Origin of the sequence: Mesorhizobium sp. M5C.F.Cr.IN.023.01.1.1 (assembly GCF_003997585.1) — a bacterium.
GTDB lineage: Bacteria > Pseudomonadota > Alphaproteobacteria > Rhizobiales > Rhizobiaceae > Mesorhizobium > Mesorhizobium wenxiniae.
In genome coordinates this window covers 1-48,088 of sequence record NZ_RZSU01000049.1, presented here as the reverse complement: position 1 = coordinate 48,088, position 48,088 = coordinate 1, and the positions used below count along the sequence as shown (strand labels likewise).

The 48,088-nt window shown below is 61.4% G+C and carries 51 protein-coding genes, 2 pseudogenes and 1 other annotated feature; of the genes and pseudogenes, 15 read left to right on the top strand and 38 right to left on the bottom strand.

What is annotated here, in order from left to right:
* Both ctaD and coxB read right to left on the bottom strand, forming a co-directional pair.
* Positions 1 to 1,597: cytochrome c oxidase subunit I (gene ctaD / locus EOA78_RS19940; protein ID WP_127316615.1), on the bottom strand; the 1,597-nt coding region annotated here is incomplete at its 3' end.
* Positions 1,598 to 1,634: 37 nt separating this feature from the next.
* Positions 1,635 to 2,519 (bottom strand): cytochrome c oxidase subunit II, encoded by an 885-nt coding sequence (gene coxB, locus EOA78_RS19935; protein WP_127316614.1) that lies wholly within the window; start codon positions 2,517 to 2,519, stop codon positions 1,635 to 1,637.
* A gap of 374 nt (positions 2,520 to 2,893) precedes the next feature.
* Between coxB and EOA78_RS19930 the strand changes: the two genes are divergently transcribed.
* From EOA78_RS19930 to EOA78_RS19915, 4 genes and pseudogenes are all read left to right on the top strand, one after another.
* Positions 2,894 to 3,499, top strand: coding sequence for an invasion associated locus B family protein (locus EOA78_RS19930; RefSeq protein ID WP_127316613.1), 606 nt, complete (start codon positions 2,894 to 2,896; stop codon positions 3,497 to 3,499).
* 142 nt (positions 3,500 to 3,641) lie between these two features.
* On the top strand, positions 3,642 to 5,054 hold the full coding sequence (gene tldD, locus EOA78_RS19925) for a metalloprotease TldD (RefSeq protein ID WP_127316612.1): 1,413 nt from the start codon (positions 3,642 to 3,644) through the stop codon (positions 5,052 to 5,054).
* A gap of 247 nt (positions 5,055 to 5,301) precedes the next feature.
* A complete protein-coding gene (locus EOA78_RS19920; protein ID WP_127316611.1) occupies positions 5,302 to 5,577 on the top strand; it encodes an AbrB/MazE/SpoVT family DNA-binding domain-containing protein in 276 nt (91 codons plus the stop codon).
* Positions 5,564 to 5,953 (top strand): annotated as a pseudogene (locus EOA78_RS19915) (type II toxin-antitoxin system VapC family toxin). The gene EOA78_RS19920 and the pseudogene EOA78_RS19915 overlap by 14 nt, the downstream one beginning before the upstream one ends.
* Before the next feature lie 24 nt (positions 5,954 to 5,977).
* Here EOA78_RS19915 and EOA78_RS19910 read toward each other — a convergent pair.
* From EOA78_RS19910 to EOA78_RS19895, 4 genes are all read right to left on the bottom strand, one after another.
* Positions 5,978 to 6,484 carry an RES domain-containing protein gene (locus tag EOA78_RS19910; RefSeq protein WP_127316610.1) on the bottom strand — a complete coding sequence of 169 codons (507 nt, stop codon included), beginning with the start codon at positions 6,482 to 6,484 and terminating at the stop codon, positions 5,978 to 5,980.
* On the bottom strand, positions 6,477 to 6,848 hold the full coding sequence (locus EOA78_RS19905; protein WP_127316609.1) for an antitoxin Xre/MbcA/ParS toxin-binding domain-containing protein: 372 nt from the start codon (positions 6,846 to 6,848) through the stop codon (positions 6,477 to 6,479). Before EOA78_RS19905 ends, EOA78_RS19910 begins: the two co-directional genes overlap by 8 nt.
* A gap of 86 nt (positions 6,849 to 6,934) precedes the next feature.
* The gene (locus tag EOA78_RS19900) at positions 6,935 to 8,176 is read right to left on the bottom strand and encodes a class I SAM-dependent RNA methyltransferase (protein WP_127316608.1); all 1,242 of its coding nucleotides are present in this window, start codon (positions 8,174 to 8,176) and stop codon (positions 6,935 to 6,937) included.
* Positions 8,173 to 8,967: a TlyA family RNA methyltransferase gene (locus tag EOA78_RS19895; RefSeq protein WP_127316607.1), complete on the bottom strand. Its 795-nt coding sequence runs from the start codon at positions 8,965 to 8,967 to the stop codon at positions 8,173 to 8,175. The genes EOA78_RS19900 and EOA78_RS19895 overlap by 4 nt, the downstream gene beginning before the upstream one ends.
* Before the next feature lie 165 nt (positions 8,968 to 9,132).
* On the opposite strand from EOA78_RS19895, the gene EOA78_RS19890 reads away from it, so the two are divergent.
* The gene (locus EOA78_RS19890; RefSeq protein WP_127316606.1) at positions 9,133 to 9,534 is read left to right on the top strand and encodes a GFA family protein; all 402 of its coding nucleotides are present in this window, start codon (positions 9,133 to 9,135) and stop codon (positions 9,532 to 9,534) included.
* A 260-nt stretch (positions 9,535 to 9,794) separates the two neighbouring features.
* On the opposite strand, the gene EOA78_RS19885 is transcribed toward EOA78_RS19890, so the two are convergent.
* The gene (locus EOA78_RS19885) at positions 9,795 to 10,457 is read right to left on the bottom strand and encodes an NAD(P)H-dependent oxidoreductase (protein ID WP_127316605.1); all 663 of its coding nucleotides are present in this window, start codon (positions 10,455 to 10,457) and stop codon (positions 9,795 to 9,797) included.
* 98 nt (positions 10,458 to 10,555) lie between these two features.
* On the opposite strand from EOA78_RS19885, the gene EOA78_RS19880 reads away from it, so the two are divergent.
* On the top strand, positions 10,556 to 11,419 hold the full coding sequence (locus EOA78_RS19880) for a LysR family transcriptional regulator (protein ID WP_127316604.1): 864 nt from the start codon (positions 10,556 to 10,558) through the stop codon (positions 11,417 to 11,419).
* Positions 11,420 to 11,603: 184 nt separating this feature from the next.
* Positions 11,604 to 11,659 (bottom strand) — a sequence feature (sul1 is cis-regulatory element that is thought to sense ions involved in sulfur or methionine metabolism; They are found in Alphaproteobacteria).
* Positions 11,660 to 11,802: 143 nt separating this feature from the next.
* Here the strand turns inward: EOA78_RS19880 and dxs are convergent.
* The 6 genes from dxs to EOA78_RS19850 all read right to left on the bottom strand — a co-directional run bounded on the left by dxs (position 11,803) and on the right by EOA78_RS19850 (position 17,132).
* Complete coding sequence (gene dxs, locus EOA78_RS19875) at positions 11,803 to 13,716, bottom strand: 1-deoxy-D-xylulose-5-phosphate synthase (RefSeq protein WP_127316603.1); 1,914 nt, start codon at positions 13,714 to 13,716, stop codon at positions 11,803 to 11,805.
* A gap of 133 nt (positions 13,717 to 13,849) precedes the next feature.
* Positions 13,850 to 14,770: a pirin family protein gene (locus tag EOA78_RS19870; RefSeq protein WP_127316602.1), complete on the bottom strand. Its 921-nt coding sequence runs from the start codon at positions 14,768 to 14,770 to the stop codon at positions 13,850 to 13,852.
* A 10-nt stretch (positions 14,771 to 14,780) separates the two neighbouring features.
* Positions 14,781 to 15,047, bottom strand: coding sequence for a DUF2277 domain-containing protein (locus tag EOA78_RS19865; protein ID WP_023716908.1), 267 nt, complete (start codon positions 15,045 to 15,047; stop codon positions 14,781 to 14,783).
* 111 nt (positions 15,048 to 15,158) lie between these two features.
* A complete protein-coding gene (locus tag EOA78_RS19860; protein ID WP_029355594.1) occupies positions 15,159 to 15,410 on the bottom strand; it encodes an exodeoxyribonuclease VII small subunit in 252 nt (83 codons plus the stop codon).
* A 3-nt stretch (positions 15,411 to 15,413) separates the two neighbouring features.
* On the bottom strand, positions 15,414 to 16,340 hold the full coding sequence (locus EOA78_RS19855) for a histone deacetylase family protein (RefSeq protein WP_127316618.1): 927 nt from the start codon (positions 16,338 to 16,340) through the stop codon (positions 15,414 to 15,416).
* Between the two features lie 147 nt (positions 16,341 to 16,487).
* On the bottom strand, positions 16,488 to 17,132 hold the full coding sequence (locus EOA78_RS19850; protein ID WP_127316601.1) for a TetR/AcrR family transcriptional regulator: 645 nt from the start codon (positions 17,130 to 17,132) through the stop codon (positions 16,488 to 16,490).
* Positions 17,133 to 17,250: 118 nt separating this feature from the next.
* Here EOA78_RS19850 and EOA78_RS19845 point away from each other — a divergent pair, with 118 nt between their 5' ends.
* Complete coding sequence (locus EOA78_RS19845) at positions 17,251 to 18,474, top strand: MFS transporter (protein ID WP_127316600.1); 1,224 nt, start codon at positions 17,251 to 17,253, stop codon at positions 18,472 to 18,474.
* A 145-nt stretch (positions 18,475 to 18,619) separates the two neighbouring features.
* Here the strand turns inward: EOA78_RS19845 and EOA78_RS19840 are convergent, their stop codons facing one another.
* From EOA78_RS19840 to aroC, 3 genes are all read right to left on the bottom strand, one after another.
* Entirely contained in the window at positions 18,620 to 18,967 is a 348-nt protein-coding gene (locus EOA78_RS19840) for a hypothetical protein (RefSeq protein ID WP_127316599.1), read from the bottom strand.
* Positions 18,968 to 18,986: 19 nt separating this feature from the next.
* A complete protein-coding gene (gene ribB, locus EOA78_RS19835; RefSeq protein ID WP_127316598.1) occupies positions 18,987 to 20,087 on the bottom strand; it encodes a 3,4-dihydroxy-2-butanone-4-phosphate synthase in 1,101 nt (366 codons plus the stop codon).
* Between the two features lie 106 nt (positions 20,088 to 20,193).
* The gene (aroC, locus tag EOA78_RS19830) at positions 20,194 to 21,303 is read right to left on the bottom strand and encodes a chorismate synthase (RefSeq protein ID WP_127316597.1); all 1,110 of its coding nucleotides are present in this window, start codon (positions 21,301 to 21,303) and stop codon (positions 20,194 to 20,196) included.
* A gap of 276 nt (positions 21,304 to 21,579) precedes the next feature.
* Here aroC and EOA78_RS19825 point away from each other — a divergent pair, with 276 nt between their 5' ends.
* Together EOA78_RS19825 and EOA78_RS19815 are read left to right on the top strand one after the other, a co-directional pair.
* On the top strand, positions 21,580 to 21,843 hold the full coding sequence (locus EOA78_RS19825) for a DUF1344 domain-containing protein (protein ID WP_127316617.1): 264 nt from the start codon (positions 21,580 to 21,582) through the stop codon (positions 21,841 to 21,843).
* Positions 21,844 to 22,300: 457 nt separating this feature from the next.
* Positions 22,301 to 23,290, top strand: a complete 990-nt coding sequence (locus tag EOA78_RS19815) for an MBL fold metallo-hydrolase (protein WP_127316596.1) — start codon at positions 22,301 to 22,303, stop codon at positions 23,288 to 23,290.
* A gap of 44 nt (positions 23,291 to 23,334) precedes the next feature.
* Here EOA78_RS19815 and EOA78_RS19810 read toward each other — a convergent pair whose 3' ends face one another.
* The 3 genes from EOA78_RS19810 to EOA78_RS19800 form a co-directional block, all read right to left on the bottom strand.
* Positions 23,335 to 24,243, bottom strand: a complete 909-nt coding sequence (locus EOA78_RS19810) for a LysR family transcriptional regulator (RefSeq protein WP_127316595.1) — start codon at positions 24,241 to 24,243, stop codon at positions 23,335 to 23,337.
* Positions 24,244 to 24,374: 131 nt separating this feature from the next.
* Entirely contained in the window at positions 24,375 to 24,827 is a 453-nt protein-coding gene (locus tag EOA78_RS19805) for a VOC family protein (RefSeq protein WP_127316594.1), read from the bottom strand.
* 26 nt (positions 24,828 to 24,853) lie between these two features.
* Positions 24,854 to 25,111: a hypothetical protein gene (locus EOA78_RS19800; RefSeq protein WP_245477596.1), complete on the bottom strand. Its 258-nt coding sequence runs from the start codon at positions 25,109 to 25,111 to the stop codon at positions 24,854 to 24,856.
* Between the two features lie 140 nt (positions 25,112 to 25,251).
* Between EOA78_RS19800 and gcvA the strand changes: the two genes are divergently transcribed.
* On the top strand, positions 25,252 to 26,139 hold the full coding sequence (gene gcvA, locus EOA78_RS19795; protein ID WP_127316593.1) for a transcriptional regulator GcvA: 888 nt from the start codon (positions 25,252 to 25,254) through the stop codon (positions 26,137 to 26,139).
* A gap of 302 nt (positions 26,140 to 26,441) precedes the next feature.
* Here gcvA and EOA78_RS19790 read toward each other — a convergent pair whose 3' ends face one another.
* The 12 genes from EOA78_RS19790 to EOA78_RS36055 all read right to left on the bottom strand — a co-directional run bounded on the left by EOA78_RS19790 (position 26,442) and on the right by EOA78_RS36055 (position 35,185).
* Positions 26,442 to 27,029, bottom strand: a complete 588-nt coding sequence (locus EOA78_RS19790) for a histidine phosphatase family protein (RefSeq protein WP_127316592.1) — start codon at positions 27,027 to 27,029, stop codon at positions 26,442 to 26,444.
* 61 nt (positions 27,030 to 27,090) lie between these two features.
* Positions 27,091 to 27,909 carry an enoyl-ACP reductase FabI gene (gene fabI / locus EOA78_RS19785; protein WP_127316591.1) on the bottom strand — a complete coding sequence of 273 codons (819 nt, stop codon included), beginning with the start codon at positions 27,907 to 27,909 and terminating at the stop codon, positions 27,091 to 27,093.
* Positions 27,910 to 28,141: 232 nt separating this feature from the next.
* Entirely contained in the window at positions 28,142 to 29,062 is a 921-nt protein-coding gene (locus EOA78_RS19780) for a DnaJ C-terminal domain-containing protein (protein WP_127316590.1), read from the bottom strand.
* Between the two features lie 99 nt (positions 29,063 to 29,161).
* On the bottom strand, positions 29,162 to 29,635 hold the full coding sequence (locus EOA78_RS19775; RefSeq protein ID WP_127316589.1) for an RT0821/Lpp0805 family surface protein: 474 nt from the start codon (positions 29,633 to 29,635) through the stop codon (positions 29,162 to 29,164).
* A 229-nt stretch (positions 29,636 to 29,864) separates the two neighbouring features.
* On the bottom strand, positions 29,865 to 30,143 hold the full coding sequence (locus EOA78_RS19770; protein ID WP_127316588.1) for a hypothetical protein: 279 nt from the start codon (positions 30,141 to 30,143) through the stop codon (positions 29,865 to 29,867).
* A 31-nt stretch (positions 30,144 to 30,174) separates the two neighbouring features.
* The gene (locus EOA78_RS19765) at positions 30,175 to 31,047 is read right to left on the bottom strand and encodes an RNA ligase family protein (RefSeq protein ID WP_127316587.1); all 873 of its coding nucleotides are present in this window, start codon (positions 31,045 to 31,047) and stop codon (positions 30,175 to 30,177) included.
* A 111-nt stretch (positions 31,048 to 31,158) separates the two neighbouring features.
* Positions 31,159 to 31,911, bottom strand: a complete 753-nt coding sequence (locus tag EOA78_RS19760) for a hypothetical protein (protein ID WP_127316586.1) — start codon at positions 31,909 to 31,911, stop codon at positions 31,159 to 31,161.
* A gap of 216 nt (positions 31,912 to 32,127) precedes the next feature.
* The gene (locus EOA78_RS19755) at positions 32,128 to 32,667 is read right to left on the bottom strand and encodes a hypothetical protein (RefSeq protein WP_127316585.1); all 540 of its coding nucleotides are present in this window, start codon (positions 32,665 to 32,667) and stop codon (positions 32,128 to 32,130) included.
* Complete coding sequence (locus EOA78_RS19750) at positions 32,664 to 32,993, bottom strand: hypothetical protein (RefSeq protein WP_065007686.1); 330 nt, start codon at positions 32,991 to 32,993, stop codon at positions 32,664 to 32,666. The genes EOA78_RS19755 and EOA78_RS19750 overlap by 4 nt, the downstream gene beginning before the upstream one ends.
* Positions 32,994 to 33,114: 121 nt before the next feature.
* On the bottom strand, positions 33,115 to 33,414 hold the full coding sequence (locus EOA78_RS19745; protein ID WP_127316584.1) for a hypothetical protein: 300 nt from the start codon (positions 33,412 to 33,414) through the stop codon (positions 33,115 to 33,117).
* Entirely contained in the window at positions 33,414 to 34,034 is a 621-nt protein-coding gene (locus tag EOA78_RS19740; protein ID WP_127316583.1) for a hypothetical protein, read from the bottom strand. Before EOA78_RS19740 ends, EOA78_RS19745 begins: the two co-directional genes overlap by 1 nt.
* Positions 34,031 to 35,185: an N-acetylmuramidase domain-containing protein gene (locus EOA78_RS36055; RefSeq protein WP_128204259.1), complete on the bottom strand. Its 1,155-nt coding sequence runs from the start codon at positions 35,183 to 35,185 to the stop codon at positions 34,031 to 34,033. The genes EOA78_RS19740 and EOA78_RS36055 overlap by 4 nt, the downstream gene beginning before the upstream one ends.
* Positions 35,186 to 35,448: 263 nt before the next feature.
* On the opposite strand from EOA78_RS36055, the gene EOA78_RS19730 reads away from it, so the two are divergent.
* The 4 genes from EOA78_RS19730 to EOA78_RS19720 all read left to right on the top strand — a co-directional run bounded on the left by EOA78_RS19730 (position 35,449) and on the right by EOA78_RS19720 (position 39,156).
* Positions 35,449 to 35,946 carry a GDSL-type esterase/lipase family protein gene (locus tag EOA78_RS19730; RefSeq protein ID WP_164783835.1) on the top strand — a complete coding sequence of 166 codons (498 nt, stop codon included), beginning with the start codon at positions 35,449 to 35,451 and terminating at the stop codon, positions 35,944 to 35,946.
* 110 nt (positions 35,947 to 36,056) lie between these two features.
* Positions 36,057 to 36,212, top strand: a complete 156-nt coding sequence (locus EOA78_RS36050; RefSeq protein WP_164783834.1) for a hypothetical protein — start codon at positions 36,057 to 36,059, stop codon at positions 36,210 to 36,212.
* Positions 36,213 to 36,337: 125 nt separating this feature from the next.
* Positions 36,338 to 37,075, top strand: a complete 738-nt coding sequence (locus tag EOA78_RS19725) for a class I SAM-dependent methyltransferase (RefSeq protein ID WP_164783833.1) — start codon at positions 36,338 to 36,340, stop codon at positions 37,073 to 37,075.
* A gap of 119 nt (positions 37,076 to 37,194) precedes the next feature.
* On the top strand, positions 37,195 to 39,156 hold the full coding sequence (locus EOA78_RS19720) for an acyltransferase family protein (protein ID WP_127316580.1): 1,962 nt from the start codon (positions 37,195 to 37,197) through the stop codon (positions 39,154 to 39,156).
* 9 nt (positions 39,157 to 39,165) lie between these two features.
* Here the strand turns inward: EOA78_RS19720 and EOA78_RS19715 are convergent, their stop codons facing one another.
* Genes EOA78_RS19715 through EOA78_RS19700 form a run of 4 tightly spaced genes read right to left on the bottom strand, consistent with a single transcriptional unit; the run spans position 39,166 to position 44,946 of the window.
* Positions 39,166 to 41,229, bottom strand: coding sequence for a BNR-4 repeat-containing protein (locus EOA78_RS19715; RefSeq protein WP_127316579.1), 2,064 nt, complete (start codon positions 41,227 to 41,229; stop codon positions 39,166 to 39,168).
* Positions 41,226 to 42,236 (bottom strand): hypothetical protein, encoded by a 1,011-nt coding sequence (locus tag EOA78_RS19710; RefSeq protein WP_127316578.1) that lies wholly within the window; start codon positions 42,234 to 42,236, stop codon positions 41,226 to 41,228. Before EOA78_RS19710 ends, EOA78_RS19715 begins: the two co-directional genes overlap by 4 nt.
* Before the next feature lie 26 nt (positions 42,237 to 42,262).
* Positions 42,263 to 44,545 (bottom strand): hypothetical protein, encoded by a 2,283-nt coding sequence (locus EOA78_RS19705; RefSeq protein ID WP_127316577.1) that lies wholly within the window; start codon positions 44,543 to 44,545, stop codon positions 42,263 to 42,265.
* Positions 44,530 to 44,946, bottom strand: coding sequence for a hypothetical protein (locus EOA78_RS19700; protein WP_127316576.1), 417 nt, complete (start codon positions 44,944 to 44,946; stop codon positions 44,530 to 44,532). The genes EOA78_RS19705 and EOA78_RS19700 overlap by 16 nt, the downstream gene beginning before the upstream one ends.
* A 53-nt stretch (positions 44,947 to 44,999) precedes the next feature.
* Here EOA78_RS19700 and EOA78_RS19695 point away from each other — a divergent pair, with 53 nt between their 5' ends.
* Positions 45,000 to 45,293 carry a hypothetical protein gene (locus EOA78_RS19695; RefSeq protein WP_127316575.1) on the top strand — a complete coding sequence of 98 codons (294 nt, stop codon included), beginning with the start codon at positions 45,000 to 45,002 and terminating at the stop codon, positions 45,291 to 45,293.
* Between the two features lie 25 nt (positions 45,294 to 45,318).
* Here the strand turns inward: EOA78_RS19695 and EOA78_RS19690 are convergent, their stop codons facing one another.
* From EOA78_RS19690 to EOA78_RS36045, 3 genes and pseudogenes are all read right to left on the bottom strand, one after another.
* The gene (locus EOA78_RS19690) at positions 45,319 to 45,963 is read right to left on the bottom strand and encodes a hypothetical protein (RefSeq protein ID WP_127316574.1); all 645 of its coding nucleotides are present in this window, start codon (positions 45,961 to 45,963) and stop codon (positions 45,319 to 45,321) included.
* A 1-nt stretch (position 45,964) separates the two neighbouring features.
* On the bottom strand, positions 45,965 to 46,720 hold the full coding sequence (locus tag EOA78_RS19685; protein WP_127316573.1) for a hypothetical protein: 756 nt from the start codon (positions 46,718 to 46,720) through the stop codon (positions 45,965 to 45,967).
* Between the two features lie 3 nt (positions 46,721 to 46,723).
* Positions 46,724 to 48,088 (bottom strand): annotated as a pseudogene (locus EOA78_RS36045) (phage tail tape measure protein); the annotation flags it as partial.

Sequence of the window (48,088 nt, the reverse complement as noted above, 5' to 3'; positions counted from 1 at the left end):
GCCATTCAAGCGTCGTTGCACCCTCGCCCCATGGATTGGCGCCAGCTACCCGCTTCTTCTGGAACGCCTCGAACACGCCGTAGAGGAAGATGACCACGCCGACAGCGGAAATATACGAGCCGTAGGACGACACCATGTTCCAGCCGGCAAACGCATCCGGATAGTCGATGTAGCGGCGCGGCATGCCGGACAGGCCGAGGAAATGCTGCGGGAAGAAGACGAGGTTGACGCCGACGAAGGTGACCCAGAAGTGGGTGTTGGCGATGACAGGCGAATACATGTAGCCGGTCATCTTCGGGAACCAGTAGTACCAGCCGGCGAAGATGGCAAAGACCGCGCCCAGCGACAGCACATAATGGAAATGCGCGACCACGTAGTAGGTGTCGTGCAGCGGGCGGTCGAGACCGGCATTGGCAAGCTGGACGCCGGTAACGCCGCCGACAGTGAACAGGAAGATGAAACCAATCGCCCACAGCATCGGGGTTTTGAGCGAAATCGACCCGCCCCACATGGTGGCGATCCACGAGAATATCTTTACGCCCGTCGGCACCGCGATAACCATGGTGGCGAAGACGAAATAGCGCTGCGTGTCGAGCGACAGGCCGGTCGTGTACATGTGATGCGCCCAGACGATGAAGCCGACCGCACCGATCGCGACCATGGCATAGGCCATGCCGAGATAGCCGAAGATGGGCTTCTTCGAGAAAGTCGAGACGATATGGCTGACGATGCCGAAGCCCGGCAGGATCAGGATGTAGACTTCCGGATGCCCGAAGAACCAGAACAGGTGCTGGAACAGGATCGGGTCGCCGCCGCCATCCGGCGCGAAGAAGGTGGTGCCGAAGTTGCGATCGGTCAAAAGCATGGTGATGCCGCCGGCCAGAACCGGAAGCGACAACAGCAGCAGGAAAGCGGTGATCAGCACCGACCAGGCAAACAGCGGCATCTTGTGCAGCGTCATGCCAGGCGCGCGCATGTTGAAGATGGTGGTGATGAAATTGATGGCGCCGAGAATCGACGAAGCGCCGGCGATGTGCAGCGACAGGATCGCAAGGTCCATCGCCGGTCCCGGCTGGCCCGACGTCGATAGCGGCGGATAGATCGTCCAGCCGCCGCCGACGCCGTAGGCGCCAGGCGCGCTCGGCACGAAGGCCGAGATGATCAGCAGGATGAAAGCCGGTGGCAGCAGCCAGAACGAGACGTTGTTCATGCGCGGGAAAGCCATGTCGGGCGCACCGATCATGATCGGCACCATCCAATTGGCGAAACCGCCGATCAGCGCCGGCATGACCATGAAGAAGATCATGATCAGCGCATGCGCAGTGGTGAAGGCATTGTACATGCTCTTGCCGCCATCGAGCGCGGCGTCGGCATTCAAGCCGTAGACCATCTGCGCCAGGCCGGTGAAAATCTGGATCCCCGGCTCCTGCAGTTCCATGCGCATGACGACCGAAAGGGCACCGCCGACGCAGCCCGCCATGATCGCGAAGATCAGATAGAGCGTACCGATATCCTTGTGGTTGGTCGAATTCACCCACCGGACCCAGCCATGATACGGCTTATGGTCGTGATCGTCGTGAGCTGCAGCGTCTGCCATGTTCGGCTCCGTTCCCTGATCTTTTCTGGTCGCGGCATCAGTTGCCGGCGACCGCTACCTTGTCTTTGCTGTCGACCTCGGCCATCAGCGCCTTGTTGGCGCCGGGAAGGTCGGTGCCGGCTGCCGCCAGCCAGGTCTTGTACTGGGCGTCGGAGACGACGCGGATCGCGATCGGCATGAAGGCGTGGTCCTTGCCGCAGAGTTCCGAACACTGGCCGTAATAGAGGCCTTCCTTTTCCGCCTTGAACCAGACCTCGTTGATGCGGCCCGGAACCGCGTCGGTCTTGATGCCGAAGGACGGCATGGCAAAGGCGTGGATCACGTCCGCCGCCGTCACCAGCACCCGGGTCATGGTGTTGACCGGCACCACCATCTCGTTGTCGACGGCGAGCAGGCGCGGATAAACGCCGCGATCCTCCTTGCCGGCCGCCGCGCGGTCAGAATCCACCAGGATCGCGGAGTTGAAGGAAAGCGTGTTTTCGGTCTGGTATTCGTAGTCCCAGTTCCACTGGTTGCCGGTCGCTTTAATGGTCAGCTTGGCTTCTTCCGGCGGTGTGTATTGCGCGGTCAGGAGCTGAAACGAAGGGATGGCGAGACAGAGCAGCACGACGACCGGCCCAACCGTCCAGATCACCTCGATCAGCGTGTTATGGCTGGTGCGCGACGGGATCGAGTTGACGCTGGCACGGAATTTCAAGATGCAATAGGCGATAAGAGCGAGCACGAAGAGGGTGATCGGCACGATGAACCACAGCGTGTATTGCTCGAACCAGGCGATCTGCCGCATCATCTCGGTGGCGGCGGGCTGGAAGGTCATTTCCCACGGCGCAGGCTGGGCCGCATGGGCGGATGCGCCGGTGAACAATGTGGCGGCAGCCCACGCGCTCGCTAGGAGTTTGGCGCCTGCTAGGAATTTTCTCATTGCCGTCATTATCTCCCAGTTCCTCGCGATCGGACCGCAAGCATATCGAACAACGCCGGGACGGGAATCCCGGACAGTCCCGAGGCTGGTTCAAACCATACTCTATTTGCCTCCGCAAGAAAGGAGCGGAGGAAACCGTGCGGCATTTTTGCGCGCAAGCTCGGCTGCGCATTTTGGCGGCGGCCGCGGCGGTGGCGGATCGCGGAAGCCCGAGCGGCGGACTGTCCTGGCAAAATGCGCCGGGCTGTCGCAATTCGGGCGAATTTGGCACGGAAAAGCGCACAATTGCCTTGGTCGAGGCCGGCCGGCAGTGGTCTCATCCTTTACTTGCCCTTGGCGCGGCTTAAAGTGCCGTGATTCGCAATGGAGCCGTCATGAATTCTTGGCTTTGGAGACTTGGGCTTTCGAGACTTGGGCTTTCGAAACTTGGGCTTTCGAGAAGCTTGGCGAAGGTCATTCTTCTCGCTGCCGTGTCTAGCGTTGGCCTATCTGGCGTTGGCCTATCTGGCGTTGGCTTGTCTGGCATCGGCCAGGCCAATGCTGCGCAGCCAAGCGGCAAGGTGCGGTCGACGCATGGCGCATGGTCGATCATCTGCGACACTCCGGCCGGGGCCACATCAGAACAATGCGTGATGATGCAGAACGTCGTCGCCGAGGACCGTCCCGAGATGGGGCTTTCCGTCGTCGTGCTGCGCACCGCCGACAACAAGGCTGAAATCCTGCGCGTGCTGGCGCCGCTCGGCGTGCTGCTGCCCAACGGGCTCGGCCTCAATGTCGATGGCAAGGACATCGGCCGGGCCTATTTCGTGCGCTGCTTCCAGGACGGCTGCTATGCCGAGGTCATTCTCGAAAAGCCGCTGCTCGACACGCTGAAGACCGGAACGTCAGCCACCTTCATCGTCTTCCAGACGCCGGAGGAAGGCATCGGCATCCCGGTCGAGCTCAAGGGTTTCGCCGACGGGTTCGCCGCCCTGCCTTGAGAACCGGTCAGAACCCAAGATCCTACAGACGAAAAAGCGATTGTGACCGGCCTTTGGCGATGACAATTGTCATCGCCGATTGTCTGGGCGCACCTTCGCGCCTACATCGTGAGGACAATCTCTTTCCACGGACGGACCTGCCATGAACAGCCTGATCGGCCAATTCGACATTTCCGACGATCGCATCAAACAGATCGTCGCCGAGACCATCAACGGCGCCGACGACGGCGAGCTGTTCCTCGAATACAGCGAAAGCGAAGCGCTGATGTTCGACAACGGGCGGCTGAAGACCGCCAACTTCAACACAGATCAAGGCTTTGGTCTGCGCGCCGTCGCGGGCGAAGCGAGTGGCTACGCGCATTCCAGCGATCTTTCGGAAGCATCGCTGCTGCGCGCAGCCGACGCGGTCTCAACGGTGAAGGGCGGCTATTCCGGCACGCTTGCCGCGGCGCCCGCCCGCACCAACCGTCACCTCTACGGCGACGAGAACCCGATCCCCGCGCCCTCCTTCGAGGCGAAGGCCAAGCTCCTTCAGGAACTCGATGCGTGGCTGCGAGCCGAGGATCCGCGCGTGCGACAGGTGACGGCTTCGCTCGCCGCCTCCTGGCAACATGTCGAGATCGTGCGCGCCGACGGCCAGGTGGTGCGCGACATCCGCCCGCTGGTCAGGATCAACGTGTCGGTGGTGGTCGGCAATGGCGACCGCCAGGAGAGCGGCTCCTACGGCATGGGCGGGCGCAAGGCGTTTGGCGAATTTCTGGTCGAGGAGAGTTGGAAGCACGCCGCCAAGGAGGCGCTGCGGCAAGCGCTGGTCAATCTCGAAGCGATCCCGGCGCCCGCCGGCACCTTCGACATCGTCCTGTCCAGCGGTTGGCCGGGCGTCATGCTGCACGAGGCCGTCGGCCACGGGCTGGAAGGCGACTTCAACCGCAAGAAAACATCGGCTTTCGCCGGGCTGATGGGCCAGCAGGTGGCCGCGAAGGGTGTCACCGTCGTCGACGACGGCACCATGGCCGAGCGGCGCGGCTCGCTGACCGTCGATGATGAAGGAACACCTTCGGCCCGCAACGTGCTGATCGAAGACGGCAAGCTTGTCGGCTATATGCAGGATCGCCAGAACGCCCGGCTGATGGGCATGAGGGCCACCGGCAACGGGCGGCGCGAGGGCTACGCGCACCAGCCGATGCCGCGCATGACCAACACCTACATGACCTCAGGCGACATGGAGCCGGACGAAATCATCGCGTCGGTCAAGAATGGCATCTATGCCGTTTCCTTCGGCGGCGGCCAGGTCGACATCACCTCGGGCAAGTTCGTGTTTGGCTGCACCGAGGCCTACATGATTGAAAATGGCAAGGTGACGCAGCCGATCAAGGGCGCCATGCTGATCGGCAATGGGCCTGACGCCATGCACCGCGTATCGATGATCGGCAACGACATGAAGCTCGACACCGGAATCGGCATGTGCGGCAAGGCCGGCCAGGGCGTGCCAGTCGGCGTCGGCCAGCCGCATCTCAGGATGAACCAGATGACGGTCGGCGGCACACGGGTTTGATGGAGTCGATGCCGAATTATCGCCGCCACGGAACAACCAGTCCCCGCCGCCCACTGCCTCGTCATCGCGTCGATTAGGCCTAGCTTGCGCCTTGAATTTGGCGAGAGCTTCGGCTATCTTACGCTCGTCTTACACCTAGAGCGGTTCAGCTTTTGATTGAATCGCTGGCCCCTCTGCTATTTTTTGCCGCAATTCCGGACGGAAAGCCGCTACGACTTTCCTGGAATTGCTCTAAGGACGTGCCGAGATGGCTGCCGCGGAAAAGCTCATAACTACGGTCTCGACCAAGGGACAGGTCATTTTGCCCAGTGCGATCCGGAAACGGAGGGAATGGGACGCTGGCACACGCCTTCTGGTCGAGGACACCCCAGAGGGCGTGCTGCTGAAGCCTGCGCCAGCCTTCGCCGAGACGCGGCCAGAGGACGTGTTTGGATCCCTGCCCCATAGAGGCAGGCCGAAGACATTGGAAGAAATGGACGCGGGTGTGCTCGCCGAAGCGCGGCGGCGCCATGCTCGCGATTGATACCAACCTGATCGTCCGCTACCTGACGGGCGATCACCCGACGCAGTCTTCCCGCGCCCGGGCGCTGATCGATAGCCAGCCGGTCTTTGTCACTGTCACGGTGATCCTGGAAGCCGAGTGAGTGTTGCGCAGCACCTACGGTTTTGCGCCGCTCGAAATCGCTCGTACGTTACGGGCGTTCAGCGGGCTTCCCACAGTGGAGGTGGAGGACGGCGCGGTCGTGTCGTCCGCGCTCGACCTCTCGGAAAGGGGATTGGATTTCGCTGATGCGCTGCATCTGGGCAAGTCCGCTCACTGCGCTGGCTTCGCGACCTTTGACCGCAAGTTCGTCAAGACTGCAAAGGCGGCCGGATATGACGGCGTGAAAGAAGCCTAGCGGCCCGGCCAGTTTCGAACTGCCCTACAGCCACGATGACGGCGTTTTCGGCAGGCGATGGTCGGGATCAATAACTCTGAGACGCGGCGCATCGTCCTCGTTCCAGCGCCAGAGCGCAACGCATGTGCCGCCGGGCGACATAAAGGACGGGTAGATCACGCCGTGCTGCCCATCGGCAATCAGGCGATCTCTCAGCGTGTGCGTCTCAGGCACCAGGTCTTGATCCATGATGTCGCGCCATTCGCATCGGTGAGTGTCTGCCGTCACGCCGAGCTTGGTCAGCACATCAGCGTCCGTCAGGTTGGCCAGCCGCGCGCCTGAAAGTTCGAGCTGCGCAATCAGCGCCGGATGCTGGACAAAACCCTGGTTGTACTCCGCCCAAGCGGTGGACAATTCCCGCGCAGCATAGATGGTCGGGGTGCCCACCGGATTCCAGCGCCCGCCAAAGCGGACCGCTCCTTCGCCGGAAAGCGGCAAATGCGCCCAACGCGGCACGAAGGCACGCCATAGGCTGAGTCTGTTTTCAGGCATAGATGCCGGAGCGGACTGCCTCCAGATAGGCAAGCACCTTGTCCGTCTTGCCCTCTCTAACGAGATCGTAGGCGGTCTTTCCCGCCCAGCCGGGGATCGGCTGATGCTTGAACCAGATCGCCGCACGCTGTTCATCACCGGCCATCTCGCCTGCCATCGCCAGGATACGGACAATTGGACTCAATGCAGCATCGACCTTGCGCGCGCCGGTCTTGGCGGCAAGCGTGTTGCGCGCTACGCCGATCAGGCCCGCCAGTTCGGTCAGATTGACGCCCAGCAATTCAGCCACCCGTCTTGCCGAAAGAAAGGGCGTCCGTTCCTCGCCAAAGCGCGATGCTCGAATTTCGAGGGCTGCGGTATTCATGACGGCTTCCTAGCGCGTTTTGAACGGCATCTGATCAAAATAGGCTCATTTCTGGCGCAATTCAAGCTCAAATAAATGCAAGCCTACTACCGCCTTCTCCTTGGCTTCTCCAAAAGCGCGACGGCCTCGACATGCGGTGACCACAGGAACTGGTCGATCGGCGTCACTCTTTTCAGCGCATAGCCGCCGTCGATGAGGATGCGCAGGTCGCGCGCCAGCGTCACCGGATTGCAGGAAACCGCAGCGACAAGCGGCACGTCGGAACGGGCAATCTGCTTCGACTGGTCTTCGGCGCCGGCGCGGGGTGGATCGAAGACGACGCCACCGAAGGCATTCAGCTCCTTGAATGTAAGCGGCCGCCGGAACAGGTCGCGGCGTTCGCTGGTCACTCGTTTCAGACCGCTGGCGAAACGGAACGCCCGGTCGAGCGCCGAAAGCGCTGCCGCATCGCCTTCCACCGCATGGACTTCCGACTCCGCGGCAAGGCGTAGCGCAAAGCTGCCGCAACCGGCGAAGAGATCGGCGACCTTTTTGGCGCGCGCAAGGTGCCGGCCGACTATGTCCGCCATCGCCTGCTCGGCGGCCGCGGTGGCCTGCAGGAAAGCGCCCGGCGGCACCTCGACAGCGACGTTGCCGAACATGACAACCGGCTTCTTGGGCTCGATGATGATCTCGCCATCGATCGAAAGCCTGGCCAATCCCTGAGCGATGACGAAGTTGGAGGCGACGCGGCGTTGGTTCTCACCAAGCTTGCCGGACTCGTGGACCGCGACATCGAGGCCGGAACCGGTCACCGTGACCGTCATGCGGAACGATTTCGTCGTTGCGCAAACCAATTCTGCGAGTGCTTTCAGACGGTCGAGCTTTGCGACGATCTCGGGTAGCGAGATCGGGCATTCCTCGATGGAAATGATTTCGGACGACAGCGCGCGAACAAAGCCGAGCAGCATGCCGGCCTCGCTCCGTCGGGCGGTGAACACGACGCGTCGACGCGTCTGCGGCGCGCACGGCACCAGCGCTTCAACGTCACTGGCGATTCCCTTGCTGTTGAGCACATGCGCAACCTTGTCGCGCTTCCACTGATGATAAGCTTCGGCCTCAAGATGCTGGATGGCGCAGCCGCCGCATTCGGTGAAATGTCGGCAGGCGGGATCGATACGAAGCGGCGACGCTTCCAGCACCGCCATCAGCCTGGCACGGTCCTTTTCGCGCGCGGCGGTGATGGTTTCACCGGGCAGTGTGAACGGAATGAAAAGCTCGCCGGTTTCGGTCTCGGCGACGCCGTCGCCCTGGGATCCCAGCCTTGTGATCGTGAAGCGCGCGTTCATCGGCCTCCGATCCCCTTATTCTCGACTCCGGCGTCCTTGATCCCGGCGAGCAGGAACTCGCGGTTGCCATCGCCGCCTTCGATCGGCGACAGATGCAATCCCAGCGAGCGCCAGCCGGGGACGCCGTCCAGCCAATCCTGCAGCAGGCCGGCCACCCGCGCGGCATCGTATGGGTCTTTCAGCAAGCCGCCCTTACCGATCGCCTCGCGGCCCGCCTCGAATTGCGGCTTGACCAGAAATATTGCTCTGGCGCCGCTGCTGGCAATGGCGAGCGCCGGCGGCAGCGCCAGTTTCAACGAGATGAAGCTGACATCGGAGACGATAAAATCCGGAATCCGATCGGCAAGATCGGCGGCGGAAAGATCACGGGCGTTCAATCCCTCGATCACCGTCACACGCGGATCGCCAGCGATATCCGGATGTATCTGGCCATGCCCGACATCGATCGCCGTGACATGTGCCGCGCCGCGTTCAAGCAAGACCTGAGTGAAGCCTCCGGTCGAGGCGCCGACGTCCAGCGCTTCGCTGCCGGCGGGATCGAGACCGAAATGATCGAGCCCGGCGATCAGCTTCAGCGCAGCACGCGACACGTAACCCAGTGCCGGATCATCGACGGCTATGAGGCAATCAGCCAGGACGGTCTGGCCGGGCTTGCGGGCGATGACGCCATCGGCCGTCACCGTACCGCGCTCGATCGCGTCGCGGGCGCGAGAGCGGCTGGGAAACAGGCCGCGTGCGACGAGAAGTTCGTCGAGCCGCTGGCGTGGGCTGGCTGGCAAAGGGGAGTTCATCGGCCTTCATGGCGAAAGCCCGTCACGAAGGCAAGGATATTGGGAAGAACAACGAACATCTTGGGGGAAAGCAGGCCGCGCCACAATCTGTTGAATATCGCACCAGGTCCGGCACAATGTTGGGAACCATATGCCGTTTTGCTGCCAGAACGTGAAGGAAGACGGATGCTGACCGGAACCTGCCATTGTGGCGCGGCCCACTGGACGTTGGAGGGCGATCCCGGCTCGATCACAGCCTGCAATTGCACGCTGTGCCGCCGCTATGGCGCGCTGTGGGCTTACGATTATGTTGACGAACGCATCCGTCTTGCGGGACCGACAAGTGCTTATACGCGCTCCGGAAAGGATGCCCCGTCGCTCGAGATTCTGTTCTGTCCGACATGCGCCTGTGTGCTGGCCTGGCGTGGTTTGCGCGCCAGTGCCGCCGGTCGCACTCGGATCGCCGTCAATGTGAGGCTTGCGCCGCCTGACACCGTCGCCGACTTGCCAATCGACCATTTCGATGGCCTCCTCACGTTCGAGGACCTGCCGCGCGATGGTCGCTGCGTGCGCGACATGTGGTTCTAATGCATGCCGCGCAAAAACATGCCCTCGGGCTTGAACCGAGGGTGCGCAGCGGTTTTGCGACAACGCATGCGTAAAACAAGAACTTTAAGCGCGTCGCAAGAGTCCGTTCAAATGCGACGCGCTTTAGCGGAAAAATCTGACATTCAGTACCGGTGCAGAAGGGCGGAAGACGACCCCTTGCGCCGACCGGCTCGGTCCACCATGAGGCGAGCTTCGAGTCTCCAGAACCGCCCTTCTTGTCCGCAGCAAGCGCTTCATAATCACGCAATCGCCTCTGTTGTCCGCGACAGTAGGTCTTCCGCGAGCCGTGACGCGGCCTCCCGTGCATCCTGGCGAGCCGCATGGTCGATATCGGGTCCAAAGAGGGTCTTCTGGATGATCAGACTGCGGACATCTTCGATACCGATGAAGCGCAACCACGCTTGTACATAGGGTTTTTGATAATCGAAGCGCTGCGCCGGAGTATTGGACTGCGCCGCATAGTCGAGACCTCGTGCATGGACGACCACTGCGATCTTATCCCGGAGCAGTCCTCCGAACCCGTGTTCAGGATCGAACGAGAAAAGGATGTCCTTCTGCGATACCAGGTCGATGAAGTGCTTGAGCTTGTAGGGAATGCTGAAATTCCACAGGGGCGTCGACAGCAGGAGAATATCCGCCCAGTGCAGTTGCTGCGCCAATTCTTGCAACGTGGCCCATGCCTGCTGCTGAGAAGGGGTAAGCGGCGTGCCGCTGAGCCCCGCATATTTGGCCAACATCGCGTCCTCACCGAATTCCGGCAGGTCGACATCCCATAGGTCGAGCGTTGAAATCTCCAAGTCCGGTCGCCGAGCACGACAGCTTTGAACAAAGGCCTCGGCGACCTCACGCGAGGCGGAACGCTCTTTGCGGGGCGAGGAAACGATATGCAGCAGCTTGGTCATGGATTGTCCTTGCTTATTGGGACGAACCGCATTGCGCCATATTTTGATTCGATATAGAAATTGAGATTGTCGACGATATTCATCATGGGTCAGAATATATGTTGGAGTTGGTCCTGCTCAAGACGTTCGTCGCCGTGTTCGACGAAGGCGGCTTCAGTCGGGCAGCAGCGCGACTGAACCTTACGCAGTCGGCTGTCAGTGGGCACCTGCGCCGTCTCGAAGAGCAGGTCGGAAAGCCGTTACTCAACAGAACGACGCGCTCACTGGACGTGACACCCGATGGCGAGCGCCTGCTCGGCTATGCCCGGGCGATGCTCGCCCTTAACCGGGATGCTTTGGCCGATCTGGCGCAGACACCCTTTCACGGCAGGGTTCGCGTCGGCCTTTCGGAAGACTTCGCACAGGTCCCCATCCTTCGCGCCTTGCAGGCGTTCGGCGCTGATCGCCCCGGATTGCAGGTCGAGGTGCAAGTCGGGATTCCGGGTGAGCTCCTCTCGAAGATGAAGGAGGGCAACATCGAACTGGTGCTCGGATCACAATGTGAGGGTGAGGAGATGGGGCGCCTCCTGTGGCGCGAGCCCCTTGTCTGGGCATGGGCGGATCATACCGGCGTGTATCTTCCAGACCCGCTGCCGTTGGCTGTGTTGCCGGAACCTTGCCCATACAGGGAAGTTGCTCTTGAACGGCTTGCCAAGGCCGGGATCAGCCAGCGCACGGTGATGATCTGCACCAGCAACGCCAGCCTGAGGGCGGCTGCCATCTCCGGCTTTGCTGTAGCACCGATGATCGCCAGTCAGCTGAGAAGCGGCCTGGTCAGGATACCCAAAAGCTACGGTCTGCCAGAGTTACCAGAAGCGCAGTTCAGGCTATTTGCCGCATCGAAAGGCGATAGTTCCGTCCTCGAAGAACTGGCGGATGCCATCATGAACGCCGTTCCTCGAAGGCACGCTGGCGAGGAGTGATCCTGGACTCAACGCTTGCTTCCAAGCGATATGGAACACTCGATGAGACGGACCAGGGCATCACAAATCTACAAGACGACGGGCAACATCCGCAGCGTCCATCAAGCTAGGCATGAAATGTCCATTGAAAACACAAAACCGCGCAGATCGGACGATCCGTTCAAAGGCTCACGAATGGCGGTTGCGTTGTCCGGCGGATCGGCGGCAGGAAGAGCCACCCGGATTTTCACCGGGTCCGATCGAATGACCCTCTATAGAGCGAGAGCATCCCGCATTGCAACATGACCCGAGAGCGACACTTGCCCGGCCATTGCACGCGAGCAACGTAAACAGTCGGTTACGACCGCCTGTCGACAAGCTGATTCAAGCCGTTGAGATTTGATTCAGGCGCTTTGCGCGCTGGCGGTGCGTCCCAGCGCCACGAAGACGGTGCGCACGATGCCTGCGGCGTCCAGCCCGGCGTCGGCATACATCTTTTCGGGCTTGGCGTGATCTGTGAATGCGTCCGGCAACACAAGCGGGCGCACCTTCAGGCCGTTTTCCAGCAGCCCTTCATGGGCCAGGAATTGCAGCACATGGCTGGCGAAGCCGCCGACCGCGCCCTCTTCCACCGTCACCAGCACCTCGTGCGAGCGCGCCAGCCGCCTGATCAGGTCCTCGTCGAGCGGCTTGGCGAAACGAGCATCGGCGACCGTGGTGGAAAGCCCTGCCGCGCCGAGCTCCTCGGCCGCAGCCAGGCAATCCTGCAACCGCGTGCCGAAGGAAAGCAGCGCAACCTTGGTGCCCTCCCTGACGATACGGCCCCTGCCGATTTCGAGAACCGAGCCACGCTCCGGCAGGTCGACGCCGACACCGTTGCCGCGCGGGTAGCGGAAGGCAATGGGGCCTTCATCATAGCTTGCCGCCGTGCGCACCATGTGGCGCAGTTCCGCCTCGTCCGCCGCGGCCATGACGACGAAACCGGGCAGCGTCGCCAAAAAAGTCGTATCGAAGGCGCCGCAATGGGTCGCCCCATCGGCACCGACGAAGCCGGCGCGATCGATCGGAAAGCGCACCGGCAGTTTTTGGATCGCGACGTCATGAACGACCTGGTCGTAGGCGCGCTGCAGGAAGGTCGAATAGATCGCAGCGAAAGGTTTGAAGCCTTCCGTGGCAAGGCCGGCGGCAAAAGTCACCGCATGTTGCTCGGCGATGCCCACATCGAAGGTCCTCGCCGGGAACGCCTCGCCGAAGAGGTCGAGGCCGGTGCCGTTCGGCATGGCGGCGGTGATGGCGACGATGCGATCATCTTCGCGGGCTTCCTGGATCAGGCTTTCGGCAAAGACCTTCGTGTAGCTCGGCGCGTTGGCCGGCGCCTTGGCCTGCGCGCCGGTAATGACGTCAAATTTGTTGACGCCGTGATATTTGTCGGCGGCCGCCTCGGCCGGTCCATAGCCCTTGCCCTTCTGGGTTACGACATGGATCAGCACCGGGCCGTCGGCATTGTCGCGGACGTTCTTCAGCACCGGAATCAGGTGCTCGAGATTATGACCGTCGATCGGGCCGATGTGATAGAAACCCATTTCCTCGAACAGCGTGCCGCCGGTGACGTAGCCGCGCGCATGCTCGACCGCCCGCTTGATGGCGCGATCTGCGCGTTCGCCGAGATAGGACGTCAGCTTCTTGCCGAAATCGCGCAAGCCCAGATAGGCCTTGCCCGACGCAAGGCGGGCCAGATAGGCACTCATTGCGCCAGTCGGCGGAGCGATCGACATGTCGTTGTCGTTGAGGATGACGATCAGACGGGCATCGAGCGCGCCAGCATTGTTCATCGCCTCATAGGCCATGCCGGCCGACATGGCGCCGTCGCCGATAACGGCAATGACATTGTTACGGCCACCGGAGAGATCGCGTGCCATTGCCATGCCGAGGCCGGCGGAAATAGAGGTCGAGGAGTGGGCGGCGCCGAACGGATCGTATTCGCTCTCGGCGCGCTGGGTGAAACCGGACAGGCCGCCCTCTTGCCGCAGCGTGCGGATACGGTCGCGGCGGCCGGTCAGGATCTTGTGCGGATAGGCCTGGTGACCGACATCCCAGATCAGCCGGTCGTCTGGCGTGTTGAAGACATAGTGCAATGCCACCGTCAGTTCGACCACGCCAAGGCCAGCACCGAGATGTCCGCCGGTGTGGGACACGGCGTCGATCAACTCGGTGCGAAGCTCCGATGCCAACTGCGGCAGATCACGTTCGTCAAGCGTCCTGAGGTCGGCCGGGATGCGGACCTTGTCGAGAAGTGGCGTATGGAGCTTTGCGTTCACTGGTGGTAGGGCCTGCTTTTTATCCACGTGCGAAATAGGCCGCTGGCCGGCGAATGTAAATGCGTGCGAGTGACGCGGCGTAGATTCAAAGTGTTAGGGTTTCCTTAACGCATCCAAAAGGACGCGCGGCGCTCTAATTGTCCGGCAGCGGAATGAACTCTTCTTCATCTCCAGGAACGATATCGAAGCGGCCTGTCTTCCACTCTTCTTTCGCCTGTTCGATGCGTTCCTTCGACGATGACACGAAATTCCACCAGATGTAGCGCTTTGAGCCGAGCGAGGCGCCGCCGAACAGCATGAAATGCGCTCCACCTTCCGAGGACACGACGATCTCGTCATCTGGCCGGAACACCAGCAGCCGCTCTGCCGGAAAGCGGTCGCCGGAGATCGAAACCTCGCCTTCCAACGTATAGATGGCGCGCTCCTCGGCATCGGCAGGGATTTTCACGCTGGCCTCGGGCGCCAGGCTGAGGTCTGCATAGAGCGTGTCCGAAGCGGTCACGACCGGAGACCGCAGCCCGGAAAAGGCGCCGATGACGACGCGCCCGCTGATGCCTTCGGCGTCGATTTCGGGCAGACGCATGGCCGCCGTATTCTCGAAGATCGGTTCGACCTCCTCCTTATCGTCGGGCAGCGCCAGCCATGTCTGCAGGCCGGAAACCGACATCGGCGCGCCGCGCAGCTCCTGTGGCGTACGCTCGGAATGGACGATACCGCGGCCGGCGGTCATCAAATTCACGTCACCGGGCTGGATTACCATTTCGGTGCCGAGCGAATCGCGATGTCTGATCTTGCCGTCGAACAGGTAAGTCACCGTCGACAGGCCGATATGGGGATGCGGACGGACATCGAGCGCCTGGCCGGCCCGCAAAATCGCCGGGCCCATGCGATCGAAGAAGATGAAGGGGCCTACCAGCCGGCGCCTGGCGGTTGGCAAGGCACGCCGAACCTGAAAGCCGCCAATGTCCTTGGCGTTCGGAATGACCATCAGTTCGATCTGGTCGCTGGCGAAGGCGTCACCGGGCAGAGGGTCGTTTCCGGGGAAGAAGCTCATGCGGTCTTCCTCAGGCGAAGCGGAGTGCAGACTTGGCTTTCGCCTTGGCCGCCACCTCTTCGCGATTGCGCGGATGCTGTGTCGTCTCGAGGCTGTCTAGCAATTCGCGCGCCGACGCGGCTATGGCCTCGACGGCGTGGTCGAACGCATGCTGGTTCTGTTTCGACGGCCGCGTCGTTCCGCTCAGCTTGCGGACAAACTGGAGTGCGGCATCGCGGACCTCGTCATTGGTTGCCGGCGGATCGAAATTGAACAGGGTCTTGATGTTTCTGCACATCGTTCGCAATCTCCTATCGTCCTGGAGCCGTTTTCAAACGGGATGAATTTTATCCTCAATCATGATCATATCCAAAAGCCGCGAGGCGAAATTGTCGTTCGAGACCGTGCTTTACTCCGCGTCCAGCGGCTCTGTCCCCACCGGCTTACCGTCGCGCGAAAGCCTGATCTTTTCGACCTTGTCCTCGGCCGCCTTGAGCAGCCGATCGCAATGGACCTTCAGTGCCTCGCCGCGCTCATAGATGCGGATCGACTGGTCGAGCGGCACGTCACCGCGCTCCAGATCATCGACGATTTTCTCCAGCGCGTCGAGCGCCTGCTCGAAGCTCATTGCCTTAACGTCTTCGTTGGTCTCACCAGCCATCGTCTATCCTTTCATCAGTCGCCCGACATGGGCGGCGACCGAAAATGCCAATCCCTGCAGATCGTAGCCGCCCTCGAGCAGGCTGACGAGCCGGTTGTCGCTGTGGCGACCGGCCCGCTTCATCAACTGGCCGGTTGCCCAGTCGAAATCGCCTTCGGTCAGGTTGATCTCGGCCAGCGGATCGCGGTGGTGCGCATCGAAACCGGCGGAAATTATGATGAGGTCGGGCGCGAAATTGTCGAGCGCCGGCAAGATGCGCGACAGGAAAGCGTCGCGGAAACCCTCGCTGCCGGTTTGCGGCGCCAGCGGCGCGTTGACGATGTTGCCGGCGCCGGTTTCGCTCATGGCCCCGGTCCCTGGGTAAAGCGGCATCTGGTGCGTCGAGCAATAGAGCACCGACGGATCGTCCCAGAAAATATCTTGCGTGCCATTGCCGTGGTGGACGTCCCAGTCGACGATGGCCACGCGCTCGGCCTGGTGCTGCCTTTGCGCGTAGCGCGCCGCGATCGCCGCCGTGTTGAACAAGCAGAAGCCCATGGACGTCGTCTTTTCGGCGTGATGGCCGGGCGGCCGGGCGGCGACAAAGACATTGGCGGCGTTGCCCCGAAAGACATCGTCGACGGCCGCGTTGGCGGCACCGATCGCCGTCACAGCCGCCTGCCAGCTTTTCGGGCTGGCGGTGGTGTCGGCGTCGACGCGGGCGATACCGGTGTCCGGTATCGTAGCGCGGACCCGCTCGACGAATTCCTGCGGATGTGCGTAGAGGATGGTGGCCTCGTCGCCTTCCGGCGCCTCGGCACGATCAAGGGCCGCAAAGGCCTCGTCGTCGAGCACGCGTTCGATGGCGCGCAATCGGTCGGGCCGCTCCGGATGACCGGGCGGCGTTATGTGTTCGAGAAAGATCGGGTGAGTGTAAAGCCTTGTGACCATGCCCCCGATATAGGCGCGCTCACCGGCTTTGACCATGTTTTGGAACGGCCAAAGGCAGACGTTCAACAGGGTTTAGATGTTGGGTGCTGGTTGGGTCCAGCGCGAGCCATTGCCGCGCGCCTTGGCTTCGAAGGTCTTGAAACAGACTCAGGCCAGCGATTTGTCGATCTCAGCCGGTGCTTGCGGACGGCCAATCCTGCGGCCTTGCTTGAGCAGCCCCTCCAAAAGCACGTTGAATGCCTTCACCGCCTTTTTCGACGTCGCTTCGGGATCCTCCGAATTTGCGATCCACTGCGCGGCATGTAGCGAGGCGCCGCTGATCAACCTTGCTGCGGCTTCGGGATCAACGGCAACGATGGTCCCCTCGTCCCTCAGCTTTTGAAGGTTCTCGCTCATCGAGCGGATGCACTCATTCTGGCTCGGCCATTGTGAGGGATCGCCGAGCACCGCCGGCCCATCGCGAAGGACAATACGCTGAATCTCCGGCTCCAGCGCCATCTCGATATAGGCGGTGCATTCGTCGACAAAGCCCTGCCAGAGAGTGTCCGCCCTGGCCGAAACGATCTTCAGCCGGGCCAACATTTCCGCGTCGATCTCGGCGATGACCGCTTGGAGAAGGCCCTTCTTGTCGCCGAAGTGATGATAAAGCGCGCCACGCGTCAGCCCGGCCGATGCGGTGAAGTCGTCCATCGACGCTTCGGCATAGCCGACTGTGCCAAAGGCATGGCGCGCCGCCGCGACCAATTTGGCGCGGGTCTCGGCGATCATTTCCTTGCGCGGTTTGTGCGCCATTGCTCATTCCTTCACATACGTCTCGTATATCAATTGACATACGCGTCGTATGTCACTATCTGGTTTGCATACGCCGCGTATATAAGTGGCTCGACTTCAAGAATCCAGGAGTATTCTCATGCCCAATCCCTATCGCGAAATCTTCCAGGCAAGAGGAGCCAAGGGCTTCGCCGCCGCAGGCTTCGTTGCCCGGATGCCGATGGCCATGGCTCCGATCGGGATCGTCGCGATGCTGTCGCAGACGCACGGCGAGTACTGGCTGGCCGGCGCCGTCTCAGCGACATATGCGCTGGCCAATGCTTTCGTCGCGCCGCAGATATCGCGGCTAGTGGACCGCCTCGGCCAGGCGCGGATTGTGGTGCCCACCACTGTTATTTCCGTGCTCGCTTTCCTGGTGCTGGTTGCGGCGGCCAATCAGGACTGGCCGATATGGACGCTATTCGTGTCAGCGCTGCTGGCCGCCGCAATGCCCAGCATCCCGGCAATGGTGCGCGCGCGCTGGACAGAGCTCTTCCGGGATCGGCCCGAGATGAACACCGCGTTCGCTTTCGAGTCGGCGGCGGACGAGCTGGTCTACATCGCCGGGGCATCGCTATCGGTGGGCCTGAGCGTCGCCCTTTTCCCGGAAGCGGGAATGTTGGCGAGCACGTTGTTCCTCGCCTTCGGCTCGACAGCCTTCATCCTGCAGCGCTCGACCGAGCCGCGAGTGCGACCGGTCGACCAAGGCTCGCGCGGCTCGGCAATCCGCCTGCGGCCGGTCCAAATCATCACCTTGGCCCTGATCTTCATCGGCGCGACCTTCGCAACCACTGAGGTGAGCACCGTGGCAATCACCAAGGCGCTCGGCCAGCCGGGCGCCGCCAGCCTCGTCATCGGCGTCTACGCCCTCGGATCGTTCGTCGTCGGCATCATGATCGGCGCCCTGAACCTGAAAACACCGCTGCAAATTCAGCTTGCCATCGCGATCGCCATCATCGCGCTCACCACGCTGCCGCTGCTCGTCGCCGACACGGTGCCTCTTCTGGCACTGGCCGTCTTCGTTAGCGGTGTGGCGATCTCGCCGACCTTCATCACGGCATTCGGCCTGATCGAGCGGCGCGTGCCGGAGGCGATGCTGACCGAGGGCGTCACCTGGGTCATGACCGGCATAGGCATCGGCATGGCGCTCGGCTCCTTCGCCGCCGGATGGGTGGTGGACGCCTTCGGCGCACAGAGCGGGTTCCTGGTGTCGGTGACGGCGGGCACAATCGCGCTGGTCACGGTGCTCGCCGGTCAGCGGAGTCTGGCCATCCACACATGCGAGCTGGACGGATGCGACGCAGCCGCCGTTCCCGCGGAATAGCAGCACACGCGCCCGGTCCAGCTCACGGACCGGACGCAGTTCTCTTTGAAGAAGCCCGGCTTTTTAGGACTATTCAAGCCGGTTGCGAATCTCGTCCCCGTCAACGACGACAACAGGACCCCCAATGCCTCGACCATATCCGGGTTCAGATGGGGTATGGTTTCAGCGCGCCAACCATTGGCGGGCACTCTCCAGCGCAATAAACGGCAGAATTGGTGACACGCAGAATCTCCCACAACGCTTTGCAGAGACGCGGATCATCTGGCGGCCGCGCGACGGTGAAGCCGGAACATCGCGACGCGTCATCAGGATCAAGGTTGAGATAGAGGTCGGCTTGAGCAAGGGTCGGCGAGACCTCGTAGGTGACGACCCAGCATGAGAATTCAGGCTCACGCCTGGTGATGAACGGCGCGAAGGCGTCCTCTACGATCGATGTGGGGAAATAGCCCTGCTCCCCATCCTTATAACAACCGAGATATGCCTCGAAGCTCATCTCAATTGCCTCCAGTAGCCTAAAGAATCTCGGTCTTGGCGATGTGGATGCCGAAACCTTCAAGGCCGACATAGTGGCGTTCGCGCGAGGCGATCAGGTTGATCGACGAAATGCCGAGATCCTTCAGGATCTGGGCGCCAAGACCGATCTCGCGCCATTCGCTTTCGCGGCGGCGCGCCTCTTCATGGTCCTCGCGGTCGCCGGCAGCTGGCCGGTTGCGCTCCTGATGGGCGACGCCGACGGAGCCTTCACGCAGATAGACAATGACGCCGCGCCGGCGCTCGCCCATCGATTTCATGATGCCGTCCAGCCTGTGGCTGGTTCCGAAGACGTCCGTCACAACGTCCTCGGAATGCAGCCGCACCGGCACTTCCTCGCCGTCGCGGATGTCGCCGAAGACGATCGCCACATGATGCATAGAATCCCACGGCAGCGTGTAGGTGAAGACCTGCGCCCTGCCGCCAGGCGTGTCGATGGCAGAACAGGCAACACGCTCGACCAGCGTTTCCTTGCGCTGGCGGTAGGCAATGAGGTCGGCGACCGAAATCTGCTTCAAGCCGTTCTTTTCGGCGAAAGCCTGAACCTGGGGGCCGCGCATCACAGTGCCATCATCATTGACCAGCTCGGAAATAACACCGACCGGCGGCAAGCCGGCAAGCTTGCACAAATCGACCGCGGCTTCGGTATGGCCCGAACGCATCAGCACGCCGCCTTCGCGCGCAATCAGCGGAAAGATGTGGCCGGGGCGGACGAAATCGGAGGCGCCGACATTGCCGTTGGCGAGATTGCGCACGGTCAATGTGCGGTCGTCGGCCGAAATGCCCGTCGTCGTGCCGTGCTTGAAATCGACGCTGACGGTGAAGGCTGTGGTGTGGGCCGAGTCATTGTCGGCGACCATCGGCGAAAGATTCAGGCGCTTGGCTTCCTCGCGCGGCATCGGCGTGCAGACGATACCGGAGGTGTTGCGGACGATAAACGCCATCTTTTCCGGCGTGCAATGGACGGCGGCGACGATCAGATCGCCCTCGTTCTCGCGCCCGTCATCGTCCATGACGACTACGATTTCGCCGCGTTCGAACGCGCGCAGGGCTTCGACGATCTTCTTCTGGTCGTAAGGCATAAGCGCTCGTTTCACTCGCAGGGGATTAGGGGAATAGGGCAGTACGGGAGTAGGGAAAAGGAAAAATTGCTGTCGCGGGAGCTGCGTAACATACTCCCCTACTGCCTTACTCCCCTACTGCCCTTCCTGTCTGTCCCCTGTGCCGTAGATAGTGATCGGCGATCGCGCAGGCAACCATCGCCTCGCCGATCGGCACCGCGCGGATGCCAACGCACGGGTCGTGCCGGCCCTTGGTCATGATCTCGACGTCGTTGCCGTCCTTGTCGATCGACTTTCGCGGGGTCAGGATCGACGAGGTCGGCTTGACGGCAAAGCGCGCGACGATCGCCTGGCCGGTCGAGATGCCGCCGAGGATGCCGCCCGCATTATTGGAGAGGAAGACCGGCTTGCCGTCATTGCCCATGCGCATCTCGTCGGCATTCTCTTCGCCGGTGATGCGGGCTGCCTCGAAGCCATTACCGATCTCGACACCCTTGACGGCATTGATCGACATCAGGCCCGAAGCAATGTCCTGGTCGAGCTTGGCATAGATCGGCGCGCCGAGGCCTGCCGGAACGCCGTCGGCGACGATCTCGATCACCGCGCCGACCGAGGAACCCGCCTTGCGGATGCCGTCAAGATACGCGGTGAAGACGGCGACCGATGCCGGGTCGGGCGTGAAGAACGGATTTTCGGCGTCGCCAACGAAATTCCAGTTCCAGTTGGCGCGGTCGATCGATTTCTCTCCCATCGACACCAGCGCACCGCGCACGACCATACCGGGCACGACCTTGCGGGCCAAGGCGCCGGCCGCCACTCGCGCCGCCGTCTCGCGGGCCGAAGACCGGCCGCCACCGCGATAATCGCGCAGGCCGTATTTGGCATCGTAGGTGTAATCGGCATGACCAGGCCGGTACTGGCGGGCGATCTCGCCATAGTCCTTGGAGCGCTGGTCGACGTTCTCGATCAGCATCGACACCGGCGTGCCGGTGGTGATCATGGTCTCGCCGTCCTCATCCATGATGAAGCCGGACAGGATCTTGACCTCGTCGGGTTCGCGACGCTGCGTCACAAAACGGGATTGACCCGGACGGCGCTTGTCGAGGTCGGCCTGGACCTCCGAGCGCGTGAAGCGGATGCCGGGCGGACAGCCGTCGACCACGCAGCCGAGCGCTGCGCCATGGCTTTCGCCCCAGGTGGTGACGCGGAAAAGGTGGCCAAACGTATTGTGAGACATGAAAACCAGCCCTGCCGGCATGGAGCCGGCTTAGCGCATGACCCGAAAATCGGAGCGATCTTCAGGGTCATGCGCAAAATCAAAGTGCTACAGCGTCCTGCGCGCGTCCAACGGGACGCGCGGCGCTGTAGCCTGCGTTCTATTGGCGTTTTCGGCAGTGGTCAAACTGTGATCTGGCGGATTTAGTTTTGACACATTCGGTTGGTTTCTGCTTCCTTCGATCCGTCTGTTGAACACCCGCCGCCACCGTGCCGGCGCAATGATAAGAGGACGATGATGCGTATCCTAATCGGCGCCGTTGCCGCCATGTTGCTGATTTCCACCGCCGCCTTCGCCGGCCAAACCGAAGGCCTGATCAAAGAGGTCGATAAGGACACGTTGACGCTGACACTCGACGACGGCAAATCCTACAAGCTGAACGCCGAAACCGATCTCGACGCGCTGAAACCCGGCATGGATATCGTGATCGCCTACGACGAGACAAACGGCGAGAACGTCATCACCGACATGCAATTGCCGGACAGCGATTCAGCCGAATAGAGTCATTCCAGCTCCCCATCCCCAAAGGCGCGGATGACGTCCGTTTGAGCATGATCCGCCCTTGCTTCGCCTTGCCTTGTTTGAAGCTGAACTACCGGCGCACCGCACTGCGGTGGAGCCGTCGAGTGGACGATACGCCTTGCCGGTGCTCCTACTGAGAAGTAGTTCGCCCAACCGCGCAGCGCCCGGTTCAACTTGCTCACCATCCTTTTGGTTTCTTGCCACGTGCGTGCTCGGACAGACGGTCTGTTCATATAGGAGTTCAGCAATCTCGCCTCAGTGATTGCGCGCCGTGCGCCGGCAGAAAGCATCCACGCGACCGGTCTCCGAGTGCTTTCGCTTCGAGAGGTATAAGGCTCGTCGATAGGTCCGATCCAGCGATCGAATTTCAATCCGAAGCGCACAACCCGTAACTAAGGTCCACAGACAATCACAACTGATCAGGACCTCCGCAATCATGACCTTCCGTATCCTTCTCGCCTCGACCGCCATAAGCCTGCTCCTCGGCGTGGCCGCGCCGGCTTTGTCCGAAAGCGCGGCTCCCACCGCCACTGGCGCTTACTCGCAAACCACTGACACTTACATGTTTCCGCTCGGCGACCTCGGTATCATTGCTTTGTCCGACGGCACCGTTCCGCAGGACCTGCACGCCCTCCTGACAGGGACATCACCTGCGGAGGTCGACGAGCACCTCAACCACGCCTTCCTGTCCAACCCGGTGGAAGCTTCTATCAACGGCTTCCTGATACGGGATGGCGAGCGGCTCACCCTTGTCGACACGGGTTCGGGTCAACTCTTCGGGCCAGGCTACGGCGGGAAGCTGCGCGACAGCCTCGCCAGCATCGGTGTCATGCCGCAGGACATCACAGACATCCTCATCACTCATATCCACACCGACCATACGGGTGGCCTTGTCGCCGACGGCAAGCCGGTCTTCGACAATGCAACGGTTCACGTCGGAGCACCCGATCTCACCTTCTTCCTGGACACGTCGAACTCGGAAAAGACAGGCTACGCCCGCCAGTACTTCGACGAAGCCGAAAAGACGATCGGCGTCTATCAGCGGGCGGGCAAGGTCAGGACGTTCTCCGATCACGAAGCAATCCTCCCGGGAATCGTGGCAACGCTGCATCCCGGTCACACGCCTGGCAGCGCTTTCTTCACGGTGTCAAGCAAGGGGCATTCGATCGCATTTATCGGCGACGTCATCCACGTCGCGGCCGTGCAGTTTCCCGATCCAGCTGTCACCATCGTATATGACGTGAACCCAGGAGAAGCGGCGGCCGAGCGGCAGAAAACCTTTTCGGCCTTTGCGGACGCTCGCCAACTCGTTGCCGCGCCTCATCTTCCGTTTCCCGGCGTCGGGCACATCCGCGCCGAGGGCGGCGGCTCGTTCACTTGGCATCCGGCCGAGTACCGGAACCGTGAAGGAAGCCAAGGGCAGTAGGCTAAGGGCCGAGGCCGCAAGGGGCAAGCGATCACCAGGCCCGCTCAGCGGCCTTGGGTTCGCGCCGTCTGAAACACCTGTTCACGCAACCAGCCATGAGCGGGATCGCCGCTCATGCGCTGATGCCAGAAGGCGGACATCTGGAACTTGGCGAGGGCCAGGGGAGGCTCGAAGAGATCGAGCGACGTGGTGAAGCGTTGCAGGAAACGGCGCGGCAGAGTGCAGATGCAGTCGCTGCCCATCAGCACCAAAGGGGCAAGCGCATAGCTCTGGATTGAGACCGAGACCCGGCGCTCACGTCCGAGGGCGGCCAGCGCGTCGTCGATCATGCCGGAGAAGCTGCCTCCGCTGGTCGAGATCAGCAGGTGGTCAAGCGAGCAGAACTCATCCAGATCGAAGGGCCTGCTACCCCTTGGATGATCCTTGCGCTGTGCCGTGACGAACGCTTCGTCGAACAGCGTCCTTCCGATCAGTCCACTCGCTACATCCTCGGCCGCGCCGATGAAGAGGTCGATGTCACCCTGCTCTAGGTGAGCGGCGATCCGGGCTTTGTCCGGAAGCACAAAAGCGAGGCGGATGTGAGGTGCCTTCGCTTTCAGGAAAGGGATGAGCTCCGGTGCGAGGATGGCCGCCGGATTGTCCGTTGCCGCGATCCGGAAGACGCGCCGGCTGGTGGCGGGGTCGAAGAACTGTGCCACGTTGGCGAACTCGCGCAATCGCTCGATCAGCTTGGCGAGTTCGGGCTGGAGCGCGGCGGCGTGCGGCGTCGGCACCATCCCGCGGCCGGATGATGCCGGGATCAGGAGTTGGTCGCCAAACAACTGCCTCAGCCGAAGCAAACGAGCGGAAAGAGCGGGCTGCGTGATGCCGAGCCGAGTTGCGGCATGGGTGACGTTCAGTTCCTTCAGAAGAGCATCGAGGGTTAGGAGCAGCCCCCCGTCGATCTCGAGCATACGTTCGCGCAATTGAGCTCGTCCCTCAGTTAAAGCAGCATGGACCCACCCACTGCAGAGGCTCCTCGTATCGCACTGTCGGCTACAGGCAAAGCGCTGCCCTCCTCTGCTTTGGCCGGCTTGCGAGGTCGTTAGCCCCGGTAAGCGCCCTCCAGGTCCGCGATGACGATCTTCTTCATCTTGTACATCGCCTGAAGAACCCGCCCGGCTTTGTCCCTGTCGGGATCGCCCAGCATTTGCAGCAATGCCTTGGGTGTGACTTGCCAGTAGACGCCGAACTTGTCCGTCAGCCATCCACATGGCTGCTCCTTGCCGCCCCCGGCCGTCAGTGCATTCCAGTAGTAATCGGTTTCCGCCTGGTCCTCGGTCTCCACAAGGAAGGAGAACGCCTCGTTGTATGGTGCATGGGAGTGGGCATTGAGGGCAGCCACCGGCAGACCGGCCAGTTCGAACCGGACAACCGACAGCTCGGGATCGGGAAGGTCGGTGCTTCCCAGGACCTTCGAGTCCTTGAACACGGAGGTGTAGAATCTCATGGCCTCCTCAGCCTGCGAAGCGAACCAGAGATGGGGATAGATCTTCATATCGTTTCTCCTTCAGTAATTGGAAATTATCGGCGCCGCCCCGGCTGTCGCTGCCTGCGGATGATTGACCCGTCCCAGTCCCGCTCGAAGCCCATGTCCTGGAGGCGATGATCCGAAAAGCGCGCAATGCGCTGTATCGTCCAGCGGTGCTGGAAGCCGGCGAACAGGCGGGTGGCAAGGTGCGCCGCCGAGAGGCACAGGGATACGACTGCGTCCATGGGGGTGCGCTGAGACGCCGGTGCCATTCGATCACAGGCGTCCATGTATGCATGAATATTGCTCACAGCGTGTTCCTTTAATCTGTTGTGTCGTTGTCGAAAGAAACTAAAAATTGCGTTTCCGTAGGCCTCAACTTGCGCGCATCCCGACTGGACGACAACCGAATATTCGTGCATCACATGTGACTATCACTCACAGGTAAGCGATGCCGCGCAGACTTCCCCCTTTGACCACTCTTCCCGCCTTCGACGCAGCGGCTCGTCACCTGAGCTTCACGAAAGCGGCGGCCGAGTTGAACCTGACGCATGGGGCGATCAGTCGCGCCGTTCGCAACCTAGAGGAAAGGCTCGGCATTCGGCTCTTCGAACGAGGAACGCGGTCCGTGCGCCTCACGCCCGCAGGCGCCGCCTATGCCGCGGAAATCGGCGCGGCATTGGATCGGATCGGCGCGGCAACGATCGTCGCCACGGCACCCCGATCGGCAGGCGTCCTCACTGTCAGCACGTCGGACGGCTTTGCCGGCCGCTGGCTGGTGCCGAGGCTCTACCGGTTCCACCGGGAGAATCGCGACGTCGACGTACGGCTATCCACGTCCGGCGTGCTCGCGGATTTCATCAGGGACGGAATAGACATCGCGATCCGCTATGGCGCGGGCGGCTATGAAGGGGTGGTGTCGGAGCTCTTGGCCGAGGAAGAGGTCTCTCCCGTCTGCAGTCCGGAGTTGCTGAAGGGAGAACATCCGCTCCGGTCGCCAAGCGACTTGAAATACCACACGCTCATCCACGACAACTTTCGCATCGACTGGGCGACGTGGCTGCAGCACGCCGGCGTTGACGGCATCAATCCGAACAGTGGCGTGAGTTTCGATTCCGCCACCTACGCCGTCGAGGCGGCGGTGCACAGCGAAGGTGTGCTGCTGGGCAGGAGCGCGCTCGTCTCCGCCGACTTGGCGGCCGGACGGCTCGTGCGTCCCTTCGGCCTGGCGCTGAAGTCGAGGTCGAAATATTACGTTGTCTATCCGGACGGCGCGCTGCGGCAGAGAAAGGTCAAGGCGTTCCGCGATTGGCTGTTTAGCGAAATGGCGGCTGGCTAGAAGGACGCTCAACAGACATGAAGCGACCGAGCAACCGAGCGTCCGACAATCCGCTTGAGCATGTGCAGGAAGTGGAGCTTGCCTGGCGGCCCTGATTTGAAAGCAGAGCGGGACCGCATCCGCCTGGGAGAGGCCGTACGGGGACTGGCCGCCAACCGCCGCCCGCTTCTCCGGAATGGCGGCCTTTGAGAGGGCGTTCTGACTTGGTAATGGCTGCTTCGGGTCAACTTTGCGTCGTCTCGAGTGGCACTCAATGTCGGAGAAGCTGAACACGGTCGTTCAGAGTGATTGGGTTTCGACCCTTAGAGCCACTCCAGGCGTCGTCCCTCCAGTCTGAGCAAGCGATCCTGCGGCACATTCAGGTTTGCGGCTTCTTTCTCGGGCATTCCCAGCACCATGCGGAACAGGGCGCGCACGACGCCGCCATGGGTCACGCAGACCGTCTGGCGGTCCAGCGCGTCGAACCACGGCTTTACCCGTTCGAGCAGCATTTGATAGCTTTCGGCGCCCTGCCCGGGCGGCAGGAAATTCCATTTGTCGAAGCCCCTCTCCCTGCGCGAGCCCAGATGCCGGGCCTCGAGTTCGGGAAAGGTGAAACCCTGCCAGTCGCCGAAACTCATTTCCACAAGGCGCGGATCCGTGCGGTAAGCTTGGGGATCGAGCCCCATCGCCATGCGAATGCGTTCCATGGTCTCACGCGTTCGCCGCATCGGGCTGGCGACAAAATCGAAATCTTCGGGGTTATGAACGAATTCGGCCAGCAGATGGCCATTGCGGGTCGCCTGCTCGCGGCCGAGCGGGTTGAGATCGGTGTCGGCCTGTCCTTGCAGCCGGGACTCGGCGTTCCACACCGTCTGGCCATGGCGCGCGATGTAGACGAGCGGAAACATTAGGTCATCCGGAGAGCGGTCGAGAGCAGGCTGGAGGCGGGAGAGTATATTCGAGGCGGGTCTATTCCTTGACGGTCGAAATATCAGGTGCGTCGACTGCCTTCATGCCGACGACATGGTAACCGGAATCGACATGGTGGATCTCGCCGGTGACGCCGCGTGAAAGGTTGGACAGGAAATAGACGGCTGAATCGCCGACTTCCTCCTGAGTGACCGTCTGCTTCAGCGGCGAATTGTATTCGTTCCACTTCAGGATGTAGCGGAAATCGCCGATGCCGGAGGCCGCAAGCGTCTTGATCGGCCCGGCCGAGATGGCGTTGACGCGGATCTTCCTGGCGCCAAGGTCGACGGCCAGATAGCGCACGCTGGCTTCGAGCGCCGCCTTGGCGACGCCCATTACGTTGTAGTGCGGCATCACCTTTTCCGCGCCATAATAGGTCAGCGTCAGCAGCGAGCCGCCCTCGCGCATCAGCGCCTCGGCGCGCTTGGCGATAGTGGTGAAGGAATACACGGAAATGTCCATGGTGCGCAGGAAATTGTCGCGCGTCGTCTCGACATAGCGGCCTGTCAGTTCGTCCTTGTCGGAAAAGGCGATGGCGTGGACGAGGAAATCGAGCTTGCCCCAATGCTTGGCGATGTCGTCGAACACCGCATCCAGCGTTGCGGGATCGGTCACGTCGCAATGGCCGGCGACATGGGCGTTGAGTTCCGCCGCCAGCGGCTCGACGCGCTTCTTGAACGCCTCGCCCTGATAGGTCAGCGCGATCTCGGCGCCGTGGTCGACGCAGGCCTTGGCTATGCCATAGGCGATCGACCGATTGTTCGCGACGCCAAGCACAAGCCCGCGCTTGCCGGCCATAATGCCTTGTCCACCCGCCATGTGAGCACTCTCCGCAATATCTTCTGCTTTGTGGAGTGGCTATCGCACAGGCACAGAGCCCCTTCAAGCGCTCAACACGGAACAGTTCAGGGGACAAAAGCATCGCTCCACAGCGCTGCGCGTCCCTTTGGACGCACAAAGGACGCCGTAGCACCTAACCTTGCGCATGATCTTTTCCGAAAATCGATTCCCTTTTTTGCGACGCCGGCCTTCGATTTTAGGGGGTCATGCGCTAGCGTTTCCGGTTGCGCATCAGCGCTTCGAGATCGCTGTCGCCACCTTCGGGCAGCATCAGCCGCACATGCGCGTAAAGATCGCCGTGACCGCCGACTTTTTCCGGCAGGCCCCTGCCCTTCAGCCGCAGGACCTTGTCCGAGCTCGACCAGGCGGGAACATTGACCGCAAGCCTGCCGGTCGGCGTTTCGACCGCCACCTTGGCGCCCAGCACGGCATCCGCCAGTGCAACCGGCAGGTCGGCATGGAGGTCGCGGCCTTCGATACGATAGCGCGGATGCCGCCGGAAGCGGATTTTGACCAGCGCGTCGCCCGGCTGTCCCGGCCCTTGCTCGCCCTGGCCCTTCAGCCGGATGGTCTGGCCGTCCTCGACATAGGCTGGCAGCTTGACGGCGACCTTGCGTCCGTCGGGGAACATCGCCGTCACCTTCTCCGCGGTCGCCGCTTCCTCGATGGTGACGTCGAGCGTCACGTTCAGGTCGGCGCCGGACGGCGCCTGCCGGCCGGTGCCCGTACCGGCACCGCGAGAGAAGGTCTCGCCGAAAATCTGGCTGAAAATGTCGCTGTTGCCGTCGAACGGGTCGCCGCCCGGACGGCTTGAGCGAAACTCGAAGCGCGAGCCGCCCGGTCCTTGCTGCCGACGGAAGCCGGCGAACGGATCGGCGCCGCCCGCGGCACCCTCGAAGCCCTGGAAACGCGGCTTGCCGTCGGCGTCGATCTCGCCGCGGTCGAAAGCCGCACGGTTCTTCTCGTCGCCGACGATCTCGTAAGCCTGATTGGCCGCGGCAAACCGCTCCTTCGCCTTGGGATCCGGATTCTGGTCCGGATGATACTCCTTGGCGAGTTTGCGGTACGCCGATTTTATGTCCTTGGCCGATGCGTTCTTGGCAACGCCCAGCACCTCATAGGGGTCGCGCATGCTTCCTGCCCTGGAGAAGGAGTGAGTCCACGATTGCCATCTATATGCGCTCGCATAGGAAGAAATTCCAGTGGCGCGCGGTCATATGATGGCGGAAAATCAGAGCGCTTTGAAGTCCTGCATCCGCCAGGCGCCCGCGCCGGCCAGGCACACCTCGCCCTTGAACAGGGCGACGCCGTCGAAGCTTTCGCGCGACGCGGTGAAGCGGCGGCAAAGCTGGCCGTTGTCCCTGGACTCCGCCAGTTCGGTGATCGAGCCGCGCGAACCGGTATCGGAATTCGCCCAGGGAACGGCCTGCCCGCCAAGTTCCTGGATGTCGGCGGAAGACACCGCGTTGCGGATCGTCGCCTGGTCCGAGGCGCGATCCTGATCGATCGCTGAGGCAGCAGCAGGCGTGCTGCTGGTCAGGATCGTACGGTCGACCTCCGCCTGCTCCAAACTGAAGCCGCCGGCACCGCAGGCGGCAAGCGGCAAGGCGACCAGCACGATCGCGACCTTGACCGCAGCCTGGGCGCTGGCCGAAGCAATAAGGCTCCATTGCCTGCTGTCAAAAGGTTGCGCGATGCGCGACAATCGGCAATCTCCCCGGCCGGCAATAGAATTTGGAAAAACTATGAGCGAAACTGAGTTAACAAGCGGTTCCTACGATAGGTAACAAATTCAGTCGCTTGGATGGCCGGTTTCCAAGATCGGTTTCCGCAACGTTCCGCCTAGAATTGGAAACCTTAAAAGATCCTTGGCGGCGATCCCTGGCGCTACTCGGCATCGTCACGCCGCAAGCTGAAGTGTTATCAGGGCGCAGTCAGCGCCCTTCCCTCGCCTTTCGATAAGCATTCACGTCCACGCGTTTCATCTCGTCGTAGTCGGGAGTGTAGGTCAGACCGACCTGCTTGCCGCCGCACCTGGCGCATTTCAGCTTTGGAATGAGGTCATCCGACATCGCTGGCGCGTCCGGACCGAGCTTGGCCTTGATCGCCTCCAGGTCGAGCGCCTGATTGTGGTGGCATTTTGGATTGTGGCAGAACGCGATGAGCCGCATCTTGCCGTCGATCAATGATTGCGGTGTCCAGCCTTTCGCCATCCGGTCGATATACCGCGGGCCTGCCTTGCCCTCAATCCTCGTCCCTGAAATCCTGAAGCGAGGCATGCCGAAGCTTCGGTTCGCCGCGAAGAAACTTCACCCGGCCGATGATGCCGCGCTCCACCCACTCGACCTCGCCATCGGCAACAGCAGTTGGAAGGCCGGCCGGAGCCCTGCCCTTCTGAACGCGCTGCCAAAGCCGCTCCCGGACACCCTTCGGCAGCGCGATGGTCGCAGAGCCTGCGTAGCGGCCATCCCGCGCCATGATCGCCTTGGTTTCCTTGCCCCGCTCCCGCTTGATGCCGAGCAGTTCGAAATCGCCGATCTCCCAGCATTTGGCCTTCACCCAGGACTCGGCCTTGCCGCTGCGATACGGGCTGCCTTGGCGCTTGGAAACCATGCCCTCCAGGCCCATCTTCTCGACGGCTTTGAAGAACTCTGCACCGCTGCCCTCGAAGTGCTGGCTATACTGGATGATGCCTTCGGCCGGCTTGACCAGATCCCATAAAATCGCCTTGCGCTCGATCGCCGGTAGGGAGCGCAAATCCTTGCCATCGAGGTGCATGATGTCGAAAGCGACGAAGGCCAGCAGTTCGGCGTTCCATGCCATGCGCGAGTGCATTTCGTGAAAATTCGGCCGGCCGTCAGGGTCCGGCGCGATCACCTCGCCGTCGAGGACGAAAGACGTGGCCTTCAGCTTTTCGGCCGCGGCGACGATCGGCCAGTAACGCTTTGACCAGTCGATGCCGGTGCGGGTGAGTGCCCGAGCGCCGGCCCAATCGAGAATGAGTTGCGTGCGGAACCCGTCGTATTTGATCTCGTGGAGCCAGTCGTCACTCACTGGCGGGGTTTCGACCAGCACCGGCTCTTGCGGCTTGATGAACTTCAGCCTCGCCCCGCTCATGCAAACTCCAACGCAACAGACCCGATTCAATAAACTTTGAACGTTTCGGTTCCCAGAACGCAAAAATGCCGCCCCGGACGCGAGTCGAGGCGGGTACACTCGAATGTTGTTTTACGAGATCAATGACCCGCGCCACTCATCCCAAAGCCGGCGCGTCTCCGTCTCCGCCGGGCCCAGAGCTTGATAGAACTTGAGCAGGATGGCCGCCAGCGTGTCGAACGTCTCTTGCGACATCTCGAACTCCAGGATCTGGCCGTTTTTAGTCACCGTCACAACTCGTCCGCTAATACCGGAAATCATGTACGATGCCTCGCCCGAGGGAACTGCAACAAGCCTGGAGCTTCCGCCTGTGTGCATGTTTCTCCTCATTTCAGCAGGGGTGTTGCTGAGGGTTGAGGGATGAGCGAAAGCATTCCGGATAAGCTTGGCGCCAGGAAATTTGCTGTCGAAAAAATCGAAGACTCCGTCGATTCCGCTACCTTGAATCTGGGCCAACACCGTGGGGAATTTGTTGATTGTTGTGCGGGTCTCCTCAAGGAGCTCCAACAAATCCCCGATCGTGAGAGCGCCATCTCGTGCCGCGATGTTCATCCATTCGACGAAGATCTTGGAGTCGGCGAAGAACTCAGGGCCATACCTGTCATCCTCTGGATCTGGGTTCTCAGATCTCATTTGATCGCGGTGCGCACGAAGTTCCACTATTTTTGCGTCGCAACAGTCGAACAGCGACAACGCTGGCCTGAAGCGGTCTACAAATTGCGGCAGAGCCGAGAGCTGGCGCGAAAATGTCCTTGCGATCTCATGCTCGGACTCGGGCAACCCTTCGATAAATATCGTCGGTCGTTTACGGCTAAGCTCATCCATCCCTGGACCCATAGCTTAGAAATGCGCAGCAAGCTATCTGAGCGAACGCAAAAAAGCCCGCCGCACCTTGCGGCACGGCGGGCGATCAGTCGTTTCACCAGGCACGAGGGGTGGGACGGGGGTAGTGTGCCCGGTGTGTGAGAAATCCTACGCGTGCCGCCCGCTGCGCGTCTACCAACCGGCAGTTGGTGCGGGCGAGTTCGGCCCTGAAGGGGATCAGCCAGCCGGCTGCTCTGGCGTCAGCGGCTCAAGCGGTGCCGGTGCCGGCGTGATTATGAATTCCACCGGCGGGGCGCGAACGACGAGCGGCGCCGTCAGCTTTTGCCAGAGGTTGCAGACATAGGAGAAGCGGGCATCGTAGCGCGCCTTGCCGACCGCGGCGGCCAGCGGAACGGTCACCGAGCGCTGGTAGCTCTCGCGGCCTTCGGGCGGATAGGCATCGATCAGCGCGCGCCGGCCGACCGTATAGGTCGAGGGTACATGAATGGTCCCTTCGGAATCGGTCACGAAGCGCTCGACCGTGGCAGCACATTGCCGGCTCTGGACGACGGTGTATTGGATATCGAGCACACCGCCCTGCGGAACCTCCGGCGTCAGGACCGTCGCCTGCTCGAACGCGATTGGCGGGTCTCTGTCCAGCGCCGATGAAACCAGCACGGCAAGGCCGACGCCGGCGAGAGCGGCCGTGATGAACACCGTGGCCACCGGCACGTCGACCTTGCGCCATAAGGCGTTCCATGACCGCCTCAGGATCATTGCTTGCCTCCGGAGGCGCCGAAATAGGCCATGACCTGGTTGAGCGCCACCAGCGTGCCGGCCACGAACAGCAGCAGCTTTGTCGCCGTCTTGGCGACCCACGCCGTCTTCGTCCACAGCTCGACGATCTTGAAGCCGGCCTGGAATTTCTCCTGCTCCAGGGCGAGAAACAGGTCGAGGCGTTCGCGCTTGTATCTTGGCAGTTTTCCCGCCCAGATCAGCGCCGTTCGTTCTTCCGTAGTCAGCCGGTCCAACCATCCTACCGTCTCCGGGTCGAGGTCGAGGAGCCTGCGCGGCAGCTTTCGATCGTCACCATTTTCCGTCATCGGTTCCCCGCCCATGCCCTGCTAGTTCCAGCACTTGCGGCGCTGGCCGTTCCGATCGTTGCCGATCACGCGCTCATAGCCGGGCCGGTCGGCGCCGATCAGCGCCACCGTCCCGGCCGGGCTAAGGCTGTTCGACTGGAACCCCGCGCAGCTGCTCGCAGGCGTCGACTGGCATGCCGCTCCCGCGCAGGCCAGAAACACAAAGATCATAATCGGACATGCCACGGAGCTTCGCATTGTCGCCCTTCCTTTCGAGTTCTGCTTTGAGATCGGCCGCGGCGGTTTCAGCGACGCGACGGTCGTAGCCGGCATCGTCGCCACGGCCGTGGCCGACGAGATAGGCGACCGGCACCGCCGAGATCAGCGTGCCGAGCGCGATTAGTTTCCAGTTCCTGAGTGCAACGGCGAGGAGCTCCAGCATCAGCAGGACCTCAGAACGCCGTGATGCAGGAAGCCGTGAAAGCCGGGAACTGCAATCGAGCCCGCGCCTGCCGAACAGGTGTTCCCGTCCTTGTCGACATGCAGCGTGCCATCTTCCGGGCGACCGTGACGGACCCAGCAGGAATGCTCGTTGTCATCCGGCTTCGTGCAGTTGCTGGCGCGGCTGTCGATGTGCCAGTCGTGATTGCCCGGCAACTTCACCACAAGCGACCGATGATCAGGGCCAACCAGATAGCCGCTGGCGGCGGGACCATCCTTGCGACGCTCCGAAATCCACCATGCATCCCAGCAAGCGCCGACGGGCGCCTTGTCTAGCGTAGAGCGTTCGCCTGTCGCCTGGCAGATATAGATTTGCTTGCCAAAGAGTTGGTGCGGATCCTCGTCACCGAAGGACCTTCCGCAGGCATCGCAGGCCTTCGGCCAACGAGGGTCGCTTGCCGGCGGCTTTCGATAAAGGATGTCGGCTTCGCCAAGGTCGAACTTGGCGTTGCAATAGCCGCCGGTAGCCGAGCATTTGTGAATGTCGCTCGACGCATACCGGCGAAGCCACTGGAGCTCGCGATCGGTCGGCTCCCACCACGATATCTTGAACTCGCTCATCGCCGCGCTCCAGTCTTGAACGCCTCGACGCCCTTGGTCTCGCCGTGGCGGGCAATCAGGAACAGCCCGCCGGCGACGACGGCGATCGCCAGCATCCACATCCAGCCCGGCACGTCGCCGGCGGCATCCTTGACCGGCTGCATGACGCCGGAGGCCTCGTCGAGGTTGCCGAGGATGCCATCGAAGAAGCTGCCGATCAGCGCGAAAATTCCGGTGAAGAAGGCGCCTACCTTGGTCAGCCAATTGGTGCGGACCTCCGGCACCTTTTCGCGCACGATCTCGGGCGGCGCCTCGCTGCGTGCCGGCGCCAGTACGCGCGGCTTGGCCTTCTGCAGCGCCAAGAGCAACGCATCGTCAATGCCGTCGCCTTCCGGCAAGCCGTTCTCGGCCCGGAAGGCGCGGATTGCGGTCGCCGTCAGCGTGCCGATCCTGCCGTCGACGCCGCCGACCTCGGTGTAGCCGAGACTCTTGAGCTGCTGCTGGACCCGCTCGATTGTTTCCTTGTCGACGGATGGCTCGGCTGCCGTGGGCTTCTGCACCGGCTCGGCTGGCGGCGTATCCCTGATCTTCCGCCACTTGGCATAGGCGCTGGCAAGCTTGCTGTCATAGCGGTTCTTTTTGTAGCCGGGTCCGTTGTAGCCCCTGGCGAAGCCGGCCCAATTGTGGTCGCGCAGCTCGTCGTCGAGCTTGTTGGCCTTGATGAACCGGACCGCTGCCTCGAGGTGTGCCGCCTCATCCGCCATGAAGGCCTGTACCATCGCCTGCACGGTCGCAAAGCCAGCGGCCTTGAAGTTTTCGCCCAGGATCTGTGTCAGGCCCCACGAAGCCGATTTGAGCGCCGCCGTCTCGTCGATCGCCATGGCCGCGGCCAGACGCGGATAGCTGTCTTTCAGATAGGGTTTTGCGCCCCACTTGGCGTAAGCAAGCCCGGCCTTGACCGCGGCGGTTCGATTGGCGCCGGCCAGGTTGCGATAAAACACATGCGGCTCGAACAGCAGCTTAGGCCGGCCGGCGCGGTCGAAGCCGGATCCGGCCGCCTCGACGTCCATGAATGCGTGCATCTCGTCTTCGCCGACGCCGATCATCGCGCCGATGCGCGAGATGTCGCGATCGGCGATGCGCTTCGCTGCCCCCTTGAACGTTTTGTCCATGACAATTCCTTTCAGCCCTCGCGGGCAGTTGTTTTGTTTCGATTTGTAAATTCGCGTGATCTAGCCGCGCCCAATGTAATCGGCTATGGAGAGCGCAACTTTGGAGGGTACTTGGGCAAATGGGGCTCATCAGGTTCAGGGGCATCCTTTCCATATGGAAGGCGCGCGTTATTCCGAGGAATGCTGCTCCGTGGTCAGATCACTGGACCGTTCGGACGGCTGCGATCGCGGCGCATCTGCGGTGGATAGGTCCCGACAGCCTCATGCTTGTCGGAGACTCGCTCTTCGAACTTGTACCGCCGCACCCACTTGAAGGTCTCAAAGTAGTAAATGCTGGGTTTGGCGGCGCGACCGCAGCCAACGTCTATGCTTCCATTGCATCTTCCGTCGTGTGGTCGGCCCTGAAAGCAAATCCGCCGGCAAAGGCTGTGATTCAGGTAGGAACAAACGACAGCAAGACAGGCGCCGACCCGGTCAAAGTCGCCGAAAAGACAATGGCAATTTGCTCTTTGTTTCGGAGCATCGGCGCAGAATCCATCGTCTTCGCGATCCCGCCGATCGAAGAAAAGAAAACGGCCTTCAGATCGGCTTCTGTGGCCAGCGCCATCAACGATGCGACACGCCAGGCGTGTCTCAGAAGGGGCGTTTCTTTTATCGACCCCTACGTCGCAATTCGCGGCTCGAACGACGTGACCGAGGATGGCATCCACCTGGCCCGTGGCGCGGTTGTCGCGCTGGTCGACGCCATCCGGGCGGCCTAGACGCCGCGCCGCGGCAGGCCGGACCAGCGAGTTCGCGTGGCTTGCAAAACGCCGTTGACTGTGCCGCAAGGGACGCGCTTATACTGCACTGCACAATAGGAACTTACCCAATGGCGCTGCGGATCAAATTGCCGGGAGGCACACTGAAGGTGAAGACCTATCGCGAGTTACGAACCCGCGAGCGTGATCGCCGCGTGCCAGTGCTCAAGATTGGATCGATGTACATCATCTGGTTGGCGAGCAAACAAAAGCCGGAAAGTGATTAAACGAAATCCTCTGTCGTTCCTTTCCGCTCCGTCGGATTAACCTCTTGTCGCGAGGCTGGAATTGCGAGAGAAGGAGCCAAACCAAGTTAACCGGAGGGTTTTTAGCGATGCCTCGTAGACTACTGATGTCCGCCTACAAGGCAATGCCGACCGCGCTTCAGGAGCGGGCGACAATTTTCCGGGAGGCGATGGTTAATGCGCGGCTTATAAAGCAGCGCTCGCAAGTGCGAGAGTGCAATATTTGTGGGTACGTCGGACACTTTAAGACCTTTGGTTTCCCCTTCCGGCTCGACGCTCGGTGTGCGCAATGCCAGTCACTAGAGCGTCATCGCCTCATTAAGATGTGGTTCGATGAAAACAAGGATCTGATGGCGTCCAAGTCTGTGCTGCACTTCGCACCAGAGCCGGCAGTGACTCGCTTCGTCAAGCCGATGGTTTCGAAGTATCTGACAACCGATCTGGACCCATCACTAGGTGAAGTTGTCCTGAACATCGAAGCCATCGAAATGCCTGACAAGTCCTTCGATCTTGTCATATGCTCGCATGTTCTTGAGCATGTGGACGACCGGAAGGCGCTGAGAGAAATCAATCGGATCCTTCGGCCCGCAGGAATCGCTCTCCTCATGACCCCGGTTATCGAAGGGTGGTCAGAAACATACGAGAACAGTGCGATTTCCACTCCACGCGACCGAGCGCTGCACTATGGGCAGGCCGATCATGTGCGCTATTTTGGCTCGGATATCCGCTCCCGGATTACCGACGCCGGTTTTTCGTTGAGCGAGTACACCGCAGTTGAACCTTATGTCCACAAACACGCGCTGACTCGTGGCGAGAAGATATTTGTGGCGTCTAAGTCGCAATAGCGAAACTTTAGATTAGAACGTCGCCACGAGTTCCGCCACCTTGTCAGCAGTGATATGCCGAGCTCCCAGGGAAGAAGGACCTTGCGGACCGACCGCACCACGCCCGAGGGGGGAGTTTCATGCACATTAGAACAGGAAGCGCGGTTCAGCGCGTCGAAACCTATCGACCCGACATCGAGGGTTTGCGGGCCGTCGCGGTGCTGTCTGTTGTTGCCTTCCATTTTGGGTTGCCACTCCCCGGCGGATTTATCGGGGTCGATGTTTTCTTCGTGATCTCAGGCTACCTGATTACCAGAATCTTGTTGAGCGAAATGGACCGGACGGGCTCAATCGATCTGATGCGGTTCTATGGTCGGCGCGCTCGTCGTCTGCTGCCAGCCTCTCTTCTCATGATCGCCTGCACTCTCGCCGCTGGGACGCTGATCCTTGCCCCGATCGAACAGAAGTTCATGGCGAAGGGTGCTTTCGCGTCCGGCGTCTATTCGAGCAATCTCTACTTCATGCTGCTCAGGGACGACTATTTCGCGAAAGGAAGCGGGCTCAACCCTTTCCTTCACACGTGGTCGCTCGCGGTCGAGGAACAGTTTTATGTGGTCTGGCCCGGCCTTCTGCTGGTCGCGAGCCGCTATCTAAAACTGCCTCGTCCTGTATGGCTCGCGGCACTCTGCGTCCTGTCCGTGGCCCTGTGCGTCTGGCTGACCTGGTATCGTCAGCCTTTCGCCTTCTACTCTTCGCCGGCTCGGGCTTGGGAGTTCGGGCTTGGAGCACTCGCCACGTTGCCCATTGTCTCGAAATGGGCGGCCCTGTCCAGATCGTCAGTCCCACTAGGATGGATCGGTGCGGCGGTACTTGCGACCTGCCTGCTGACCTTCCATGAGGGGATAGTTTTCCCCGGTTCAATCGCGGCGTTGCCGGCCTCAGCAACCGCATTGATCCTCCTCAGCGGCGTGAGCCCGTCGCGTGGTCTCCGGTCCCTGTTAACGTTTCCCGCCCTCCAATGGGTCGGCAAACTCTCCTACTCGATCTATCTTTGGCACTGGCCCGTGATCGTGTTCGCGACCATCCTTTACCCTGAGCGTGGCCCTGCCGTCATTCTGGCCTGTTGCGCGATCACACTGGCGGCATCCTATGCTAGTTTCAGGCTTGTCGAAGATCCGGTGCGCAACAACCCGTGGCTTGGGGCGCGGGCCGTTCGGTCCGTCGCGCTCGGGGCGCTTTTGACCTTTGTCACCGCTGGGTCCGGCGGAGTTGCGTTTCTCATGGCTCGGCACTTCGCCGCAGAACCTGCGCAAGCCAAAATACTTGCCCAGGCGACAGAAATGCCGGCCGGGAGCGATCGAAAGTGCCTGATCAACTTCACCGACGCCGAGCCGATGCCATGTGTGTTCGGACAGGAAACTTCATCTAAAACCGTGGTGCTGATCGGCGATTCCCATGCCGATCAATGGTCAACTCCTCTGAGTGAACTCGCCACCCGAGAAGGATGGAAACTTGTCACCTATCTGAAGGCGTCGTGCTCCGTTTCCGATATCCCGATCTACAGCAAACGGCTACGGCGATGGAGCCCGGAATGCGCCGAATGGCGGCGGCGATCAATTGAAGAAATCGCCAAGCTCAATCCGGCACTGATCGTCGTCTCCCAATTTTCCAATGGCTATATCAAAGGCCCTAGGAGCGGTTTGGGAGAGTATGCCGTGTCCTATGACGAGTGGGAAACCGGCCTCACGAAATCGCTCCAAGTTTTGGCGTCAAGCGGGCCGGTGCTTTTGCTCCGCGATACCCCGACCCCGAGCGTTGATTTGGCCACATGCGTCGAAAGAAGCGCATGGCGTGGATTATCATCCGATACCTGCATGGTGACGCGCTCGGCAGCGATAGACGAGCGGCTGACTGCTCTTGAACGAAATGTCGCGCAATCGAGCGGCGTCAGTTTCGCCGATATGACCAACACCTTTTGCGATCAGTCATGCCCAGGGATGAAAGATGGAATGCTAGTTTATCGCGATGCGAACCATCTTGCGACGCCTTACGCTCGACGGCTCGCCCCCTTGATCAAGGCATATTTGCCCGAGCATTTGTGATCGACGGCCTCAGCTCGGCATTTGCGCCAACGCCCAAGCGTAGTCATCATCGCGCATCTGCGTAGTCTGCTCGCCTACGCGGTGGATCAGACCCGTCAGCAGACCGTTAAAGAAAGAAGCAGGCACGGCTGCTGCACTGGCACCCAGGCGCATGAGAACGGCCGTTGCATTCACGGCGCCACCTGTGATCGGACCCGAAGCCACGAGAACGCCATTGACATAAAGGAACAATGTTGTGCCGATGGTATAGGCCTGAACGACATAGTCCTGCCCATATAGAGTGTCGGTCAGGCCGCCAGTAAGCGTCGTCTGTGTGGTGAGGTGAAAGGCAATGGCTCTCGGCGTCTGGCCATTGATGTTAATTGGCGTGGCAACTCGCGGGTTGCCAGCCCCTTGGTCTAGGCTCAAAACGGAGCGAGAAGCATCGACCGTCGAATAGGGACGGAAAACGGCAGTTGTCATAAACCCGCCGGCAGCCCAAGCCTTCGATGCGCCTGTGAGATAGCGCGAGCCGCCGCCGGCCATATCGAATTTCAGGCCATACTGGTTTCCCACTTTATCGAGGAATGGCCCGGTCACAGCCGCGTTGGAAAGAATGTTTCCCGTTCCGAACTTGTCATTCACCTGCTTTACGATATTGCCGGCCACAGCGCGCGTGATGCCAGCGTCAGAGAAGATACTCGCCGTGTCGGATAGGTCGATGCAGAACCCGTCTCCCGTCAGGGCTTTCGGGACGACGAATGAACGAACTCGTCCCGGACGCATACCCCGGTCCCCCCAGGCGTAACAACGCTGATCGAACGCCGAACTTCTCAGGGCGTTCGGGGCTCGCTCGTACCAAAGCGCGCGGAGGTTGGCGTGGCCATCCTTCGCAGCCACGGTGCTGTCCATGCCAGCTCTTCCCGGTCCCTGTTCCATCAGGGTCGTTTCGGCGCCGAAGTCAGCAGAGGCACCGCCAGCCAGCAGGTTTCTGCAGACGATGTCGCCGCCGCGCTGGTCCACGCCAGTCCTATTCTTCGGCCACATCAGGCTGACCCCGCCGCCAGCAATCGGGACCAGTCCTTCGGCGTTGAAGCGACATTCTGTCACTCCTACCGTCACTGCGGGAGCGAAGACGCCAGCCGCCCCGACCATGTGCTTCACGTCGTATGGGAAATACGGGTCGCCTCCCGGATCGCGAAATCCTTCGTGGGTTGCGATGTGGGACCGACCAGCAGCGTCGAAGCAGAATGCCGGAGTGTTCGACGTGTTCCCGGCCCCGGTTGTGTAAATCCGGAACGACGTATTCATGTCCGTAAGCGTCACCGGGAACGGAGCATTGACCCCGCCGAAGGAGACCAGCCGGAGGTTAGGAATGTCGATCTTGTAGTAGTAGACGTGCATGCGCTCGGTATCGAAGGCATTGGCTCGACTGCAGGCTTGATGGATCAGCCCATCGCCGCCGAGTATTGCCGTGCTCTGATACCACCGGCTGTCGTTGCCGAGATCGCCGACGTAGACCTCGGCGCCAGCGGTGATCACCGCTCCGACGAACGTCAGAATTCGGTATACCAGCACGCCATTGTTGTCGATGGTGAAGCCACCTTCACCGTTGTTGTATTGCTTCCGAAGCAGGCACACCATGCTGTTGTCTGGCATGAGGACAAGATGCGGATAGGTATAGGCCCCCACCAGAACAGGCCCCGCGGTCCAGGCGGTTTCGTCGCGCGGGTTGGTGGAGATCGCAGTGTAGAAGTCCCCGTTGTGGTTTCCCCACGAGATGACCAGTCGGCCGTCCGCGTTCATCGCCAGTCCTGGGACACCGTGGTCATCGTCGCTCACGAGGCTTCGCGGACCGACGTTGTAGCTACGTCCCCACTGGTTAGTTGCGTGATTGTAGGCTCGGACGCGAGACAGCCTGACCGATCCAAGAAAGACGGTCTCGTAGGCCACAAAGGTCTTGTTGGAGACCGCGTCATAGAGAGCGTTGTACTGGGTGCTCGTGTACCAGGCAGACGTGTGACCTTCGTTGGAGAAGAACACGTCATCCAGCGCCTCGGGTGCCTCTCTGTTTATGAAGGGCAGGATGCTCATGCGACTTCTCCAAAGGCTTTAGCGAAGAATTCTTTAACGTTGCCGGCTGCATAGGTCAGGAAAAACACGATCTGATCGCCGTCGCCCACGGCGATCGAGAGGCCGGAGACATTCAGGGGCGTTCCCAGAACAACGGTTACTGGCCCATACGCCACCACGTCATTGATCGACATGTAGAAGTCGACGGATGCCCCGACCTCGCCGGAGATGACCTCGGCATAGATTTTCGACAGGGTGACGGCGACGCTGACGGATCGTTCCGCATAGTAGCCGCCAAGGGCAACGTTGTCCGACTTGTAGACTGCAACCCCATACTCGTCGAACCCCGAAGACCGGCTAGCGAGAAGATCCAGCCGATCACTCAGTGACGGTTCGCCTCCACGCGCTGCTTGTACCTCCGCCGTGGTGGCATTAGCCGATGTGGTCTTTACAAACAAAAGAGAAGTGGTGCCCACCGTGATCGGCGCAAGCGTCTGCAGCGCCCATGTCTCGGCTGCATGCGTGCCTGCATCGACGTCGAAGCGCGCACCGGCCAGTTCGTCTGCCGTGTCCATGTCTGCCGAGCGGAGCGCGGCCCCTGATGCCTGCACAACATAGACGCCATCGGTCGCCGCCCCGGCCGGCGTTGCGCGCGCAACCCGATCGTTCGCCACCAGCACCAAGCCGTCAAGCGTGGAGCCGACCGTCATCGTGGCGGGGTCGGTGGCGGTGGTTACAAGCAGACGAACCGACTGCATCGGCGGCTTTATGCCGCTCAGCACAATGTCTTCGACATCGTCCATGCGAGTCTCGACGATGTCGACGCGTCCTTCGATAGCGTCGATCTGCCCTGGTATCCCGCCGACAGTGCCTTCCACTGCGCCAACGCGAGCATCCAGCCCGTCGACGGCGGTCTGGATGCCGCCACCAATCTGCGACCTGATCTGGCTTTTGTCCGGCTGCGACGCGGAACCAGACGGTCCGTCAGCGTATACCTCATTGAAGGCATCGCGAATTTCATTCGCCATGGTTACATCCCGATGATTGGAGAGATTTAAGTGACGACGACGGCGCCAGTCGCGACGCTCGCGGTGCTTTCGACGGCCGACGCATTCATCGACCGGAGCCAGTAATAGTAGGTGCCGGCCGCCAGAGCGGTGTCGGTCCAGGCATCGGGCGATGATGCCGGGCCATATTCAGTGCGAACCACCGTCGCCCCGCCTTCGACATTGACGGTATTGCGGCGGATGTTGGTGGCATAATAGTTGCCGGAGTTCGGGCTGTCCCAGGTTAGGGCGACTTGCCCGACACCGCCGGTGGCGACGACGTTTTCGACGGCCGCCGGTGGCGTCGTATCGACCGTCGAGACCACCGTTTCCGTGTCGGACCAGAGATCGCCGTAGGTTCCGTTCGAGCCGATGTAGTTGGCTTCGACCTCGATCGCTGTGTTCGTCGGAACCGGGTTGGTGTTCAGCACGATCAGACCGGCGTCAGGTTCGGCGTCCGGGAACTTCTGCTCCACCCATGTGCCAGGCACGCCGCCGCCAGTGTCGGCGACACGATAGCGAACGACCGGGGTGAGATCGTCGCGGTCCGGATCGACCAGCACGACGCGGACATAGACTGATCCGCCGCCGGAGACTGCAGCCACCGTGTCGATGAGGGCGACAGGAATGCCTTCCGAAACGGGCTTCGGCGGAACCGGCGGTGCGGCACCTTCATCCGTCGCGGGGTCCCACGCCTCGATGTCCGGCGGCATGACGACGAAGGTCATCTGGAAGCCACCGCGAGATACGGACAGCACGGATCGGCGGTTGTTGACGAGCTTTCCGTTCAGAGATGGAATGCTTATGGGCGTCTGAAGCCTGACCCAAGGAGCGTAGACAGCGTTGACGCCGGTAAACCGGACATCGAGCGAGCCGCGCTTCTTCTGGCGCATCCGAGCGAACTCGCGCTTCGCGAGCCGCCTGGCCTGTCGCCACTGCTGGACCCACAGATAGTTGCCGTCCTGCGGCAGCACTCGACCAGCCTGGAGCTGGGCCGGAACGTCCTCGAAATAATCCGTGTCGGTCGATGTGTAGTCAGTCGCCGGATAGGTGAACTTCGGGACGAGCCGATTGCACTCATCCTCCGGAAGCACATCATGCTGAATGGTGTAGCCGACGATGTCGGCGTCAGTCAGCGTCGCGACGTACTTCTCGCGGAACTTGCCGGCGACGAACAGCAGAGCACCATCGCCACGCTCGCACATCCAGCCGTCGCATGTGGCGAGGATCGCGTTTGTTCCGGCCTTGGGGTCGTGCTCTGTGGTGTCGAAGCCACCACACTCGTAACGCTTTTCCGTGCCGCCGGCAGCACGCGGCACGAGCTCGTCGCAGACGTCGGCCTCCTCCTGCCACATGTCGAGCACCGGCAGGATAGCCTTCTTGAAGTCGCGTTTCGTCCCGAATGGGTTGAAACATTCGTGCCAGGCGAGATGAATGGCCGGGTTCTTGGTGAAGACCCACGTCGAAGGATCATCCGGATCCTGCAAAGGATCACGAAAATCCCAGCACAGCGATAGCTCGGCAACCACCGATAGGGCCGGCTTGCCATAGGGGAACGCCTTGGTGAAATTATCCTGCGCCGGCGTGACACAGACCATTGCGACGGAGGCCTGGCCGTCGCCGCGATGGTTGGCCGTCCAGATCCCTTGAGCGCTGAGTTCATCCACCAGAGCCGGGAAGGCGGTCTCCGGAGTGAGGCCTAGATTGTAGAAGATGCGCACCCTGTTGGCGCCGTAGCGATTGGAGTGCAGAGGATCTTCGACCCCACCGCCCACTTCCAGCGTGACCTTGTCGTCGTTCAGGTAGAAGTCGACATAGGCGTTGATCCGGTGCGCGACGATCGCCTGCACCGAGTACATGTCGGCGTCGACCGATTCCCACAGCATCATTGCGCCGGCCAGCCTTGCCACGCCAACTCCCCAGAAGCGATACGGGATTGGCTGCGTCAGCGGCTGGCGCCCGTCCTCCGGCTTGGGTGGCTTTGGCGCCATCGCGTAGGTCAGACCCACAGTCAGGGCCGTGGTGACGATGGCCGAGGCGATTGCCGCATAGGAGATCGTGACAGCGCCGCCAAAGAGCGAGATGTTGCCGGTGAGACCGGCAGCTATGAACAGAGGCGTGAAGATCGGGTCCCTGTGAACAGGCCACTGATACTCGCCATTCCATCCCGAGGCGAGGAACTCCTGCGTCGTCGTCGTCTCGAAGGCACCGATGCCAGTGCTGTACGAGACGGCGCGACCGTTCAACGCCTCCCGCAGGACCTCGTCGAGCGAACTCACGCTATGCGCCATGCCACGCCGGTCCAATCGAGCTTTTTGACCATTGGTCCCCGCGCCGACATCACCGCCCACAGCGGGCCGAACTTGATGCCCGGGATGTCTTTGACTGATGCGCCGTCGGCGTCGAAGCCCGCCATGGCGCGAACGATGCCTATGTCGCCGTCCTGAGGCTGCTGGGCGCGCTGGAAGCCCAGAGCGCCGAGCTTAGCCCCGACCAGGCGCTCGACGCCTCCAGAGGCCCGCAAAACAGCGTCAGCGTCTTCAGCCGTGAAGTAGGTCCCACGCAAATCGGCGGCCGGATCCTTGCCTGTGGCCTCGAATACCCAGGCGGCGCAGAAGGTCGTGCAGTCGTCGCCGCCCATGCCTCCCCAGCGCCACCGGTGAGGCAGCCTGATGTATTCTTCCAGGGTCATGGATTTCTCTGATGAACGGGATAGGGTCCCAGCGACAGCGATCGGAGAGTGGTGTGAAGAAGCTTTCAGAGATCGACATTACAGAGTGGGCTCAGAATGCCGATGGCTCGTTCAACCTTTCACATCTGACGAAGTTGAGATGCCTTCCTCTTGAGCACGGCGGCGTTGCTCTGCGCTTGGTTTTCTCAAATCAGAAGGCTCCCACCGATCGAACGACAGCGGACGAAGGCATCCTTCAACTGGCACTTTCGACCAATCAAGCTCGCGCAACAGCCGATATCCTTCGGGAGATCGCTGATTTGGTTGATCAGCAGAGCCCGGCACCAAAGGCGGGCAAGACGAATTGATTGCTTCGGTCACCGCCTTCAACTCCTAATAATCAGGCCACGCCGGAGCAACACCCCGGCCGAGCCGAGCGATGCCCGAGCAGAACTCATCTGTCGGATAAAGTGCCTTCTGATGCGCGGGGGTCCACGTCACCTGTGCTGATCGAGACCGGGTGTTGGTGCCGGAGACGACGGCCAGGCTGAGATTTGTCTTCTTGTCTTCGCCGCCCGTGACCGGAGGAGACGATTCCGTTGGATGCGAGGCCGTTCCGGTCCACAGCGCCACAATGCTCGACATCGGCTGGTAATACTGGTCCAGCGTGGTGAAGCCGATCTTCAGGTCCTTGCCGCGCACATCCGGCATGGTGTCCACCACTTTCTGGGCGGTGGATGGGTCAATGCCGGCGATGCCGAACTCGACGGAGCTCGACTGGCCGTTGACCAGCACCTCGAGCGTTGGGATGTTGAGCAGTCTGCCGCCGCCGAGATAGACCGTCCCGTCAGGATCGATGCTGTCGAAGCCTGCCGGGATGTCGTTCACACCTGCCCAGATGTGAAGGCCTGGATCAGTTTCCAGACGAAAGAAGATGCCGAGGATATGGCTTCCCGCCATCGCGTCGAGCACGGCTTGCGGCACGTAGTCGACCGAATAGGAGCCGATCAGGCTGGCGTAGGTATCCTGCCAGGCCATTTCAGAACGCCTCGACGAATTGAAAGCTGACGCTTGACTGCATGAAGCCGCGCGCCTTCCACGCCAGCGTGAATCCGACGGGGAACTTGGCGACACAGCGCGGACGGGCGAATTCGATGCGCGTCCCCGCGACGACGGCTTCCCGAAGCGGCCGATCAAGCGAGATCACATATTGCGATCCGCTATGGCTGACGCCATCGACGTCGACGGTGACATCAACAGGATCGGACGTCTCCCAGTATCGATACACGCGCCAGCCCTTGACCGTGTGCAATATCGAAAACCAGTCTGACCACCGAAGCCGGCGACTGGCCCCGAAGATGTTGATCGTCATCTGGCCGGCGTTGAGGGCTGCACTGGCCCCCACGGTTCCGAACACCGTCGCCTGGCTGTAGCCGGAATCGTCCGAGAACAGAGAGCCGTCAGAGTGCGGGATGCCGCCGATGATCGGCTTGGGCACGCCGTTGATCAGCGGGAACGGCCCCATCCAGTCCGACCGCACCGGCACATTCATGAACCGAAATGACCCGTTCATCCGGGCCGCTACCCAATTGATGTATTCGTGCTCCTCCGGTCTTTGAGCGAAGCAGTTTTCATAGCTGGCGATGAACACACCGCCACCCGTTGTCTCGATCGTGACGGACTCGCCGAGACCATTGCGGCCGCCTTCGAGTCCTCCGCCCTTGCTGTCGAACGACATTTCCGACGCTTTGATGAAGTCGATATCGAGCGTGGGCAAACCGGTATAGCGCCCCATGCTCTAGCCCTTCTGCGAAGCGTATTGCCGCTGTAGTTCACCAAAACCGCCGCGAGACTGCGCCTCGTGGTACTGGCTGATCGCTTCCTGTGCGCCCTGACGCGCCAGCATCCGCACATGATCATCGCCGTTGGCGCCGTCGAGGTTGATGTTGAAATCAACCTTGCTGGGCTGAGACGGCCGGTTCGAGTTGGCAGCCATCCGCATAGAGACGTCATGCGGGATGACCCGTGATCCGCGCGGCAGATCGATGATCTCGCCACCCATTTCGTTGATCCTGGCAAGACCGCCAGGCGCGAAGTCGGTGCCGTTGGCAAATCCGAACAGTTTTGGAATGAAGCTCAGCAGCGCCGAGAAGATGCCGCCACCGCCGCCGCTCGATGCCGGCGCGGACCCGGCATAGCCGAGGATCTCCGACCGCGACGTGTTGGCCTGAAAATTCCCTGGCTTCAGACCGTCGAGAATGGATGCCGGACCACCTTTGCCGCCAAGGCCTCCGGCGAGCGCATCAACCGCGCTGGTGACCGAAGTTCCGAGCCCGCCAAGGTTCTGGGAGGCGGTGATGGCGTTCGTAGACATCTTGTCGAGAGCGGCCGAGGCCTTTTCCGCCCCTACACCTATCGGGTTGGCGCCTGAGAGTCCCTGCCAGTTGCCGACGCCAGCCGCCTTGGCGCCATACCAAGCACCCCAGCCATTCTTGGCGGCGTTGTCCAAGGCGAAGTCGACACCAGCACGAGCATTGGCCGGGTTGGCAGGGTCAAGCCCTGTCTGCCTCATGAAATCGTTGCCCAAACCGGCCGGGTATCCGGTCCCCGCGCCGCCCTTGAGAAGCTGGAACGGTCCGTAGGACGGTTCGCGAATGCCGTTCTTCATGGCGTTGCTCTGCCATACGCCGGGCGCGAGCCCCTCGGAACGAGCGACCCGAAGTGCGGTGTCAGGATCAATCCCGCGCGCGATAGCCGCTTGCTGAATGTAGCCGGCCATTCCCGTCAGATTAGGCAGCGGTGCGCGTGTCACGGCGCCCTTCGCGTAATTGTCGTTGCTGGCGGTGCCCCCAGCACCAAGGAACGCGGAGAGCGTCGTGTTGGCGACAAAACCAGCGCCTCCACCCACCCCCGCGCCGGGTCTCTGTCCGGTCAGCGCGGCAGCGATCCATGTCGCCAGCCGGTCGAAGATGTCACTCAACTGCTTGTCCATCGACGTCGTCAATGCGTTGAGGATCGCGTTGCCCAGCGCCTCGCCGACGTCGCCACCATTACTCAGCAGCTCGGATTTGAAATCCGTCAGGAAGCCGACAGCGAGGCCTTTCGCGCCGGCAAACCTGGCGAGGTCACGCATCTGCTGCGCAGCCGGCGAATTGAGGTCAAC

What these genes read in the sequence shown, in the direction of transcription:
- coxB (WP_127316614.1), bottom strand. Translation starts at nt 2,519, where the DNA reads ATGAGAAAATTCCTAGCAGGCGCCAAACTCCTAGCGAGCGCGTGGGCT.
- EOA78_RS19930 (WP_127316613.1), top strand. Translation starts at nt 2,894, where the DNA reads ATGAATTCTTGGCTTTGGAGACTTGGGCTTTCGAGACTTGGGCTTTCG.
- tldD (WP_127316612.1), top strand. Translation starts at nt 3,642, where the DNA reads ATGAACAGCCTGATCGGCCAATTCGACATTTCCGACGATCGCATCAAA.
- EOA78_RS19920 (WP_127316611.1), top strand. Translation starts at nt 5,302, where the DNA reads ATGGCTGCCGCGGAAAAGCTCATAACTACGGTCTCGACCAAGGGACAG.
- EOA78_RS19910 (WP_127316610.1), bottom strand. Translation starts at nt 6,484, where the DNA reads ATGCCTGAAAACAGACTCAGCCTATGGCGTGCCTTCGTGCCGCGTTGG.
- EOA78_RS19905 (WP_127316609.1), bottom strand. Translation starts at nt 6,848, where the DNA reads ATGAATACCGCAGCCCTCGAAATTCGAGCATCGCGCTTTGGCGAGGAA.
- EOA78_RS19900 (WP_127316608.1), bottom strand. Translation starts at nt 8,176, where the DNA reads ATGAACGCGCGCTTCACGATCACAAGGCTGGGATCCCAGGGCGACGGC.
- EOA78_RS19895 (WP_127316607.1), bottom strand. Translation starts at nt 8,967, where the DNA reads ATGAACTCCCCTTTGCCAGCCAGCCCACGCCAGCGGCTCGACGAACTT.
- EOA78_RS19890 (WP_127316606.1), top strand. Translation starts at nt 9,133, where the DNA reads ATGCTGACCGGAACCTGCCATTGTGGCGCGGCCCACTGGACGTTGGAG.
- EOA78_RS19885 (WP_127316605.1), bottom strand. Translation starts at nt 10,457, where the DNA reads ATGACCAAGCTGCTGCATATCGTTTCCTCGCCCCGCAAAGAGCGTTCC.
- EOA78_RS19880 (WP_127316604.1), top strand. Translation starts at nt 10,556, where the DNA reads ATGTTGGAGTTGGTCCTGCTCAAGACGTTCGTCGCCGTGTTCGACGAA.
- EOA78_RS19870 (WP_127316602.1), bottom strand. Translation starts at nt 14,770, where the DNA reads ATGAGCTTCTTCCCCGGAAACGACCCTCTGCCCGGTGACGCCTTCGCC.
- EOA78_RS19865 (WP_023716908.1), bottom strand. Translation starts at nt 15,047, where the DNA reads ATGTGCAGAAACATCAAGACCCTGTTCAATTTCGATCCGCCGGCAACC.
- EOA78_RS19860 (WP_029355594.1), bottom strand. Translation starts at nt 15,410, where the DNA reads ATGGCTGGTGAGACCAACGAAGACGTTAAGGCAATGAGCTTCGAGCAG.
- EOA78_RS19855 (WP_127316618.1), bottom strand. Translation starts at nt 16,340, where the DNA reads ATGGTCACAAGGCTTTACACTCACCCGATCTTTCTCGAACACATAACG.
- EOA78_RS19850 (WP_127316601.1), bottom strand. Translation starts at nt 17,132, where the DNA reads ATGGCGCACAAACCGCGCAAGGAAATGATCGCCGAGACCCGCGCCAAA.
- EOA78_RS19845 (WP_127316600.1), top strand. Translation starts at nt 17,251, where the DNA reads ATGCCCAATCCCTATCGCGAAATCTTCCAGGCAAGAGGAGCCAAGGGC.
- EOA78_RS19840 (WP_127316599.1), bottom strand. Translation starts at nt 18,967, where the DNA reads ATGAGCTTCGAGGCATATCTCGGTTGTTATAAGGATGGGGAGCAGGGC.
- ribB (WP_127316598.1), bottom strand. Translation starts at nt 20,087, where the DNA reads ATGCCTTACGACCAGAAGAAGATCGTCGAAGCCCTGCGCGCGTTCGAA.
- aroC (WP_127316597.1), bottom strand. Translation starts at nt 21,303, where the DNA reads ATGTCTCACAATACGTTTGGCCACCTTTTCCGCGTCACCACCTGGGGC.
- EOA78_RS19825 (WP_127316617.1), top strand. Translation starts at nt 21,580, where the DNA reads ATGCGTATCCTAATCGGCGCCGTTGCCGCCATGTTGCTGATTTCCACC.
- EOA78_RS19815 (WP_127316596.1), top strand. Translation starts at nt 22,301, where the DNA reads ATGACCTTCCGTATCCTTCTCGCCTCGACCGCCATAAGCCTGCTCCTC.
- EOA78_RS19810 (WP_127316595.1), bottom strand. Translation starts at nt 24,243, where the DNA reads ATGCTCGAGATCGACGGGGGGCTGCTCCTAACCCTCGATGCTCTTCTG.
- EOA78_RS19805 (WP_127316594.1), bottom strand. Translation starts at nt 24,827, where the DNA reads ATGAAGATCTATCCCCATCTCTGGTTCGCTTCGCAGGCTGAGGAGGCC.
- gcvA (WP_127316593.1), top strand. Translation starts at nt 25,252, where the DNA reads ATGCCGCGCAGACTTCCCCCTTTGACCACTCTTCCCGCCTTCGACGCA.
- EOA78_RS19790 (WP_127316592.1), bottom strand. Translation starts at nt 27,029, where the DNA reads ATGTTTCCGCTCGTCTACATCGCGCGCCATGGCCAGACGGTGTGGAAC.
- fabI (WP_127316591.1), bottom strand. Translation starts at nt 27,909, where the DNA reads ATGGCGGGTGGACAAGGCATTATGGCCGGCAAGCGCGGGCTTGTGCTT.
- EOA78_RS19780 (WP_127316590.1), bottom strand. Translation starts at nt 29,062, where the DNA reads ATGCGCGACCCCTATGAGGTGCTGGGCGTTGCCAAGAACGCATCGGCC.
- EOA78_RS19770 (WP_127316588.1), bottom strand. Translation starts at nt 30,143, where the DNA reads ATGGCGAAAGGCTGGACACCGCAATCATTGATCGACGGCAAGATGCGG.
- EOA78_RS19765 (WP_127316587.1), bottom strand. Translation starts at nt 31,047, where the DNA reads ATGAGCGGGGCGAGGCTGAAGTTCATCAAGCCGCAAGAGCCGGTGCTG.
- EOA78_RS19760 (WP_127316586.1), bottom strand. Translation starts at nt 31,911, where the DNA reads ATGGATGAGCTTAGCCGTAAACGACCGACGATATTTATCGAAGGGTTG.
- EOA78_RS19755 (WP_127316585.1), bottom strand. Translation starts at nt 32,667, where the DNA reads ATGATCCTGAGGCGGTCATGGAACGCCTTATGGCGCAAGGTCGACGTG.
- EOA78_RS19750 (WP_065007686.1), bottom strand. Translation starts at nt 32,993, where the DNA reads ATGACGGAAAATGGTGACGATCGAAAGCTGCCGCGCAGGCTCCTCGAC.
- EOA78_RS19745 (WP_127316584.1), bottom strand. Translation starts at nt 33,414, where the DNA reads ATGCTGGAGCTCCTCGCCGTTGCACTCAGGAACTGGAAACTAATCGCG.
- EOA78_RS19740 (WP_127316583.1), bottom strand. Translation starts at nt 34,034, where the DNA reads ATGAGCGAGTTCAAGATATCGTGGTGGGAGCCGACCGATCGCGAGCTC.
- EOA78_RS36055 (WP_128204259.1), bottom strand. Translation starts at nt 35,185, where the DNA reads ATGGACAAAACGTTCAAGGGGGCAGCGAAGCGCATCGCCGATCGCGAC.
- EOA78_RS19730 (WP_164783835.1), top strand. Translation starts at nt 35,449, where the DNA reads ATGCTTGTCGGAGACTCGCTCTTCGAACTTGTACCGCCGCACCCACTT.
- EOA78_RS36050 (WP_164783834.1), top strand. Translation starts at nt 36,057, where the DNA reads ATGGCGCTGCGGATCAAATTGCCGGGAGGCACACTGAAGGTGAAGACC.
- EOA78_RS19725 (WP_164783833.1), top strand. Translation starts at nt 36,338, where the DNA reads ATGTCCGCCTACAAGGCAATGCCGACCGCGCTTCAGGAGCGGGCGACA.
- EOA78_RS19720 (WP_127316580.1), top strand. Translation starts at nt 37,195, where the DNA reads ATGCACATTAGAACAGGAAGCGCGGTTCAGCGCGTCGAAACCTATCGA.
- EOA78_RS19715 (WP_127316579.1), bottom strand. Translation starts at nt 41,229, where the DNA reads ATGAGCATCCTGCCCTTCATAAACAGAGAGGCACCCGAGGCGCTGGAT.
- EOA78_RS19710 (WP_127316578.1), bottom strand. Translation starts at nt 42,236, where the DNA reads ATGGCGAATGAAATTCGCGATGCCTTCAATGAGGTATACGCTGACGGA.
- EOA78_RS19705 (WP_127316577.1), bottom strand. Translation starts at nt 44,545, where the DNA reads ATGGCGCATAGCGTGAGTTCGCTCGACGAGGTCCTGCGGGAGGCGTTG.
- EOA78_RS19700 (WP_127316576.1), bottom strand. Translation starts at nt 44,946, where the DNA reads ATGACCCTGGAAGAATACATCAGGCTGCCTCACCGGTGGCGCTGGGGA.
- EOA78_RS19690 (WP_127316574.1), bottom strand. Translation starts at nt 45,963, where the DNA reads ATGGCCTGGCAGGATACCTACGCCAGCCTGATCGGCTCCTATTCGGTC.
- EOA78_RS19685 (WP_127316573.1), bottom strand. Translation starts at nt 46,720, where the DNA reads ATGGGGCGCTATACCGGTTTGCCCACGCTCGATATCGACTTCATCAAA.